At 60.1% G+C, this 57,671-nt stretch carries 52 protein-coding genes and 1 tRNA gene (2 of these 53 running past the window's edge); 26 read left to right on the plus strand and 27 right to left on the minus strand.

Annotation, left to right across the window (positions count from 1 at the left end; translation table 11 throughout):
* From ACVWWQ_RS15045 to ACVWWQ_RS15080, 8 genes are all read right to left on the minus strand, one after another.
* Nucleotides 1–1,612 carry the 5' portion of a GmrSD restriction endonuclease domain-containing protein gene (locus ACVWWQ_RS15045; RefSeq protein WP_133951891.1) on the minus strand. The gene continues 509 nt to the left of window position 1, outside the view, so only the first 1,612 of its 2,121 coding nucleotides appear in the window; the start codon lies at nt 1,610–1,612; its stop codon lies off the left edge, out of view.
* A gap of 35 nt (nt 1,613–1,647) precedes the next feature.
* Complete coding sequence (locus ACVWWQ_RS15050; protein WP_208321642.1) at nt 1,648–2,964, minus strand: DNA-processing protein DprA; 1,317 nt, start codon at nt 2,962–2,964, stop codon at nt 1,648–1,650.
* A 7-nt stretch (nt 2,965–2,971) separates the two neighbouring features.
* Nucleotides 2,972–5,077 (minus strand): RecQ family ATP-dependent DNA helicase, encoded by a 2,106-nt coding sequence (locus tag ACVWWQ_RS15055; protein WP_133951895.1) that lies wholly within the window; start codon nt 5,075–5,077, stop codon nt 2,972–2,974.
* Entirely contained in the window at nt 5,074–5,829 is a 756-nt protein-coding gene (locus tag ACVWWQ_RS15060) for a DUF4391 domain-containing protein (RefSeq protein ID WP_133951897.1), read from the minus strand. The genes ACVWWQ_RS15055 and ACVWWQ_RS15060 overlap by 4 nt, the downstream gene beginning before the upstream one ends.
* Nucleotides 5,826–9,020: a helicase-related protein gene (locus ACVWWQ_RS15065; protein ID WP_133951899.1), complete on the minus strand. Its 3,195-nt coding sequence runs from the start codon at nt 9,018–9,020 to the stop codon at nt 5,826–5,828. Before ACVWWQ_RS15065 ends, ACVWWQ_RS15060 begins: the two co-directional genes overlap by 4 nt.
* Before the next feature lie 342 nt (nt 9,021–9,362).
* Entirely contained in the window at nt 9,363–10,109 is a 747-nt protein-coding gene (gene istB / locus ACVWWQ_RS15070) for an IS21-like element helper ATPase IstB (RefSeq protein WP_133951901.1), read from the minus strand.
* Nucleotides 10,099–11,646, minus strand: coding sequence for an IS21 family transposase (gene istA, locus ACVWWQ_RS15075; protein ID WP_133951903.1), 1,548 nt, complete (start codon nt 11,644–11,646; stop codon nt 10,099–10,101). Before istA ends, istB begins: the two co-directional genes overlap by 11 nt.
* 227 nt (nt 11,647–11,873) lie before the next feature.
* Nucleotides 11,874–12,188 carry a helix-turn-helix domain-containing protein gene (locus tag ACVWWQ_RS15080; protein ID WP_457383453.1) on the minus strand — a complete coding sequence of 105 codons (315 nt, stop codon included), beginning with the start codon at nt 12,186–12,188 and terminating at the stop codon, nt 11,874–11,876.
* An 11-nt stretch (nt 12,189–12,199) separates the two neighbouring features.
* Here ACVWWQ_RS15080 and ACVWWQ_RS15085 point away from each other — a divergent pair, with 11 nt between their 5' ends.
* Nucleotides 12,200–12,643: a helix-turn-helix domain-containing protein gene (locus ACVWWQ_RS15085; RefSeq protein ID WP_133951905.1), complete on the plus strand. Its 444-nt coding sequence runs from the start codon at nt 12,200–12,202 to the stop codon at nt 12,641–12,643.
* A gap of 59 nt (nt 12,644–12,702) precedes the next feature.
* Complete coding sequence (locus ACVWWQ_RS15090; protein ID WP_133951907.1) at nt 12,703–13,203, plus strand: hypothetical protein; 501 nt, start codon at nt 12,703–12,705, stop codon at nt 13,201–13,203.
* Nucleotides 13,204–13,419: 216 nt separating this feature from the next.
* Here the strand turns inward: ACVWWQ_RS15090 and cydB are convergent, their stop codons facing one another.
* The 6 genes from cydB to ACVWWQ_RS15120 form a co-directional block, all read right to left on the minus strand.
* A complete protein-coding gene (gene cydB, locus ACVWWQ_RS15095; protein ID WP_133951909.1) occupies nt 13,420–14,430 on the minus strand; it encodes a cytochrome d ubiquinol oxidase subunit II in 1,011 nt (336 codons plus the stop codon).
* A gap of 2 nt (nt 14,431–14,432) precedes the next feature.
* Nucleotides 14,433–15,824 (minus strand): cytochrome ubiquinol oxidase subunit I, encoded by a 1,392-nt coding sequence (locus tag ACVWWQ_RS15100; protein ID WP_133951911.1) that lies wholly within the window; start codon nt 15,822–15,824, stop codon nt 14,433–14,435.
* 267 nt (nt 15,825–16,091) lie between these two features.
* Entirely contained in the window at nt 16,092–17,330 is a 1,239-nt protein-coding gene (locus ACVWWQ_RS15105) for an NAD(P)/FAD-dependent oxidoreductase (protein ID WP_133951913.1), read from the minus strand.
* Nucleotides 17,331–17,551: 221 nt separating this feature from the next.
* A complete protein-coding gene (locus tag ACVWWQ_RS15110) occupies nt 17,552–18,037 on the minus strand; it encodes a protein tyrosine phosphatase family protein (protein WP_133951915.1) in 486 nt (161 codons plus the stop codon).
* Between the two features lie 15 nt (nt 18,038–18,052).
* Nucleotides 18,053–18,838 (minus strand): sulfite exporter TauE/SafE family protein, encoded by a 786-nt coding sequence (locus ACVWWQ_RS15115; RefSeq protein WP_133951917.1) that lies wholly within the window; start codon nt 18,836–18,838, stop codon nt 18,053–18,055.
* Nucleotides 18,835–19,140 (minus strand): metalloregulator ArsR/SmtB family transcription factor, encoded by a 306-nt coding sequence (locus ACVWWQ_RS15120; protein ID WP_133951919.1) that lies wholly within the window; start codon nt 19,138–19,140, stop codon nt 18,835–18,837. Before ACVWWQ_RS15120 ends, ACVWWQ_RS15115 begins: the two co-directional genes overlap by 4 nt.
* Before the next feature lie 178 nt (nt 19,141–19,318).
* Between ACVWWQ_RS15120 and ACVWWQ_RS15125 the strand changes: the two genes are divergently transcribed.
* From ACVWWQ_RS15125 to ACVWWQ_RS15140, 4 genes are all read left to right on the plus strand, one after another.
* Nucleotides 19,319–20,218, plus strand: a complete 900-nt coding sequence (locus ACVWWQ_RS15125) for an MBL fold metallo-hydrolase (protein ID WP_457383460.1) — start codon at nt 19,319–19,321, stop codon at nt 20,216–20,218.
* Nucleotides 20,215–20,652 (plus strand): YeeE/YedE family protein, encoded by a 438-nt coding sequence (locus ACVWWQ_RS15130; RefSeq protein WP_133951923.1) that lies wholly within the window; start codon nt 20,215–20,217, stop codon nt 20,650–20,652. Before ACVWWQ_RS15125 ends, ACVWWQ_RS15130 begins: the two co-directional genes overlap by 4 nt.
* Nucleotides 20,649–21,080, plus strand: a complete 432-nt coding sequence (locus ACVWWQ_RS15135; RefSeq protein WP_133951926.1) for a YeeE/YedE family protein — start codon at nt 20,649–20,651, stop codon at nt 21,078–21,080. The genes ACVWWQ_RS15130 and ACVWWQ_RS15135 overlap by 4 nt, the downstream gene beginning before the upstream one ends.
* 185 nt (nt 21,081–21,265) lie before the next feature.
* A complete protein-coding gene (locus ACVWWQ_RS15140) occupies nt 21,266–21,895 on the plus strand; it encodes a peroxiredoxin (protein WP_133951928.1) in 630 nt (209 codons plus the stop codon).
* A 155-nt stretch (nt 21,896–22,050) separates the two neighbouring features.
* On the opposite strand, the gene ACVWWQ_RS15145 is transcribed toward ACVWWQ_RS15140, so the two are convergent.
* The 4 genes from ACVWWQ_RS15145 to dsbD form a co-directional block, all read right to left on the minus strand.
* Complete coding sequence (locus ACVWWQ_RS15145) at nt 22,051–22,200, minus strand: hypothetical protein (RefSeq protein ID WP_166669784.1); 150 nt, start codon at nt 22,198–22,200, stop codon at nt 22,051–22,053.
* 122 nt (nt 22,201–22,322) lie between these two features.
* Entirely contained in the window at nt 22,323–23,129 is an 807-nt protein-coding gene (gene dsbG, locus ACVWWQ_RS15150; RefSeq protein WP_208321644.1) for a thiol:disulfide interchange protein DsbG, read from the minus strand.
* Nucleotides 23,126–23,989 (minus strand): TlpA disulfide reductase family protein, encoded by an 864-nt coding sequence (locus ACVWWQ_RS15155; RefSeq protein WP_208321645.1) that lies wholly within the window; start codon nt 23,987–23,989, stop codon nt 23,126–23,128. The genes dsbG and ACVWWQ_RS15155 overlap by 4 nt, the downstream gene beginning before the upstream one ends.
* Before the next feature lie 386 nt (nt 23,990–24,375).
* Nucleotides 24,376–26,229 carry a protein-disulfide reductase DsbD gene (gene dsbD, locus ACVWWQ_RS15160; protein WP_133951930.1) on the minus strand — a complete coding sequence of 618 codons (1,854 nt, stop codon included), beginning with the start codon at nt 26,227–26,229 and terminating at the stop codon, nt 24,376–24,378.
* A 123-nt stretch (nt 26,230–26,352) separates the two neighbouring features.
* Between dsbD and ACVWWQ_RS15165 the strand changes: the two genes are divergently transcribed.
* The 5 genes from ACVWWQ_RS15165 (at nt 26,353) to ACVWWQ_RS15185 (ending at nt 31,657) form a co-directional block, all read left to right on the plus strand.
* The gene (locus ACVWWQ_RS15165; protein ID WP_133951932.1) at nt 26,353–27,039 is read left to right on the plus strand and encodes a response regulator; all 687 of its coding nucleotides are present in this window, start codon (nt 26,353–26,355) and stop codon (nt 27,037–27,039) included.
* Between the two features lie 2 nt (nt 27,040–27,041).
* Nucleotides 27,042–28,379 (plus strand): sensor histidine kinase, encoded by a 1,338-nt coding sequence (locus ACVWWQ_RS15170; protein WP_208321646.1) that lies wholly within the window; start codon nt 27,042–27,044, stop codon nt 28,377–28,379.
* An 813-nt stretch (nt 28,380–29,192) separates the two neighbouring features.
* Nucleotides 29,193–29,678 (plus strand): JAB domain-containing protein, encoded by a 486-nt coding sequence (locus ACVWWQ_RS15175; RefSeq protein WP_133951936.1) that lies wholly within the window; start codon nt 29,193–29,195, stop codon nt 29,676–29,678.
* A complete protein-coding gene (locus ACVWWQ_RS15180; protein ID WP_133951938.1) occupies nt 29,678–30,496 on the plus strand; it encodes a hypothetical protein in 819 nt (272 codons plus the stop codon). Before ACVWWQ_RS15175 ends, ACVWWQ_RS15180 begins: the two co-directional genes overlap by 1 nt.
* Before the next feature lie 204 nt (nt 30,497–30,700).
* The gene (locus tag ACVWWQ_RS15185) at nt 30,701–31,657 is read left to right on the plus strand and encodes a DUF932 domain-containing protein (protein WP_133951940.1); all 957 of its coding nucleotides are present in this window, start codon (nt 30,701–30,703) and stop codon (nt 31,655–31,657) included.
* A gap of 180 nt (nt 31,658–31,837) precedes the next feature.
* On the opposite strand, the gene ACVWWQ_RS15190 is transcribed toward ACVWWQ_RS15185, so the two are convergent.
* On the minus strand, nt 31,838–32,236 hold the full coding sequence (locus ACVWWQ_RS15190; RefSeq protein ID WP_133951941.1) for a helix-turn-helix domain-containing protein: 399 nt from the start codon (nt 32,234–32,236) through the stop codon (nt 31,838–31,840).
* A gap of 236 nt (nt 32,237–32,472) precedes the next feature.
* On the opposite strand from ACVWWQ_RS15190, the gene ACVWWQ_RS15195 reads away from it, so the two are divergent.
* From ACVWWQ_RS15195 to ACVWWQ_RS15215, 5 genes are all read left to right on the plus strand, one after another.
* Nucleotides 32,473–32,874 (plus strand): hypothetical protein, encoded by a 402-nt coding sequence (locus ACVWWQ_RS15195; RefSeq protein WP_133951943.1) that lies wholly within the window; start codon nt 32,473–32,475, stop codon nt 32,872–32,874.
* A 51-nt stretch (nt 32,875–32,925) separates the two neighbouring features.
* Entirely contained in the window at nt 32,926–33,279 is a 354-nt protein-coding gene (locus tag ACVWWQ_RS15200; protein WP_133951945.1) for a hypothetical protein, read from the plus strand.
* A gap of 149 nt (nt 33,280–33,428) precedes the next feature.
* Complete coding sequence (locus tag ACVWWQ_RS15205) at nt 33,429–34,403, plus strand: lambda-exonuclease family protein (RefSeq protein WP_133951947.1); 975 nt, start codon at nt 33,429–33,431, stop codon at nt 34,401–34,403.
* A 14-nt stretch (nt 34,404–34,417) separates the two neighbouring features.
* A complete protein-coding gene (locus ACVWWQ_RS15210; protein ID WP_133951949.1) occupies nt 34,418–35,329 on the plus strand; it encodes a recombination directionality factor in 912 nt (303 codons plus the stop codon).
* 385 nt (nt 35,330–35,714) lie between these two features.
* Complete coding sequence (locus tag ACVWWQ_RS15215; protein WP_133951951.1) at nt 35,715–37,028, plus strand: YagK/YfjJ domain-containing protein; 1,314 nt, start codon at nt 35,715–35,717, stop codon at nt 37,026–37,028.
* Between the two features lie 289 nt (nt 37,029–37,317).
* Here ACVWWQ_RS15215 and ACVWWQ_RS15220 read toward each other — a convergent pair whose 3' ends face one another.
* From ACVWWQ_RS15220 to ACVWWQ_RS15240, 5 genes are all read right to left on the minus strand, one after another.
* The gene (locus ACVWWQ_RS15220; RefSeq protein WP_133951953.1) at nt 37,318–38,838 is read right to left on the minus strand and encodes a DUF3987 domain-containing protein; all 1,521 of its coding nucleotides are present in this window, start codon (nt 38,836–38,838) and stop codon (nt 37,318–37,320) included.
* A gap of 95 nt (nt 38,839–38,933) precedes the next feature.
* Complete coding sequence (locus ACVWWQ_RS15225; RefSeq protein WP_133951955.1) at nt 38,934–39,320, minus strand: hypothetical protein; 387 nt, start codon at nt 39,318–39,320, stop codon at nt 38,934–38,936.
* Between the two features lie 534 nt (nt 39,321–39,854).
* Nucleotides 39,855–40,766 (minus strand): hypothetical protein, encoded by a 912-nt coding sequence (locus tag ACVWWQ_RS15230; RefSeq protein WP_133951957.1) that lies wholly within the window; start codon nt 40,764–40,766, stop codon nt 39,855–39,857.
* Nucleotides 40,767–40,984: 218 nt separating this feature from the next.
* Entirely contained in the window at nt 40,985–42,211 is a 1,227-nt protein-coding gene (locus ACVWWQ_RS15235) for an integrase arm-type DNA-binding domain-containing protein (RefSeq protein ID WP_133951959.1), read from the minus strand.
* 162 nt (nt 42,212–42,373) lie between these two features.
* Nucleotides 42,374–42,450 (minus strand) — tRNA-Met (locus ACVWWQ_RS15240).
* A gap of 179 nt (nt 42,451–42,629) precedes the next feature.
* Here ACVWWQ_RS15240 and ACVWWQ_RS15245 point away from each other — a divergent pair.
* The 9 genes from ACVWWQ_RS15245 to ACVWWQ_RS15285 all read left to right on the plus strand — a co-directional run bounded on the left by ACVWWQ_RS15245 (nt 42,630) and on the right by ACVWWQ_RS15285 (nt 48,481).
* The gene (locus ACVWWQ_RS15245; protein ID WP_099654508.1) at nt 42,630–43,187 is read left to right on the plus strand and encodes an RNA pyrophosphohydrolase; all 558 of its coding nucleotides are present in this window, start codon (nt 42,630–42,632) and stop codon (nt 43,185–43,187) included.
* Nucleotides 43,188–43,278: 91 nt separating this feature from the next.
* Nucleotides 43,279–43,485 carry a (2Fe-2S)-binding protein gene (locus tag ACVWWQ_RS15250; protein WP_133952067.1) on the plus strand — a complete coding sequence of 69 codons (207 nt, stop codon included), beginning with the start codon at nt 43,279–43,281 and terminating at the stop codon, nt 43,483–43,485.
* A gap of 133 nt (nt 43,486–43,618) precedes the next feature.
* Nucleotides 43,619–44,089, plus strand: a complete 471-nt coding sequence (gene bfr / locus ACVWWQ_RS15255) for a bacterioferritin (RefSeq protein ID WP_133951961.1) — start codon at nt 43,619–43,621, stop codon at nt 44,087–44,089.
* Between the two features lie 100 nt (nt 44,090–44,189).
* Complete coding sequence (locus ACVWWQ_RS15260; RefSeq protein WP_133951963.1) at nt 44,190–44,945, plus strand: DUF6776 family protein; 756 nt, start codon at nt 44,190–44,192, stop codon at nt 44,943–44,945.
* Entirely contained in the window at nt 44,932–45,360 is a 429-nt protein-coding gene (locus ACVWWQ_RS15265) for a polymer-forming cytoskeletal protein (protein ID WP_133951965.1), read from the plus strand. Before ACVWWQ_RS15260 ends, ACVWWQ_RS15265 begins: the two co-directional genes overlap by 14 nt.
* A gap of 46 nt (nt 45,361–45,406) precedes the next feature.
* A complete protein-coding gene (erpA, locus tag ACVWWQ_RS15270) occupies nt 45,407–45,775 on the plus strand; it encodes an iron-sulfur cluster insertion protein ErpA (RefSeq protein WP_099654512.1) in 369 nt (122 codons plus the stop codon).
* Between the two features lie 11 nt (nt 45,776–45,786).
* Nucleotides 45,787–46,758: an NAD(+) diphosphatase gene (nudC, locus tag ACVWWQ_RS15275; RefSeq protein WP_133951967.1), complete on the plus strand. Its 972-nt coding sequence runs from the start codon at nt 45,787–45,789 to the stop codon at nt 46,756–46,758.
* Between the two features lie 356 nt (nt 46,759–47,114).
* On the plus strand, nt 47,115–47,522 hold the full coding sequence (locus ACVWWQ_RS15280) for a hypothetical protein (protein ID WP_457383454.1): 408 nt from the start codon (nt 47,115–47,117) through the stop codon (nt 47,520–47,522).
* Nucleotides 47,523–47,611: 89 nt separating this feature from the next.
* Complete coding sequence (locus ACVWWQ_RS15285; RefSeq protein ID WP_133951969.1) at nt 47,612–48,481, plus strand: CobD/CbiB family protein; 870 nt, start codon at nt 47,612–47,614, stop codon at nt 48,479–48,481.
* Between the two features lie 42 nt (nt 48,482–48,523).
* Here the strand turns inward: ACVWWQ_RS15285 and ACVWWQ_RS15290 are convergent, their stop codons facing one another.
* The 3 genes from ACVWWQ_RS15290 to ACVWWQ_RS15300 form a co-directional block, all read right to left on the minus strand.
* Complete coding sequence (locus tag ACVWWQ_RS15290; RefSeq protein ID WP_133951971.1) at nt 48,524–50,398, minus strand: MFS transporter; 1,875 nt, start codon at nt 50,396–50,398, stop codon at nt 48,524–48,526.
* A gap of 171 nt (nt 50,399–50,569) precedes the next feature.
* A complete protein-coding gene (locus ACVWWQ_RS15295; RefSeq protein ID WP_133951973.1) occupies nt 50,570–53,596 on the minus strand; it encodes a TonB-dependent receptor in 3,027 nt (1,008 codons plus the stop codon).
* Between the two features lie 505 nt (nt 53,597–54,101).
* Nucleotides 54,102–57,029: a TonB-dependent receptor plug domain-containing protein gene (locus ACVWWQ_RS15300; protein WP_457383455.1), complete on the minus strand. Its 2,928-nt coding sequence runs from the start codon at nt 57,027–57,029 to the stop codon at nt 54,102–54,104.
* 408 nt (nt 57,030–57,437) lie between these two features.
* On the opposite strand from ACVWWQ_RS15300, the gene ACVWWQ_RS15305 reads away from it, so the two are divergent.
* A protein-coding gene (locus ACVWWQ_RS15305; RefSeq protein ID WP_457383456.1) for a transcriptional regulator crosses the window boundary here: on the plus strand, nt 57,438–57,671 show its 5' portion. The gene runs 207 nt beyond the window's last position; only the first 234 of its 441 coding nucleotides appear in the window; it begins with the start codon at nt 57,438–57,440; its stop codon lies beyond the right edge, outside the window.

A 57,671-nucleotide genomic window follows, 5' to 3' on the forward strand; every position in this document is an offset into this window, starting at 1 on the left:
TGCCCAGGCCCTGATTGAGCATAAGCGGACTGACCTTGAGGCCGACGGGATCGCCATCGTGATTGGTCACGTCATCGCGCTTGTATTTGAACGGACGGTCGCTGTATTCGCTGTTGTAGCCGGTAAGGGTCAGATTGCCCAAGGTGTGCAGCCAGGTCTGCTGGATGCGCTCGTATTCGGGCCCGAGCTCCTGCTTCCACGCCGTCGAAAGCTCCGGATTCTGCGGAAGGATGTGCTCAACGGTGTAGTTCTCCACCGTGATCGGCTCTTTCCGGTTGAAGTTCTCCAGCTTGCGCAGCCAGTACATGAGGTTGCGGAACTTGTACAGGTTGCGCACCTTGATTTCGCGCTGGAACTCGTCGTCGTCGGGGAACCGGCGATAGGAAGGCAACAGCAGGAACGTGGCCTTGAGGCTTTCGAGATAGCGGTCTTTCTTGAGCGAACGGGACAACCCGGCAAAAGTACGGTTGAGCGAGTTGGTGGGTATGGCACACACCGCGCGGCGAAACACGTAACTCTCGACCAGTCGCAGGGCTTGATAGAGTTCCTCGGCGCTCAGGTCGCCGATGCGGTAGTCGTGATAGGCGTCGAGCAGGAACGGGTAGACGACATCCCGCTTCTGTTCGCGCAGGTCCTGGAATGCCTGTCGCAACAGCGGGTGCTGCTCGGTGCCCAAGGCCATGGCGCAGTAGTAGCCCGCATAGGCGTGGATCTCGGCCACGAGCTCGCGGGTATCACCTGTGCGACCGCGTGCGTAGAGTTTGAATGCGGTATATACCTCACGCACATTGGGGATTTCACCGGTTTTGGTGGTGAGGTAGTGACGCATGAAGCCGTCGAAGTGCGTGGTGTACCCGGCTTGGCCGAAGCCTCTTTCCATGGGACGCCAGTACGTGGTGTATAGCTCGGTCTGCAGGGCGGGCTCCAGGCCCATCAGGATGTAGTTGCGAATCAGGTCCGCCTGGCTAAGCTCCAGACCGGTGGAATTCATGCTTTCAAAGATGAGCTGCGGGTTGTCCTGCGTGCGATCCAGGGCAACGTCAACGATGACCAGCTTGTCCAGGCCCGTGCAGATGGCTTCGAGTTCGGCTTTGTTGGTCTCGATGAGTTGCTGGAAGAGCTTGAAGTTCTGTTCAATGCGGGCGCTGGACGGATCCGGCGTCGGTGCCTTGCGCAATATCGCCAGCAGCGTGTCTTTGTCGGTCTCTGACAACAGCAGCTTGAAGCGGCGGTCACCATCCTCTTCAGGATTGAGCAGGTAGTAGTTACGAAGCTTGCGGGCAGAAAAAACATCCATCAGCTCGGCGATGTCGTTGGCTTCGAAATAGTCGGCCAGCGCGGCGATGAGCAAGGTGGCGGTGGTCAAACGTTGCTGGCCGTCGATGACGAGCAAAGACTCTTGCTGTACCACGGTAGACAAGCCACGTTCGATGTACACGATGGAACCAATGAAATGGCTGCTGATTTTTTTGTCGCGCCCGGCACGCAGCAGGTCCATCCAGAGCTGATTGCACTGTTCCTGTGTCCAGGAATAGTTGCGCTGGTAGATGGGGATGATGAACTGCGGCGCGTTCTTGAGGAATTTGAGCAGCGTGGCTTCGGTGGCTTTCATGGGGTCCCCTGTAAATCATCAACCGCGGTTGATCGTCACACGAGTCGATCGGTGCGCGGGACGTGATAGCTCACGGGCTTCGCGTTCTTTTTGACGCGCCCTTCCACGACGCCGCGCTTGAGCCACTCATTCAACTGAGGTTTGACGAGATCGAGCTCCTTCTGGAGCATTTCGACCGTGGCGGGACCTTCGCGTGTGGTGGCTTCCAGCTTGAGTAGGAAGCACTCGTAGAGATCGAGGTTTGGGCTCGGTTCCGGCATGTGATCAGCAGCGAGCTCTTGCTCGTTGCTTTGGCCAACGTGCGACTCAGCGGTGGCAACAATCGGCGTGGCTTGGGCGTCTGCTTCCGATACCAAGGGAGGCGCCGGCTCGCTGACACTTGATGGCGTTGCATTGAAAAGGGAGTCGGGCTCGGCTGCAGGTGTTGTCGTGGCCCTTTGCATGAGTGACCCGAAACTTACGTTGGGTTCGGGCAGCCAATGGGCGCCTTTATCGACTAGCGCTGCATTGCCTGAGGTGCGATCGGCGTTTGACTTGATCCATAGCGGCACCCAGTCATGCTTGAGATTCTCAATCGCGCCGCTCCAAGTGCCACCCTTGTCTTTGCTGGCATTGATGACGACTGCCGCGTCCGCCAAGCAGTAGATGTATTTGTTGCGAGCCATGGCGTTGCCGGGTTCAAACCCGGCTTCGGGATTGAAGGGCGAGATCAGGACCAGGTTGCCATTCATTAGCGAAGGTCGGTACTTGGCTGAGTTGCTCGCACGCAGCAGGCCGTCGGCCAAAATGCCGATAACCGTGCCATCGCTCGCCAAAGCGCCAAGCATGGCGGCTTCGTCGGCACCGCGCGCCCCACCGGATACGACAGATTTACCATCCGAGGCGATGCTCTCACCGAGCTGTTGGGTGAACGCCAGATGCTCAGGCGTGATGTCACGGGAGCCAACGACGGCAATGCCGCCGCGATCCAGCAGCTTGCGATTGCCAGAGCCGAACAAGACGGCCGGTGCAGCTGTCTTGAGCAGCCGCTTGAGCCGAGAAGGATAGTCAGGGTCGGATCGCGTGATAACCCACAGCCCAGCCCGCTCCCATTTCTCCAACGAGATCCCCATAACTGCGCCACGCTCAAGCAGCTGTTGAACGCGCGTCGCATCAATGGTGCGATCGTTCCAACCGTGCAACAGGGCGGGTACATCACGGGTATTGAGCAGCGATTCGGGCGATCGTCCCTGCTCTTTCAGCCACAGCGCAAAACGCCCCCATTCACCGGGCGTAAGTGGCTTGGCTTCGCCTTTGCTGGGCTTTCCGAGCCAAGCGGTCAGCAACAGCACTGCCTGGCTCTGTTCACTCATTTGCATCTCAATCTCCGGTACTGCTTTCAGCGAGCGCCAACGGCCATACAACACCGCAACCGGCCTGCCGTAGCAGCGCTGCCGCAATGGTCAAGGTCCACGCAGAATCAACCACGTCATCGACCAGCAGCACCGGCCCCGCTGGCGGGTTGGGTGTGACGGCAAAGACGCCATCCAAATTACGGCACTGATGGAAGCGATTCTCTTGTGCCTTCTGTGGCTGATTGTCCCGCACCTTGGTGATCGCTGCATGGAATGGCAGGCCCAGGCGCTGAGCCAGACGGGCGGCGAAGTCCGGTACCAGCTGCGGATGCTTACGTGAGGGGATGCAAGTGACCCAGGCAGGCGCCGGGTTGGGCTGCCAGCGCTGCTGAATCATCTCCACTACGGCATCGACCAGTTCATCGCGAAAGTGGCCAGCGTGCTTATCCTCTTCTACGAACTTCCCCCAACCGGCATCGCCCCATCGCGACAGAGTTCGTCCGGTTTCGGCGCGCCATGCTAGTGGCAGATTGCCGCGGAAGCCGTATGTCACAAAGGCGTCGGCTGAAACCTGCTTCTTGGTTTCCAGCGGAAATTCTGCGTGGCGAAGGAACAACCCGGCGTTGACTGCCAATTCGTGGCTGAAAGACTCCGCAACTATTGGATGGCCAACGCAGGATGTACAGCAGCCACAGGGGTGCGGCTTAGGATCGTCCAAGGAGCGGGCCAGGAAGACCATCTTGCACTCTTTGGTGTCAATGTAGTCTTGAACCTCCTGCCACTCCTGCTCGCGCTGTCGGGTGAGGTTGTCGATACGTGCCTGATCCATGCGATAGAGGACGGGCGTACGGAACCAGCGGGGGCCGTCCTTGATAACGGGAGATGGATTTTCCACGGAGAGCAGCTTGAGCACCTTCTCGATCTGTGTCTTGCGCAGGTTGATCGCGGCTTCGATGGAGGCAGTGGTCATGCCGTCGCTGTGAGCCAGTGCGCCGAGAATGGACTGAACGTGCTCCTGCTCTGGAAACGCCGAACCGCGGAAGTATTCGTGGATCTCGGTATCTTCGCGACCAGATAGCAAAACACCCACCGCACGAGGGATTGCACGGCCCGCTCGACCTACCTGTTGGTAATAGCCGACGATGGAACCCGAAGCCTGATAATGAACGACGAAACCGAGGTCGGGCTTGTCGTAGCCCATGGACAGAGCAGTCGTTGCGACCAATGCCTTGATGCGGTTGGTGTAGAGCAAATTTTCAAGGTGCTGGCGATAGGCATCCGAATCATCAAAGGCTGGGTCAGTAACGCCGCTGTAGTAAGCCTTCGCCTCGATGCCGTTGTCGCTTAGCCATTGTGCGACTCGATCTGCGTCTCGTTTGGTCAGGACATAGACAATGCCGGTACCTGGCAGATCGGCCAAGTGATCGGCCAGCCATGCCAGACGTGCGGCCTGGTCAGGCAAGCGCGTTGCCTGCAGATGCAAGCTTTCGCGTGTAAGAGGGCCGCGCAATACCTGCATGTCACCGAGCTGTGCGACAACGTCCGCAATCACTCGATCATTGGCTGTGGCGGTTGTCCCGAGCACCGGCATGTTTGCCGGCATGCGCTTGATGACGTTGATCAGTCGGCGGTAATCCGGGCGGAAATCGTGTCCCCAATCGGAAATGCAGTGTGCTTCGTCCACCACGAGCAGACCGATGCGGTTGGCAATGGGTAGCAGGACGTTCTGTACGAAATCGTCGTTGGCCAGACGCTCGGGAGAGATCAGTACGGCATCGGCGCCTCCATCCAAGATCTCACGGATGAGCGCCGGCCGGTCGTCCCCGTTTGTCGAATTGATGGTGACGGCACGAACGCCAAGCCGTTGAGCGCTCTCAACCTGATTGCGCATCAAGGCCAGGAGTGGCGAGACGATCAACGTCGGACCCGCACCGCGATCTCGAAGAATGCGCGTAGCGATGAAATAAACCGAGCTCTTGCCCCAGCCAGTGCGTTCCACTACAAGCAGTTTGCGATGCTGGTTGGCAACGACGTCGATCGCCTCCCATTGGCCATCGCGAAACTCCGCATCGGGAATGCCGAGTGCCTGCCGCAGCAAGGATTTTGCGTGATCGTGATCTGTCGTTGTCATAGGTCATCCCTTACGTGTGCGAGTTTCCGTTCGAGTTCTTTGATTTGGAGATTGAGCTCCACTTGTCTCGCCATTTGAGACGTTTTTTTTGCTGCGGCTCGTAATGAGACAAGCTGTTCCCGCAGTTCACTCGACTCAAGCAGCGCCGCTCTACGAGCGTCCCGAGCTGTGTCCGAGCCAAGCAAGCGGAATGAGCCAGTTTGCAGTGCTGCCTGGAGCGCGATCAGATCGTCCAGCCAGGATTGATACAAGGCGAACAGTGACGACCTTGGCTGTGCCGCTAGTGGCAAGGCTTCCAAAAAATCGCGATGGATGCCCTCTGGCGCATCGACCATTGACACCACAAGAGGTTCGTCATCAAGCACCACCTTGCCGACCTCATTTTGCGACCAACGCTTATGCGCCAGCGAGATACCTGTCTCTGTGCCTTGTGTGGACAGCAGCAGCGCCGGGTAAGGAATCGCACGGTGGATCAGCTCGATAGGTCGAGATACTTTGGCGTCTTCGCGAAACGTTACCTGCAGTACAGCAATTTCAAGGTATTCGCGCGCCGCATCCCGGTATGGGAGGACGCCGATGTTGGCCGGTTTCAGCACGGCCAGCCACTGGATCTCCTCGATACCATCGTTGATGACCCGCTTGTCTGCGGCGGTGGGAGCGCCGTTCTCCAACAACAGCTTCTTGGGTACTCGTTGCTGCACCCGTGTCGAAACAGGGAGATCCAGGGCGGCAAGGAGTTCGGGCGCGGTCACGCTTCGTCGTCGGCTAGCACCACCATGAACGCGGCGACCTCGAAGTCGTCGCTGCCGGCGAACTCGCCCTGCAGGGCATGCGTACCCCCGGGACTGAACAGGCTAGCGACGGCCCGTTCCTCACTCTTGCCCACGACGGAAGCCACTGCGGCGGCGAGCGAGCGCTGTGCCGCAGTCATATCTTCGCCATCGCGGGTCGCATGGTCATAGCGCGCGCAAGCATCTTTATCGGGCAAGTCACGGCCCAACGCCGCGCGCTTGATGCGATCCATCACGCGCTTGGCCTGGGTGTAGGGAAGCAGGACATTGCCTTCCTCGCTGACGTGCACCAGGTAGTGCGGCGCGAGCGGGTAACCAGCTTCGGCGGGCTTGCTGGCGTGCGGTCCTTCGGCGCGAAGGCAGAACACGATGCCAGGTGGCAGCTCTGCATCGTGGGTGCTGGTCACCGCAAAACTGCCCAGGGGCATATTCTCAAGAGCGTCGGGATGGGCCTTGGCGTACTGAGCCAGATCAATCCGAAAGTCTGTCAGGGTGAGATCAGTGATGGATACGCCGCTGGACAAGTCTTCCATGTCGATTACCGCGTCCTGCAACTTGACCAGCTGCTTGCGACGGTATTCGAGGTCATTCATGGGGTTGCCGGAATCGGCTTGGATCAGGTTTTCTTCACCCGTGGCTGAGATGTCCAGCAGCACCATACGACCGCTGACGCGTTGTTCAAGATTGATGTATTCATCCAGCTCCATGTTCGGCCAGAAGTTGACCAACTGGACGGCGGAATTAGGGGAGCCAATACGGTCGATGCGCCCAAAGCGCTGGATGATGCGCACAGGGTTCCAATGGATGTCGTAATTGATCAGCCAGTCGCAGTCCTGCAGGTTCTGGCCTTCGGAAATGCAATCGGTGGCAATCAGTAGATCTAGCTCGCCTTCGCCAGCCAATTCCTGGGGGCGTTCCTTAGAGCGTGGAGAGAAGCTGGTCAGGATGGATCCGAGATCCTTCCGTTGGCCCGCCAAGGTGGTCTGATTACCGCCGGCCCCGGTGACCAAGGCCGATTCCACACCGAGCGTCTTCTTTGCCCACGCTCCAAGCTGGTTGTAGAGGTAAATCGCGGTGTCGGCGAATGCGGTGAAGATGATGATTTTGCGGTTACCGGGGTTGATCGGATCCCGGCACTTTTGCGTAATCATCTCGCGCAAAGCAGCCAGCTTGGCGTCGCGGTCCGCGCTTACTTGGTGAGCGGCAGAAAGCAAGGTCGCCAGGCGATTGCGGTCCTCGATGAGATCCTGCTTCCAACGGATCAGATCCACATCGCCCAACAGCACCTTGATGCGCTTGCCGACGAGCAGGCTTTCAAATGCTGGATCGTCGATATCGACGTCCTCGATGTCGATCTCTTCGATTTCGCCGGCCTGCTGTTCGATGCGCGTGAGGGTAGCCTCCACATCACGGAACTGGCGCTGCACGGTAAGGGCAAACGACGATGCTGCGCTTTCCATGCGTTTGAGCACATTGACGCGCAGCAGGTGAATCAGGCTCTCTTCGCGATCGGCTTGGCGGAAGAAACCTTCCCCGCCGCGTACTTGGGTGCTGTATTTCTTGTCGTACGCTGCTTGCTTGTGCGGCAGCACGTAACGCAGCGGCGCGTAGGACGCCAGATTGAGTCGCCGAATCTCATTGTTGATATCGCGGATCGGAGGAAACTCGCCAGCCAGATCCACGTCCGCCTTGATGTTGATCGGCTTGAGCCGTGTGGGAAATCGGCCGGTCTCACTGGTGCCGTAGTACTTCTCGATGTGCTTGCGCGACCGAGCGATGGTCAGATGATCGAGCAAGGTGAAGTAGTCGAATCCAAGCATTTCGATCAGATGGGAAGGCGTGCGCTCGTCTTCAGGCAGATCCAGCCAGCGGTTGAACTGCAGCTGTGCCTTGCGTGTAGTGGCCTCGATGCTGGCAATGCCGTAATCGACCAAGGCAAGGTCGTCACCCTCGGTGACGAAGGCAATCTGGTTCTTGAGATCAGCAAGCCGGTTGTTGACCGGCGTAGCTGACAGCATCAACACACGTGTCTTCACTCCCTCGCGGATGATCTGTCGCATCAGTCGGTGGTAGCGCGACTCCTTGTCCTTGTGCGTGCTCTTGTTGCGGAAATTGTGCGATTCGTCGATGACGACGAGGTCGTAATTGCCCCAGTTGACGTGGGTGAGGTCAATATCACCAGAGAGCCCGGCATCGCGCGATAAGTCGGTATGGTTGAGCACGTCGTAGTTGAGACGATCGGCGGCCAGCACATTGCGTCGATCGTTGGACTTGTACAAGGTCCAGTTGTCGCGCAGGCGCTTGGGGCAAAGTACGAGAATGCGGTCATTGCGCAACTCATGGTATTTGATGATCGCCAGTGCTTCGAAGGTTTTGCCCAGACCCACGCTGTCCGCGATGATGCAACCGCCAAAGCGATTGAGCTTGTCGATCGCGCCTACCACGCCGTCACGCTGAAATTTGAACAGCTTTTTCCATACCAGCGTGTTACGGATACCGGTGGCGGACTTGACGATGCTGTCTTCGTCCAGCGCCTCGCCACTGGCACTGAAGACGTGATGCAGCATCAGTGCATAAATGCTCATGGGATCGCGGTGTTCTGCCAACGGCCGCAGCGCTTCCATCAGGGTTCTAGCGCCGCCCAACGCCGGGGCCAGAACCGCCCATTGCGCGTCGAACCAGGTGCTGAACTGCGCGGCTTCTTCGGCGCTCTCGGTAGCCTGAACCAGGTTCAGCGGGTTGCCTGGCGCTATACCGAGCCCTTCCGTGCTGAAGGCCATGGACCCAATCGCCATTTGCAGGGGCGAAAGCGTCGCGTCGCGAAGCAACGCTACTCCTTGCGGCACATAACCATGCGCCCGGCGTAGCTCCACTTTGCGCTGGAGCCAGCCAGCGCAACGCTTGGCCAGCCAACGCGTTTGCAGTCGATTGCGAGCACCACGATCGGAGGTGCTACCGAGAAACGCCAGATCAGCGGTATCTGAGGGCAGCAACAGGCGGGTCTTGGACAAAAGATCCAGCTCCGCACGTAACTCAGCGAACGCGAACAGCGAGAACGTCGGCGTAATGAAGTCGAGCTGGTGCCCGACAGCAAATCCAGGCCGAAGCAGGTCGATCAGGCGTTCAGAGCCTGTGTTGCGAATGATCTTCACGATGAGCCGTTCCCTTGAGCGCCCTGCTGTCGACGTATGACTGCGGGCACACGGCCCAGATTCCCTATCCGATTGTTCCACAGACCGCGGGGCGGTGCAGGCCTAAGGCCATCGGGCTCACCGGACGCTTCTGATTGCGTATTCCGGTGACGTTGATCACCAGTTCCGCTCGGCCATGATCATTGTTCCGGTGATGATCACCGTGTCACCGCTGTCGTAATGCGATCAGTATCAATAATCATGGGCCAATGAGTTCCAGCGGATGATCATGACGCGCATCAAAAAGCCGCCCGACCTTTCGATCGGAACGGCTTGGCGTCAACCGATTGAAGTATCCATGAACTACTTCTTAGACAGCGAAGACCTTGAACGTCTCATCGACTCCCCCTCCAGAGCGATCCGGTGCGCGTTGTGCAAAAGGCGATCAAGGATGGCGTCAGCGATCGTGGGCTCTCCCAAGTACTCGTGCCATGCTTCGACAGGCATCTGCGCCGTGATCAACACGGAGGCTCCGGGCACGCGATCATCGATCACTTCCAGCAAATCCTGCCGACCGCGACGGGTAATCGGCGCCACACCCCAATCGTCCAGGATTAGCAACCTCGCACGGGCCAGCCGGGTGCGCAACTTTGGGAGGCTACCGTCGGCATGGGCAATCTCCAGTTCCTCCAGGAACCGCGGCAGGCGTTTGTAAAGAACGCCATAGCCCTTGCGTGCGGCTTCGGTCCCTAGTGCGCATGCCAGCCAAGTTTTGCCTACGCCAGTGAGTCCGGTGATCAGCACATGCTGCCCACGTTCGATCCACTGACACGTAAACAGATCAAGGATCTGCCGCTTGTCGAGGTGACGTCGTGTGGAAAAATCGATGTCCTCGCCACACGCGGTGGTCATTTTAAGCTTGGCTTCCTTGAGTAGACGTCCCAAGCGGCGGTTCTCCCGCTGGGCATTCTCTGCATCGACCAGCAGACCAAAGCGTTCGTCGAAGGTGAGCGATTGTGCGGCGAGGTTACCCTGCTGGTCCTCATAGGCTTGGGCCATCCCCGCGAGGCGGAGTTCGCGCAGGATCTGTTGGGTTGGATTATTCAGCATGATCGGACTCCTTCTGGTCGTAGTAGTGGGGGCCGCGCACGTTTCGATGCGAAGGGAGCACCGGCGACTCATCGGCATCCGACCGTGAGCGACCGCGTCGCTCCAGATGGTTCTGCAGCAACGAACGAATGCTTTTCAGAGTGGGCGATTTGATCTGCAGTGCTTCGTCGCAAGCCGCTTCGAACCGTTCAGGACCGTAGGTCTTGGCCAACTTTTCCAATCCGCTGCAGGCTCTTAGTGCCAAAGTGACGTGCCGTGCCGTCGTGAACTGGTGTTCGATCAACTCCAGCGCATAGGGGCCGACCATGATCGCCCAAGCGCGATACCGCTGCGGCGTTTGATCTGACCATGCCCGGTGCGCGGGCGACAAATGCGCTTTGTCGAAGGTGGTCCCACCCAACACCTCGCTGCGTTGATGCATGGCGATACGTTGTCGTCGATGAAAAATTTCCACCATCGTGGTTGTTAGGCGTACATCTACCTGTTCGCGCACCAGGCGATATGGCACCGAGTAGTGGTGTCCCTTCACAACCGGGTGATAGTCGACCCCAACGCGGACGTTCGGTATCCATTCGCCATACTCAAAGCGCACGCCAGGCAACGGCAGAAGGTGTGGTCGGTCAAGTTCCTCAAACCGAGCTCGTCGCGAGGCATGCCAGGTACGTGTGACCTTGTCGTTGATCAGGTCGATGCATTCGCTTAGGGCCTCGTTGATCTCGGCCAGCGAGTGGAAAACACGATGGCGCAAGCGCGCCAAAGCCCATCGCTCAATGATGAGCACCCCGCCCTCGGCCTTCGCCTTGTCTTTCGGCTTGCGCGACCTGGCGGGCAAGATCACAGTGCCATAGTGACGCGCCATTTCCAGATAGGTGGGATTGATCTGAGGTTCGTTGCCAGCCCGCAGCACTGCCGCCTTCAGATTGTCGGGCACGGTGATGGCTGGTACACCGCCAAGAAACGCATACCAGCGGTTGTGTACCTCGATCCACCATTCGGTGGACTGCGACGGCACGGCCGACGCGAACAACAGATGCGACACCCCCAGCGCGGCGGCGAAAATCTGTGCGCGGTGCATCTCGCCCGTCGCCGGATCAACCCATCCCATCGTCGGCCCCAGAAAATCCACCCAGCCACGCTCACCAGGTGTGTGGGGCTGACGCATGCTAACGGCGTGACGGCGCGTCCACGCGCCGTAGAGGTGGGTGAACTGGCTGTACTCATAGGCGCTGTCGGAATCGTCGCGTCGATATTCTTCCCACAGAAGCTGCCGCGTGACATGCGGACGCTGCAGTTCGGCGTGGACATAACTCCAGTCCGGCAGTCGCTTGATATTCGAGCGTGTCGGCCGTGGATAGAAACGGGCGTGCAATGCGTCGTCGTCGAGCGCGAGCAGTGTATCAAGCACGTATCCGTGCCTTTCTATGATCTGGCGGTAACGCCGGATGGAATTGAAGGACATGCCGACCTCGCGCCCGATGGCACGATTGCTCATCGTCGTACCGAGCGCCAATTGAACCGCTTGGCGAAGTTTGGTCATGATGTTGTCTCCCGCTGGGATGCCGCCACGATCGGAGCGGCAAGGGCTCCGGCGACACCGGTAAAAAGGCTTGGCGTGCGTGAACGGACCCGGCAGGGTCGGACGCTTGACACGGCGGAGTCGCCGCGGGAGACTTGCAACAACAGTTTTGCGAAGTTCCTAACGCCTCGAAGTCATCACACTTCGGGGCGTTTTCATTGGTGCGCCAAGGATCAGGGGCTGGTCGATCAGTGAGATGTCATGCTGGATGCGCCACCTCCCGTGGATTTTAGAGAAACCAAATCATGGCGTGTGGCGGTGGCGTAGCGATCCGGCCACAACTTCGCGGCCGTCGTGGACAGCCGCTGCGCAATGGTGGCTTCGATCCGACGCGATCGCCGGGCTCCTTGGGAAACCGAAGTGACCGTCGTCGGTGCGACGCCCAAGTCGCGGGCAACCTGAGCCAGTGACGTTCCAGCCAGCCGCAGGCGCATCTTGATTTGTTCGTGCTGTTTTCGCGCACGTTGCAAGCGAGTAAACTCGTGGGAAGTAGTGTGACTCACTATAGGCAGTTATGAGTAAGGTCGCAACGCCCTCGCAAAACGTCTCCATCGGCAAGCGCTTAACCGCCGTGCGGGCGACCTCCGCTCTGAGCCAAGGCGCGTTTGCCGAGACGCTTGGACTGTCGCTACGTGCCTACGCCAACTACGAGCGGGGTGAGCGGGAGATGCCGGTCGCCCTGTTTCGTGCCTTGTATGAGACCTACGGCATCGATCCCGTCTGGCTACTGGACGGTCCAGGCGAGCAACCGGTGAAGGCGGCCACGCGCGCCACCGACGTGGCGCTGGTCGACCGCATCATTGACTGGGTCGATACGGAGCTGGCGTCGATGGGCAAGATACTGCGGCCAGAGCAGCGATTGCGCATCCTGAAAGCAGCCTATGCGCTAAGTGCCGAGAAGGGACGGCTCGAACCCGCCTCGATGAGAGAATTGCTGTCGGTGGTGGTAAGGCGATAGCGGGTTTAGCGGAGCTGCCACTTCGGTTATGTCATTACTTTTTCGTCCGGAGACGTATCATGAAAGATCCAGAAGACTTCGAAGCGGCGCTACGGCGCGATCTGCTGGACGCCGTCCGTGAGGGTGCTGCCTGCGCTCAGAACGACGACGAGAACGATCGTGATCGCCAAGCCATCGAAGACGAACGTACCTTCATCGCCCGCTTCGGGTTTGACCGCCCCCGGCGATACCGGGAGAGTCTGATCAAACTGAAGCACATGGCAGACCTCACCGATCGGGAAATTCGTCTGATGCATCGCACCTTCTCGCTTCGCTCGGACGCGCAGGGGGTCCAGCTGAATGCAAGTCGCGGTCTCGCGATTTTGGGGCGCGTGGTGCTGGGCATCTTGAGCCTGCAGCTGATCAACGTCTGGGTGCTCGCCGGGCACGCTTCGATGCCCGCGCCGATGCTTGCGTGTCGTTTCTCCGGCCTCATGATCATGTTGATGGCGATGGGTTGGTTCGTACACTGGGTCTATATCCGACCTTGGCAAATCCAGCAACGGACTCGAGCGCCATGACCCGGCTGTGAAACGATCACCGATTCACTCCTATCGCGCGATTCGAAGAACTAAATAGCGGCAATCCGCGGCCCATTAGCGACCCTCGCTTTCCACCGGCGTGATCGCCAAATCATGCAAACGTCGTGAGGCCAAGTGTTTGAAGCGCAGTGAAACGAAAACGCTCGTTAAGCAATCAGTATCCCGATAGGAAGCAAGCTCCTTCCTGTGGCGCTCTCAATGATAGCCTTCGCCCGCTCGTACCTTGCCGCGGAACACGCGGTAGGAGTACGCGGTGTAGAACAGCACCACCGGAATCATGATGATCGCACCGACCAGCACAAAGCCCTGACTGGACGGCGGCGAAGCGGCGTCCCAGATGCTCATGGTCGGCGGCACGATGTTCGGCCACACGCCGGCCACCAGGCCGAGGAAGCCGAGTGCGAAAAAGCACAGCGCCAGCACGAACGGCGCAACCTCGCGGTTCTTCAACACCGCGCGCCACAGCCATGCGGCCACCACGATGGTGAGTATCGGCAACGGTGAGAGATACAAAAAGTTGGGCCAGGTGAACCACCGGGCCATCAGACGTGAGTCGAGGAACGGCAGCCACGCGCTGACCATGATCATGAAGGCGACTACCGCCATCATCAGCGGTCGAGTCAGGTCGCGCGCGATGCGTTGCGGCCTACCCTCGGTTTTCAGGCCCAGCCAGGTGGCACCGAGCAGGCCGTAGCCGAACACCAGCGCCATGCCGGTGAGTACCGAGAACGGGCTGAACCAGGCGAACGTACCGTGCACGTACTTGCCGCCTTCCAGCGGCATACCCTCGACGATGGCCCCCAGCATCAGACCCTGCGAGAACGCCGCGACGACCGAACCCAGATGGAAGGCCGCCCCCCAGATACGCCGCGACGTGTGCGCACGGAAGCGGAATTCGAAGGCCACGCCACGGAAGATCAGTGCGATCAGCATGGCCAGCACCGGCAGGTACAGAGTGGACAGGATCGTGGCGTAAGCCTTCGGGAATGCCGCCATCAGACTTGCGCCGCCCATCACCAGCCAGGTCTCGTTGCCGTCCCAAATTGGCGCGGCGGTGTTCATCATCAGTTCCTGCTGTGCCTCGTCATCGGCAAACGGCGTGAGGATGCCAATGCCGAGCACGAAGCCGTCCAGTAGCACGTACATCATGATCGCGAAGCCGATGATGAAGAACCAGACCACCGGCAGGATGGTGGAAAGCTCCATGATCACTCCTCCTCGCCTTCATTGGACTTGCCTTCATCGACCGCCGCCAGCGGTCGCGAAGCAGTAGCGCCGAAGCCGATGCGTTCTGGCGCGGTGTCCGGGCCATGCCGCAGCACCTTGAACAGATACCAGCTGCCGAAGCCGAACAGGATCGTGTACGCCACGAAGTACACGATCAGCGAGGTCAGCACGCTGGATGCGGGCACCGGACTCGCCGCGTTCGCGGTGCGCAACACGCCGTACACCACCCACGGCTGGCGTCCGATCTCAGCCGTGTACCAGCCCGTCAGCAGGGCAATGAATCCGGCCGGCATCATCGCCATCCACCAGCGCAGGTACCAGCGGCTGCCGAACAAGCGTTTTCGCCACCAGAGCAGGAGGCCGACCGCGGCCAGCGCCAGCATTAAAAAGCCCAATCCCACCATGATTCGGAAACTGAAGAACGGCGGAGCGACCGGCGGCCGATCCTGCTTCGGGAAATCCTTCAGGCCCTTTATCTCACCGCTCCAGCTGTGGGTAAGAATGAGGCTGCCAAGGTGTGGCACATCGACGGCGTATTGATTCATTTCCGCCTTCTCGTCCGGCCATGCAAACAGGGTCAACGGCACATTGTGTTCCGTGGTCCAGCGCGCTTCGATCGCGGCCAGCTTCGCCGGCTGGTATTCGCGCACCACCTGGCCGGACATATCGCCCACGATGATCTGCAACGGGATCACGATAGCCACGAACACCAGCGCGCAACGAAGCATCAAGCGCGCCTTGTCTTGCCATTGACCACGCAGCAGATACCACGCCGAGACGCCACCGATCACCAGTCCCGTGCTCAGAAAGCAGGCCAGCACCATGTGCACCAGCCGCGTCGGGAACGAAGGATTGAAGATTGCCGCCCACCAATGGGTGGCATGGATCACTCCGTCGGCAATCGCGTAGCCCTGCGGTGTCTGCATCCAGCTGTTGGCTGACAGAATCCAGAAACTGGAGATCAGCGTGCCCAGGGCCACCATGCAGGTGGCGATGAAATGCGTGCGATGGCTTACACGGTTCCAGCCGAACAGCATCACCCCGAGGAAGGTCGCCTCAAGGAAAAATGCCGTCATTACCTCGTAATTGAGCAGCGGCCCCAGCACATTGCCGGCCACGGTCGACAGGCCGGCCCAGTTGGTGCCGAACTGGAAACTCATCACGATGCCCGAAACCACGCCCAGTCCGAACGAGCCGGCGAACACCTTCAGCCAGAAAAAATACAGGTCGCGCAGCATCTGGGTACGCTTGCGCAGCCATAGCGCCTCCAGAAACACCAGCCAGCTCGCCAGCCCGATGGTGAAGGCAGGAAACAGAATGTGGAACGACATCACGAATCCGAACTGGATTCGCGACAGGAACTCGGCGTCCATTGATGGCTCCCTTCCAAGCGTGCAATGCGCACCATGCTACGCCAGCCATCGGGTGCGCGATTAAGTACGTGACATTGCGTCGCGGCAGCGTTGCAATGGAAATTCCGCTGGTGCGGCTGCGGAAAGCATCTTCTTCGATTGCAATAGAACTACAGGCTTCGAAACGTTCAACGACGCCCAATTCAGTAGCGCGAGTGCACTACTTGGGAACGGGAACATTACGCTGACAAGCGGCTCAATGTGCCACTCATCGGGAGTGCCCCGCGGTTACGCAGTCAAAGCGGGCCGTGGCTTTGCCGCAGGCCAACCCCATTCCTTGCCCTTAAGCATCACGTTCCAATAAAGCCATGGGAAAAACCGTGTCTTGAGCGGCCAGTAGATCCGCCGCGCGCCACGCGGATCGAGCCCGAAACTCGATACGACCTCGCCGCCGTAGCGGAACTCCGCCACCAGCACCTTGCTGTGCGAAACCGTCAACGGGCACGCCGCGTAACCGTCATAAGTGCGGGTTTTGGCGGACTCGCCAAGCGCTTTGCGCAATTCGCCCACGAGCACGGGGTACTGGCGCCGGACCGCCGCCATGGTCTTGGAATTGGGTGTGTCGGTGCAATCGCCAAGCCCGAACACGTTCTTGTACTTCGTATGCGTGAGTCGATGCTTGTCGACGGTCACCCAGCCGGCGTCACCGGACAGCGGGCTGTTCTTGACGACAGGCAGCGGTGACTGTGGCGGCACCACGTGCAGCATGTCGAATGGACAGGTGATGCGGCCATCCTCGGTCTCGAATATCGCCTCTTTCCGTTCGCCATCGACCGCAACGAGATTATGCTTGAAGTACGGCGTGGCGCCATAGTCCGCCATGATCTTGTCGAGTTCGTGCGAATACGCCGGCACCCCGAACATCGCGCCGCCCTGGGGATAGAAACCGACGTTCGCCTTGACCCCACGTTGGCGCAGCGTATCGGCCGTCAGATAAAGCGCTTTCTGTGGCGCGCCGGCGCACTTGATCGGCATGACCGGTTGGGTGAACAGCGCGTTGTCTCCGGCTTTCAACGATTGCGCCAACTTATGGGTATAGGGAGCGAGATCGTAACGATAGTTCGATGTCACGCCGTTCTTGCCCAATGTTTCTGTTAGCCCTTCGATGGCATCCCAGTCGATCTGTAGTCCGAGGGCGACGACCAGAAAGTCATAGGTCACTCGGCCACCGGAGGCTAGTTCGACTGCGTTGTCGTCAGGTGCGAAGCCGCTAACGCTCTCCTTGATCCATTGTGCCCCGGGCGGCATCACATCCGCCTGGGGCCGGCGGGTGTCTTCCGCGCGCATATCGCCGCCCCCGACCAGTGTCCAGCCGGGCTGATAGTAGTGACTCTCGCTTGGCTCGATGACCGCAACATCGAGCTGCGGCGACTGGCGTAACAGTGTGGCCGCCACCGAAAGTCCGGCGGTACCGCCGCCGGCAATTACGACACGGTGATGCTGTTGAGAATTTGGCGCATTCGTCATCTCGCTCTCCTGTCAATCATGGATAACCACAGACATCCAGAACACCAGCTATATCAGCCAGTGGACTCATGATCAGAAAGCGAGGGATTCGGTCGATGCGTTGGAAAACACCGCCAAGACTTCGTCGCGGCACCAACGCGCTTTTCCCTCAATTTGGCAAGCGTTACTTCCTGTTCATGCAAGTTTGCGCTTTGCTTCCAGGGTCCTCTCTCTTGAGTCAATCAATCGGCGTTTCTCAGCTTTTCGCGCACCGCGTCACGCATCGTCGTCAATCCGGCGGCATCACCGTACGCAAGCGCGTCATCGACACCGAGCCCGCGTTTGCTGAAGGCATGCAAGGCGATCAACGCGCCCACCCGATTGCCGCTGCCGCAGTGGATCAGCGCGGGACGATGCTCGGCTCGTGAGAGCACGACATCCAGTGACGCCACCGCTTCAGCACTCAGTCCGTCTGCGTCAGCAACCGGTATATGCACGTAGTCCAACCCGAGTTCTCGTACCACGCGGCCTTCATCAAATTCATCGAACTCACTGACGGGCCGCAGATTGACCACGCTGCGATAGCCGGCAGCGGCCACGGCTTCAAAGCACTTGTGGTCGGGCTGCCCACCGGTAAGCAAATCCGGCTCGATCTGACACGCATTTTTCAACTCGATTGATGGGTCGGTCATCTCACGTTTCTCCACCATGACTTTGATTGTTTCCAAAAAATTTCGAATCGATCAGGCCGCATGAGCGGGCGCGTGCGACAGCAAGCCGGGGATCGTGCGCCACAGGATGAAACCGCACATCAGAATCAGAAATACGCCGAACGCCTTGCGTAGCCCCTGTTGCGGGATACGCCGCGCGACCACATTGCCGACCAGGCTACCGCCCGCGCCAATCAGGATGAACACACCGATGACGTGCCAGTTCAATGCTTCCCCCGCGGCGCTCAACAAGGCGGCGTGCTTGTAAAAGCCGCTGATCGAATTGATCACGATTACCGCAAGGCTGGTCGCTACCGCGCGATGCATGCTCAAGCCGCCCAACATCACCAATGCGGGCACCAATAGAAAACCACCGCCGACGCCGACGAACCCCGTGACCACACCGACGCCGATGCCCGCCGCTATTAGCCAGACCAGCGCGCGCTCGCCGCCGGCCTCGCGCATCAATTTGGACGGGCGCAACATCGCCCACGCAGCCACACCCATGATCGCTGCGAATACGGCCAGCTGGACTAGGCCTGGCACGAACTGCGAAATCCACGAACCACCGTAGGTTGCCACCACTCCTGGCAAACCGAACAACAGCACATGGCGCCAACTCATCAGCCCTTGCGAGGTGTAGCGCACAGCACCCACCAACGCGATCGCGCCGACGATGGCCAGCGAACCGGCGATCGCCTCCTTGGCCGGCTGATGCAGCAGATACACCAACACCGGCACTGTCAAAATCGAGCCGCCCGAACCCAGCAGGCCCAGACTGATGCCTACCGCCAATGCTCCCAGAAAAGCGTAAATCACGTGCGATCCTCCGCTGACCCGCAATACAAATCATGCAGAACCGCCATGATCTGGCTGGCTCCGGTGTCAGCCAGACGATAGAAAATGCTCTGTCCCTGCCGCCGCGTGACGACGACGCCTTCACGACGCAACACCCCCAAATGCTGAGAAAGTGAGGACTGACTCAGGGCAATCCGTTCGTTGATCTCGCTCACGGACAATTCGCCGCGAGCCAGATGACACATCACCAGCAGGCGGTTTTCATGCGCCAGAACCTTGAGCAAACTGGCGGCTTCGGCCGCGTGCGCCTGCATCTCGTCCATGGACGTCGAGGACTCCTCGCGCGTATCAACTGGATCGATTGGCGCTGGGCGGACAGATGATTTGCGCCGCGTGTGACGGCCTGAAGTAAGTGAATTCATGCAAATATCATATTTGATTAATTTACATATGTCTAATATATTCTTGCCATTAGATTGAGCGGATCGAGCCATGACCCAGATGCCACATGTCAAATCGTTTCTGCATCCCGACACGTCCACGTTTTCGTATGTCGTGTGGGATCCCGAGTCGCGCAAGGCCGCGGTGATCGACAGCGTGCTTCACTACGAAGCGACCTCGGGGCGTACCTCCACGCATTACATCGACCAGATCGTGACGTTCGTGCGTGAGAACGATCTACAAATCGAGTGGGTGCTGGAAACCCACGCCCACGCCGATCACGTGGCAGGAGGTGCGTACGTCAAGCGCGCGCTTGGTGGTCGCACCGGCATCGGCGCAGGCATTCGCACGGTGCAGGAGCATTTCAGCGATGTGTACGGGCTGGACCGTGGCTTCATGCATGACGGATCTCAATTCGATCATCTGTTCGAGGATGGCGAAACCTACAAGATTGGCGACATTGAAGCACGCGTCATCGCCACGCCGGGCCACACACCCGATCATCTAACCCATGTCATTGGTGATGCGGCGTTTGTAGGCGACAGCTTGTTCATGCCCGACGGCGGCACCGCCCGTTGCGATTTTCCCGGTGGCGATGCGGCGACACTCTATCGGTCGATTCAACGCCTGTTTGAACTACCCGACGAAACTCGCATCTTCGTGCTTCACGATTACGGCCCGAATGGCCGTGAGCGTATGTACGAAACCACGGTAGGTTCCGAGAGACGCGACAATATCCATGTCGGCGATGGCCGCTCGGAGGCAGAGTTTGTGAAGTTGCGCACCGAGCGTGACAAGACACTGAGCATGCCCGGCCTGATCATTCCGGCGATCCAGATCAATATCCGCGCTGGCGAATTGCCGCCGGAACAAGACAACGGCACGCGTTACCTCAAGATCCCGCTGAATCGGGCGCAGGGCTTTTCAACCATCGCTGACGACGAGCCTCCCACACCATGACCATCGTCAACTTCACTCCCTTGACCGGCTTTGCCGGCGGCTTGTTGATTGGCATCGCCGCCAGTGTGTTGTTGTGGTTCAACGGTCGCATTGCCGGCATCAGCGGCATTGTCGATGGCGCCATGGCCAAGCCGGGCAGCGAGACGATCTGGCGCTGGCTCTTCCTGCTGGGGATGCTCGGCGGTGCAAGTATCGAGTTCTGGCTGATTCCCGCACGCCGCGCCTTTGAAACGGGCTTGTCGTGGCCGATATTTCTACTGGCTGGCGTTCTGGTGGGCATCGGCACGCGCCTCGGTGGTGGCTGCACCAGTGGCCACGGCGTATGCGGGCTTGGCCGACTGTCGGGACGCTCGCTGGTCGCCACCGCCTCGTTCCTCACTACCGGCGTCCTGACGGTTTTCATCGTCCGCCACGTATTCGGAATCCACTCATGAAAAACGTGATCAGTGTGATTGCGGGGATCTTGTTCGGCTTCGGACTTGCGCTGGCGCAGATGACCGATCCGGCGAAAGTCATCGGCTTTCTCGATGTCACTGGAAATTGGGACCCCACCCTGGCCCTCGTGCTCGGTGGCGCCGTGCTGGTCACGCTGGTCAGCTTTCGTTTCATCCTGCGCCGTGCACGACCGGTGTTCGACGTCAAATTCAACCTGCCGACGCGTCGCGATATTGATTCGCGCCTGATTCTTGGCGCAGCCCTTTTTGGCGTGGGCTGGGGCTTGGCCGGCCTGTGTCCGGGGCCCGGCGTGGCTGCCATCGCACAAGGGGCGTGGCAGCCGCTGGTGTTCGTGGTCGGCTTGGCGGCAGGCATGCTCGCTTTCCGCTACACCCGGCAACAGCAACCGCAGGCAGACAGCAAATGATCCAGCAATCTTGAAGAAGCACCGCCTGCGTCTTCAGCGGCACCTCCACTTGGCAACAACGCTACGTTTTTCGTGATCAAGTCAGCGGAAGAAGTTGTTCAGCCGCAGCCCTGTCCATCGGCGCCTCAAATCGGCCGATCACACGAATATCCTCATCCACAACCGCACTTCAACCGGAGATCGACATGACACTTCAAATTGGCGACACCGCTCCTGACTTCGAGATCGATAGCACCGAAGGCAAGATCAAGTTCCATGAATGGATCGGCGACTCCTGGTGTTTCTTCTTCAGCCATCCCGCCGACTTCACTCCCGTGTGCACCACCGAAATTGGGCGCACCGCGCAGCTTGCGAAGGAATTTGAGGCCCGCCACACCAAGCCTTTGGGGCTCTCCACGGACAGTGTGGAAGAGCACAAAAAATGGCTTCTGGATGTCAACGACACTCAGAACACCACGGTGGAATTTCCGATCGTCGCCGATCTGGATCACAAGGTGGCACAGCTGTACGGGATGATTCACCCGAACGAAAGCAACACCGCCGCGGTCCGTTCGCTGTTCATCATCGATCCGAAAAAGAAGATTCGCTTGACAATGACCTATCCGATGAGTGTCGGCCGCAACTTTGACGAGATACTGCGCGTGATCGATGCATTGCAAGAATCCGACAAATACAGCGTTGCCACCCCGGCGGGCTGGAAAAAAGGCGACGATGTCATCATCCCGCCGAGCATCAGCGACGAGGACGCAAAAACCAAATTCCCGCAAGGCTGGAATGAAATTCGCCCTTATTTGCGTATGACCAAGGTGAAATAAGGCGTTCGTTCCCAACAAACAAGCGCCATCAGTCCCGCTGATCACGACCGGTTTTCGCTCTACTAAAATGTTCCGTTGGTGGGGAGCATCACCCTAGCTATTAACGGTCGGAACTGTCGTTCTCACAAGCTTAATTGTGTGGCCGGTGGCGCTCGTCATTCCCGTTTGGCGATTTCGCGCAGCGATATGCGCTTCACGCAGACCAATGCGTTGACAACCAGAGCATTGGGGATTGGATCATCGACGATGGACAACGAGTCAGCATTGCGCTCATCGCAGGTCAGCGCCGTCGGCGCAGCGCTCACTACGCAGGACGGTTCCGATTGTCGGTTCGTTCGGCGCCAGACCCAAAGACAATGAGCAGTGCAGGAGTCGGCCTGTGCGTCAGAAATACCAATCCAAACGGTGTGGGATCCGGAAAGACCCATCAATTGGTCGGCTTGCTGCCCAGAATGGCTTCGATGTCTTTACCTTGCGGCAGCCCCTGCTTGACGCTGACTTCGCCATTGGCCTTTTTGTACAGAATGGTCGGTGTCGCGAAATAGCCCAGTGATTGCATGAGTTCGTTGTTCGCAGTCACCTTTTTGCGCGCGGCATCGGGGATATTGTCGGCTACCTTGATGCCACCCTGGCTGTATTCGCGCTCAGCACGCGCGAACGCTGCAGCCGGATCTTTCGAGGCCAGAATGGTGGCGGCTTTCGGTGCACTGTCGGCCTTGAGAATACCAACCATCACGTGGCGGATCTGTACCTTGCCGGCATCCACCCACGGACGCGCGACCTCCCAGAATTTGTGGCAGTAGGGGCAGTTCGGATCGGTGAACTCGTAAACGATTGTCTTGGCGTCCTTGCTGCCATCGAGCACCCAGGCCGCCGATTCCATTTGTTTCCACGCCTTCTCACCCTGTGGGCCGGCGACGATTCGCTCGAGCGGCCCAGAGGTCATATCCTTGCCAGCAGCATCAACCAACGTACCGACAATCGCGTGTTTGCCGTCACTAGTCACGTAGATGGCAATGGGTCGACCCTGCACCGTTGCGGCATAACCGGTCAAGCCAGACGGGGCATCGAACTTCTCGACGACTTTCAGGCCTTGGGCGGAAAGCGCGGTCACTGGTGCGGGCTGCGTGGTGTCGGCAGCCTCGGAGATGCGCGGCCAGGTGAACAGGACATAGGTGCCGATCAACAGCGCGGCAAACGGCAGTGCCAACAGGTTGCGTGTCATTTTTTTCATGGGGAATCCTTCAGTTGTGCCGAATCATCGGTGGTCAGGTTGAAACGATTGAGCGCTCGGCCCAGTGTGGCCTTGGAAAGCTGACCAAGATGGCTATCCACCAGCCGGCCGTCGGCGGCGTAGAACAGTGTTGTGGGCAGCGCGGCTGAACCGGCCTGTTGGCCAACTTCAGCGCGGGGATCCCGCAGCACGTGATCGATGTCCAGTTTCATTTGATTCATGAACTTCTGAATGGTGGGCGTGGCCTCGGCCTGGTTGACGAAGACGAACAGAATGTCGGAGTGCTCGTTTTGCGCTTGTTCCAGCACGGGCATCTCCGCTCGGCACGGCGGACACCAGGTCGCCCAGAGATTGACGACCATCGGCCGGTTGCCTTCGCTTTGCTGCAGACTCGCCAATTTGGTCACCGCGCCATCGAGCGTGTACAGCTCGGTCTGCGGCGGCCGACTGGCCTGATTCTCGATCAGGCTCAACGCGCCGCTGGTCAACCCCCATGTCAGCACACCCGCGAACAGCGCGGCGCCCAGCGGGCCTCGCAGCGCCGGCTTGCGCGTGGTGAGGTAACTGGCATACAAGACCATGACGAGCAGGCCGGCGACAACCTCGAAGCCGCCGTCGCGAATATCGATCCACGCCAGTGGGTCAAAACCGTAGCTTGAAAAGTAGTGAGCGACAAAGGCTATGCGCGCTGCCACAACGGCCAGAAGCGCGAGATTGAACAATCTGTCACCGATGGCCAGGTCACGCCGTCGCGCGGCCAGCTTGCCCACGATCAACGCGACAACGAAGGCGAGGATCATGAGGGCCTGACCGACGGAAATAGCCAGTGGGCCGAGATTCACTGAGAGCAATCGCGCCATCTCTGCAAATGAGGGGATGTCAACGCATCCGGTTTATTCATGCCGTTCCGCGACACGAAAGGTCGCGCGGCTCCGGTCGACGATGGGATGGCGAAGCATCCAAAGCGATGCAAAGGCGGGCATTCGTCAAGCTTCACGGGCCAATATCTCCATGAAGTCTTTGCAAGACACAAACTCAGGTGCGCTCACGCACAGTGCCTCGATCAAGCGACGGTCAAAGTTGCACACGCTTTGAGCAAACTCTGCGCACCGCGTGCACTGGCCTGCATGTGTGCACGCCGCCTCACTCAATTCATTGGGTGTTGCCAGACATTCTGAATGGAAATCACGACACTTCATGGCAAAGCCTCCTCCGGCGAACTCGCCGGAAACGATAAGGGTCAACGTCAAAATTTGTCTTTGGCGCGGGAAAGATGTTGCAGGAATTCATCCGCGTCCAGTTCGCCGACCACACGGGCCGCGCGACGCTCCTTCCCATCGGGGCCAATCAGCAAAATGGTCGGCGGGCCGATGATATTGAAGTGCTGCATCAACGCGCGATCGGCGGCGCCATTGGTTGTGACGTCTGGACGCAATAACTGAAATTTGTCGAGCGCGGTTTGGACTTGCGGTTTGCCAAAAACCTTCTTCTCGATCACCTTGCAGGAGATGCACCAGTCGGCGTAGAAGTCCACCAGCGTCCACTGGCCATTGGCGGATGCCTTGTTGATTTTCGCGTTCAGGTCGTTCAGATCGGTCGCGCCTTTGAAACGATCCATGAAATCATCCGACTTCGCCGAGGATGCGGTCGGCGACGATGCAGCTGTCGAAGTAAAAGCCAGCGGCTGGCGAAAGCTGGCGGCACCACCGGCCGCGCCGACGACCAGCAATCCGCCCCAGAGGCCGAGCAGCAGTCCGCTGACACGTGAGATCATGGGTACTGGCCGGGTTGGTGTCGTCGAATGCCCCGCCAGTAGGTAGAGCGTGACGCCCATGGCTACCAGCAATGCTCCCCAGAGTCCCAGCGTAATGTTGTCCGGCACCACGCGCTGGACGAACCAGATAGCCGTACCCAGCAGCACAAAGCCGAATACAACCTTGACGCCGGACATCCAGGCGCCTGGCTTGGGCAACAGACGGGCACCGATCGTCCCAGCGACGATTAGTGGTGCGCCCATGCCCAGGCCCAGCGCGAACAAGGCGCTGCCGCCCAGCACGGCGTCACCGCTATCGGCGATATACAACAAGGCCCCAGCCAAGGGCGCGGTCATGCACGGACCGACGAGTAGCGCCGACAAAACGCCCATGATGGCGGCACCACCGAGGTGACCGCCGCGTTGACGATTGCTCGCGCTATTGAGTCGATCACGCAAGCCTGCCGGAAGCTGCAACTCGTAGACACCAAACATGGAAAGTGCAAGAACGACGAAGATCAGCGCGAAAGCACCCAGTACCCACGGTATCTGCATGGACGCCTGCAGGTTGGCCCCGGCGAGCGCCGCCGCTACGCCCAATAGTGCATAGGTGACGGCCATTGGCAAAACATAAGCTACGGAAAGGACAAACCCACGCCGTCCGCTCGCGCCGCTACCTACAATCAAGCTGGTCAGAATCGGCACCATCGGCAGCACGCAGGGGGTGAACACCAGCAGTAGCCCGAGGCCGAAGAACACGCCTAGAACCCAAGCGGCATTGCCGCGGGAGAGACTTGCGGCCAGGGATTGATCCTGACCGAGATCGGAGGCGCTGGCTGATCTATTTCCATTGGACACCGCGGTCGCGGTGGAGGAGTCGTTTCCACTACTGACACTGTCGGTTCTACTGCCACCGCCCATGCCGTAGTCGGCAACATCCAGCGTGGCGTGCTGCGGTGGATAGCACAGTCCGGCTTCGGCACAGCCCTGCCAGGCAATGTCCAGCGTGCGCGCCACGCCGGGATCGACGGTAACCGCCACCTGGTTGTGGTACACCTCGGATTTGCCGAAGAACTCGTCTTCGATCGTTTCGCCGTCAAGCATCTGGACGTCGGAAATAGGCCCTGCCTCGCTTTCGAATTTGAACTGATGCCGGTACAGATAGTATCCAGGGGCGATATCCCACGTGATCGTCAACGTATCGTCGGCATTGGCCACCACGTGATGGGAAAATGCTTGATCCACCGGCAGAAAATCGCTGCCGCCCAGTTGCGCCATCGCCGGCATAGACAGCATCAGGAGCAGACCAGCGAGCGCGACGGCAAAGAAGGCGCTTAGACGGGACATTTGAACTCAGTTGACCGAAGAATCCGGCATCTTGGCCGACGATCATTAAGTCAGGATTAACTGAGTCCAGGTTGTGCGAAATGGCAGCCGGTATACTGTGGCCCGGCCACTCGCTAGCACGCCATGCATGTACTGCTGATCGAAGACGATGAACTAGTGGGGTCAGGTATCGATACTGGGCTTCGGGTCGCTGGTTTCACAGTCGACTGGGTCGCGACTGCGGCTGGTGCGCGAATGTCTCTTGCGAGCCTGCAGAGTGATGTCGTCGTGCTCGATCTCGGTTTGCCCGATGCCGACGGCCTGACTTTGCTACGAGATTGGCGTGCCCAAGGCCAGACCGTACCGGTTCTGGTATTGACCGCGCGCGACGGCATCGCGGATCGAATCGCCGGTTTGCGAACCGGTGCTGATGATTATTTGCTGAAACCTTTTGATCTGGATGAGCTGACCGCGCGCCTGCATGCGCTATTGCGGCGGGCCGCCGGGCGAGCACGCCCGCTCATCGAGCATGGTCTCTTGCGCGTCGATACTCACAGCCGTCAAGTTTGGCGCGACGGGCATGAAGTGGAGCTCCCACGGCGCGAATTCGCGCTGCTGGAAAAATTACTTAACGCGCGCGGAGGGATTCTCGATATCGAACAGCTGAAGGACAGCCTCTACGGTTTGGACACACAGGTGGAGAGCAATGCCGTGAACGTGCATATCCATCACCTGCGCCGCAAACTTGGTAGCGGGCTCATCCGGACCGTGCGCGGGCTGGGCTACAGGCTCGGCGAGCCGGACGATCTCGATGGCGGCGGTGCAGAGTGAGCTTGCGCCGACGCCTGCTTGTCAGTCTCGGCTTGTCATTCTGCATACTGTGGGTACTTGCGGCAGCCTGGTTATATAGCGATCTGCGCGGTCAGATGCGCCAGACGCTCGATCAGCGGCTGGCCGCCTCCGCGCGCATGGTGGCGGGGCTGGTCGCGCAACTTCCGGAAGGCGCATGGGCGCAAGTCGGCGAGCCCATGATGTCCATGCCGCAGAGCACGGGCGTCGCCTGCCAGATCAGCTCGCCACGAGGCCAAGTACTTATGCGCACGCATGGCGATTTCGCTGGCCGACTCGATGCACCGGTAGCGGGCTTCACCGATCGTGTCATCGACGGTCAGCGCTGGCGATTGTTCACCTATGTCCAGAGCGGCCTGCATATAACGACGGCAGACCGACTGGCCGAACGTGTGACCCTGCAGCGCAACGTTGTCGTGGTCGCTGCCGTTCCTTTCGCGGTGGCGTTGTTGGGCAGCCTCGCCGTGCTTTGGCTGGGCATACGTCGGGGACTAAGACCGCTGGAAATTTTGCGTGGCGAGCTGTCACTCCGGGATCCAGAGACGCTGACGCCAATCAGGATCGACGATGTGCCCGTCGAGCTGACGCCGATGATCGATACCCTCAACCGGTTGCTGGTGCGTACCGGCGACATGCTGATGCGCGAACAACGATTTACCAGTAACGCTGCGCATGAGCTTCGCACCCCGTTGACAGCCATCAAGACGCATGTCCAGTTGGCCAGCCGGTTGCCAGCCGGGGAGGCGCGCGCTGCGTTGGCCAATGCAGAAACTGGAATCGCCCGATTACAGCGAACATTGGAACAGTTGCTCTTGCTGGCGCGTGTCGAATCCGACCGAAGTCAATACGAAAATGCACCAGCAGTTTCTGCGTTGATCGTGGACACCACATTGGCGGATCTTGTCGATGGTGCGCGCGTGGCGCTCGACAATGCCGCGCCCAATATTGCGGTCGGCATTTCTCTAGAGTTGGCCACAGCAGCGCTTCGTAATCTTCTCGAAAACGCACTGCGTCATACATCGAAAAACGAGCGGGTCGCACTGGATATCCAAGCCACACCGGCGCAACTTGTGTTTACGGTGCGCGATCAGGGTGACTGGCCATCGGGCCAGAGCACGCAAAATCTGACTCAGCGCTTCTGGCGTAAAGGCAATGACCAACATGGGCGTCAGCGCGGTGTGAAAGGCAGCGGGCTGGGATTGTCGATCACGGCCGCGATCGCTAAACGCTTCGATGGGGCGTTGGATTTCGAAGCACCGGACACCGGTGGCCTAATCGCTCGCCTATCGTTGCCCCGTGCTCATGCAGATGAACACCGATGATGGTATCGAGCCCGACGCGTCAATCGATCGCGTCCTGAGGCAGGTAGTGGTTCACTCACTTTCGGAGCTACTGGCCGAATCAGCCCCTCGGCGAATTCCATAACCTCTAGCATCGACACACCAACGCGCTCGGTTAGCTAAAATCCGCGCGCCGACGATGGCGGTGGCTCGTCGGCGAGCGGCCCTTGGGCACGGACAGTCACCGCCGGGAGGAACGGAGTCGAGAACCGTCTTTCGCGGCTGATCAGCATCGGTAAAACAACCCTTGTTTACCGAAACACGAGCCAGGCTTGGCGACCAGCATCTCAGCTTGAATTGTCTGCGAACTTGTGCGGACTGCACGCATTTGCCTACGATGCTTAGCACCCTAACCTGATCAGAAACGTAACGCTGATACGCGTCAAGCAGCAAGGTGATCGCTGGGTACCGGAACTCCGATCATAATTGTCCAGCACGCGCATCTGATGAAGAGAAAAAAGCTTAGAGACTGCTTTTAAGGGGTATCGGGACGGTCAAGTGGGCCATTTGGCGATTGAAACAAATTTCAAACCTATATCACCCCGATGGAAAGCAGCAGACCGGCGATCGGCGTAACGATTGACCAGGTGCTGCTCGCCAATTTCCGGTGCCAAACCTGCGGCCTCGTCTTTGATGTCGCCCGCACGGGCCCAGCACCGAACTGACGCGGCCCCACTGACTGCATCGTGCGGCCGCGGCCACCATCGTGTCGTCCCTTTCCACGTCCTCGCGACGCATAGAGCCCGGCCTCACCGCCGGGCTCTATGCGTTTATGCCGTTATCAAGGAGTTCGTCATGCAACTCGCGCAATCGTTGACCCACACCCGCTACAAGCTCACCGGCGAAACGACCGAGCAGGACGTACTCGCCGCAGCCGAAGCCATCCTGAAGTGCCGACTGGAACGTCAAGGAAGCATTGGCACTCCGATGGACGCCAGCGACTTTCTGCGTATGCGTTTGGGGCCGCTCCTGCACGAGGAGTTCCACGTCCTGTGGCTAGACAACCGCCACCGGATCCTCGATTGCCAGAAGCTTTTCACCGGCACTGTCGATGGAGCAAGCGTCCACCCCAGGGAAGTGGTGCGAGCGGCGCTGGCCATCAACGCCAGTGCGGCGATCCTGGCGCACAACCACCCCAGTGGCGTGGCCGAGCCCAGTGCGGCCGACCGTATGCTCACCCACGAGCTTCGCGAAGCGCTGCGGCTGATCGGGGTACGTGTCCTTGACCACATCGTGGTGGGTAGCGAGTGCGTCAGCATGGCGGACAGGGGACTGATCTGATGACGATGCTCACCGTGGCGCTGCCCTTCGCCGGGTTCTATGGCTCCCACCACGATGCCGATCTGAGCTATGCCCTGGAAGCAATGTTCACCAATGACCATGGTGACTTCTGTCCGGGCCTGACCGATCGCGTGAGCGGTGCCTGCGACTGGTCGGCGGTTCATCGCGCGTTCGCCAGGGCGTTTGCGGAGACCTATTGCGAAGAGGTGGGCATCGATGGTGCTCGGTTCGAATCGAGGGACTCGCCAACGTTCTACAACTTCGAAACGGATCGCGTGTTCATCGAACTTCCACCAGAAGAGGCGCGGCGGATGCTGCGCACGACCTCGCCCGCCGCCCTGGATCAGGTTGCCAGGGATCGCCATACGTCTCGCAGCGGGTTCATCTCGTTCTACTCGCCCGACTGGCGCACGTGGGGCGAGGTGGAGGGGTGGGATCACAACCAGCTGCAGACCCTGATCGAGGCGTACGTGCGGGAGACCCGGAGCGAGCTGGACGAGACCGGTCTCATGGAGAGTGCCCGGTGCAATGGACGGATCGAGGGATTGGTGGAAAGCAACACCCCGGGATTGAGCGGCTCTATCGCATTCACGACTACCTGCGCCGACGAGAGGAACGGGCGTGACCACTGCACCCCAATCCCTGGTGGCTATTCGGCCATGCACAAACTCCCTGTTCCAAGCTGGAATTTTGCGACATGTGGTTCTCAGCCTGAGACTCGGGAAGTCGATCCCAAAAAATCTCACCCACATATCACTCAAGTGAAGTCGGAAATTATCGGCTTCGCGTTTGGACGCTCCGCTTCGCAGCGTCCGTAAGGGATACCTGACTCATGACAGGCAAACTCGACACGATCTACTGCGTCCTGGTGGTTGCTACAGCCGTTTTGGTGGGCATCGTTCGATGCACTCGCTGTACCGACCTCAAAGTTCCCTGATCCACAACGTCACAAACACAACGCACGAGGCCCGGCATGTCCGGGCCTTGTGCGTTTTATGTCACCCCCTTACGAGGAAACAAACATGCATCTGGTTGAAACAATGGCTTACACCGGCGAGAAGTCCTGGCATGGCCTGGGCAATAAGCTTGCCCCGCAGCAGCCCATCGATGTCTGGAAGAAGAACGCAGGCATGGACTGGCAGATTGAGCAGTCGGAAGTCCGTTACATCTCTGGCAACAACAATGTCGGGGTTATCCATACCTTCCCGCAGCAAAAGGTGTTGTATCGCTCGGATACGAAGGCTCCGCTGGCCGTGGTGTCCAAGCGCTTTCACGTGGTGCAGCCAGGCGAGATCCTGGAGTTCTACCGAGATCTGACCGCCTGCAACGGCTTCGAGTTGGAAACCGCAGGCGTGCTGCGCGAGGGGCGCAAGTTCTGGGCACTGGCCAAGACCGGCCAGAGCAGCATGCTCAAAGGTCGCGACAGGGTGGATGGCTATCTCTTGCTGGCCACGGCCTGCGACGGCACGCTGGCTACGACGGCGCAGTTCACTTCGGTGAGAGTGGTCTGCAACAACACCCTGCAGATCGCACTGGGGAACACCAGCGGCGCCATCAAGGTGCCACACCGCAGCCAGTTCGATGCAGAGGCGGTCAAACGCCAGTTGGGGATCACCGTGTCGTCCTGGGATGGCTTCGTGGTCCGTATGAAGGCGTTGGTCGATCGTCCAGTAGATCCTGACTCGGTGGAGGGTCTGCTGCGTCGGGTGCTTACCTACGCGGCACCGGACGGCAAGCCACCAGTGGTCAACGAACAGGCTCTGGCCACAGTCCGTTCGCTGTATGAGGGCGGTGGCCGCGGTGCGCTGATGGCTTCCAGTCGTGGCACGGCGTGGGGCTTGGTCAACAGCGTGACCGAGTTCGTCGATCACCACCGACGGGCGCGCAGCGATGATCACCGTCGCGATGCTGCATGGTTTGGGCCGGGAGCTCAGATCAAGCAGCGGGCTTGGGATGAAGTGATGAAGCTGGTGTCCTGAAGAGAAACCTTCGATGGATTGGACACGACCCCGATGGCGCGACGGAAACACAACCATGCGCCTGTCTCACAAACGACGTAAATCCCGGCCACAGGCCGGGATTTACTTTCCATGGCTTTGCGCCGGGTACAAACAAGGATGCCCCAATGGCGGAAATCGGGCAAATAAATCAGAGCACTTTTAACGCGCTTGGGCTCGCTCACGGCTTTCTGCATTCAGCAGCTTCTCAGCGAACGCCTTGCGTTGACCAACAGGTAACTTGACCAGCGCCGCTAAAGCTTCGGCCAGCTTCACTTGCTGTGTTTCGCTCTGGCTGCCCAGGAACAAGATGGCGTCGGCCATCGCCTGCGTAGTAGCCAGCAAGTAAGCGGGCGGGACGTCCAACGCGCGAGCCAACTCGAAAAGGGAATCCAGACTGACAGCCATGGCCTCGCTCTCGTACCGGCTTATGCGGGCTGATGCAGTGTCTTTGTCCAATCCCATACGCACCCCAACTTCACGTTGGCTGAAGCCTCGCAGTTGGCGGGCTTGGCGCAAACGCGCAGCCACCACGCCACGGGGCGCGGATGGGGCACTCATAGGCTGGACGGAAGCGCTGAACGCATGCCGACAGGATGACCTACAGCCTACGCCCCGGGTAGACTCTACGTGTCACGTAAGCCATATGCAAGGTTACTGACAGGGGGAACTGCAGTGATCAGCGGGACAAGGTTCAAGCGCGTTTCCAGCATCGAGCATGTGGACTCGCGTGCCTCAAGCCGAGTCGATGACTGCCATCTGCAACCTAATATCAATTATGCGAACAGGGGAAACATTTGAAGAGATTCCTTCTTGCCTACGTCATGGTGGCATCCACCTTTCTGACTGGTTGTGCAGGAGGCACACCCGACTGCGGTGCCTCAGACACCCTCGACGTGCTCCACGAAGCCATTGTGGCAGAGGTCGAGAAGTACGCGTCTCAGACCACTCGGGGAACCGCCGAAGAGTTTCAAGACATCGCCGAAACCTACGAGATATCCAACATCCGTACGTTGGGTTACGACGAGGACATCGACAGCTACCAATGCGATGCGCGAATCACCTACGCCTACCTCGATCGCGAACGACACATGGACTTCAAGTATCGGGTGGATACCGACCAAGCCGACGGGAACGTATTGATCGAGTACCAAAGCAAGATGCTCGATCCAATCCTTGGCTACGCCATGGGCTTCTGAGTGCACTGACAGAAGCCATCATTAAATTCACACGTCATAGGAACGACCAACATGGGCTTTCTCCTTTACACCCTACTTCTGATTTTCTTCATCATCCCGGTCACGCTGAGAGCCTACTTGAGCCTGAAGAAGGGCCGCCTCCCCCTTCCGTATTTCCAGAACAATGTGGTGGTCAACCGGATCAAGTTGGGGAAGGCAGTCGGCATCTTGTCCCCAATCATCTTCTGGGCATTTCATAGCCTGTTTGTAATCAGCACGATTGTGATGGAAGCGTGGCTGTCAGTGCTGGCATGCTTGACCTATATGGTCATCAGCCCGCTCCTGTCGGGACAGATAAAGCTGAAACAGATCGGCGTCATTCGGGAGACCTCAGCGCCAGTATCCACAAGCGGGGATCAGTCCTGAGCTGCTTCTGCAAGTTCGGCCGGCTCCTTGATGCTGGCCGGCGATGGACGGAACGCAACTGAGGGTACGGAAACAACCTAGCAGCCCGCTTGTCACAAGCGGCATAACGCCCGGCCACTGGCCGGGCTTTTTCTTTCTGGAGGCCTCAAATGAAGAAGCAAGCTGCATTGCGGCTGGTCGACACGCGCACGCTCGACCGGCACCAGTGGCTAGATGTACGCAAGGGTGGCATTGGCAGCTCGGACGCTGCGGCCGCCGTAGGCCTGAATCCTTACAAGAGCCAGTTGGACCTTTGGGTCGAGAAGACCGGGCGAGCAGCGGCAAACGAAGAAGGCCAAGGTGCAGATGACTCTCGCTTTTGGGGTACGTTGCTGGAGCCCTACGTCGCCACCGTCTACCAGAGGAAGTCAGGACGCCGGGTACGAAAGCTCAACGCCGTGCTCCAGCATCCGACATTCCCGTTCATGCTGGCGAACATTGACCGTGAGGTGGTGGGTAGTCCGGAAGTGCAGATTCTGGAGTGCAAGACAGCGGGCGAGTTTGGCTCCCGCCTGTGGCGAGAGGGTGTACCCGAGTATGTGCAACTGCAGGTGCAGCATCAGCTCGCTGTGACGGGCAAGCAGGCTGCAGACGTTGCCGTGCTGCTGTGCGGGCAACAGCTGGAAATTCATCGCATCGAAAGGGACGACAACCTGATCGCCCGCTTGATCTTGCTCGAAACGAAGTTCTGGGAGTGTGTGGAGCAAGACATCGAGCCGCCGGCCGATGGCAGCGAATCTTCAGCACGGGCCTTGCGACAGCTCTATAGCGGCAACGACACGAGCCTTGACTTCACCGGCGATGAAAACCTGGGGCAGGCCTTTGATTCTTTGGCAGCGCTCAAGACAGAGCTTGAGGCGAAGGAGCGCGAGGCGGAACGACTCAAACAGACAATCCAACAGGCCATGGGCGACGCCAGCAAGGCGCTCTTTCCCCACGGCATCGTGACATTCAGGCGGTCCAAGGACGGAACAACACTCGACACCAAGCAGCTTGCCGCCAATCACCCGGATATTGCAGCGAGATACACCGTGGCGCGACCCGGTTCACGCCGGTTCGTGCTGTCGCGGGCTTCCGACAACTGAAAGAGGATAGCGACATGCTAAAAGGTTTTGCGATTACACCGCCCGCGATCGGGCGTATTTCGATCGGCCGAGTGGTCGAACGCAACGGCAAGCGACTGCCGGAAAAAGATGACCAATTCACCCTGACCAGCCAGATCCAGGGCCGTGACGGATGGCTATTGCATCCCCTTGACGAAAAGCTCCGCAAGGAATCCGAAGGCAGCAAGCTGCGCGCGATTCCGGTGCGACTGCTATTCAATGATCCTAGCTTGAACCTGCGCGCAGACTACTCGTTGTTTGATCGCACTACGGGCCGGCCGGTATGCGTAGGCAACGGCGAGACCTGCCACCGCACTGGGAAGGAAGGTATTGCCAGCCTGGCCTGCCCCGGGCCGGATACTTGCACATTCGGGCACGGCGACTGCAAGCCCTACGCACGTCTCAATGTAGTGATTGGAGATGGCCAGGAAGATGCATTGGGTAGCTTCGTGTTGCGCACCACGTCATACAACACCATCCGCACGCTTGCGGCGCGACTGGAGTACTTCAGGGCGGTTTCCGGCGACCTGCTGGCGTGCATGCCGTTAGAACTGAAACTCCGCGGCAAGTCCACCACCATGAGCTTCCACACCCCGATCTATTACGTTGACCTGGTCGTGCGCACTGGCGTGACGCTTGAGCAGGCCGTTGAGGAGGCGCGGGAGTTGGACCTGCGGCGGCAGGCTAGCGGGTTCGACCAAGCTGCGCTGGACGAGGCCGCGCGGCAAGGGTTCGCCAATGGCGCGTTCGAGGAACAGGAAGAAGATGTTCCGGCGATCGTTGAGGAGTTCTACCCAGATGGTCCGGCGGCAGACGCCAGCGATCCGTCGCCCAACAAAGTGCCGACCAGCCTCGGAAGCAAGCTGGACGCAAGGGTGGCTCGCATAGCGAGTGGCGGGTGGCGGTAGCCACGACACGGTGGGGTAAAGAATCGGGGAGGGCGCTTTGGCGCCCTCCTCGTCATGGACTGGCTTCATTTTTTTCGCGTGCAGCGCGTGGCGACCTTTCAGGACGTATTGAGCGCACGCTAACTCGACACTCCTGACCAACTGAACACATGCAGAGAAGCGGGCCTGTTCGACTGCTGGCAATGGATACTTTCCCGAATTCATCCCGTAGGCGAATTACGGATTTATAGACTTTCTATTGGAGCTTCTATAGGAGTTATTAAATGGCGATCATCCAATAGACACCCTGGCATGGATCAAGAGTCACGGCTTCACTCCGCCCCTGTAATTCCTTACGTCACCACAAATACATGTGAACGAATAAGTCGCCATCAACGGATAACCCATGCTCTGCAAGAACCTATCAAAATCATCCCACGCGAGCGAAGCAAAAGATGCGTTCCCAACGGCTTCGAAGATCCATCAAATCATTCGATCTGAGGAGAACCGGGACATGTTGGCCGAAACATGTGTCCGGATGAAAACGCGGAACGGCTTGGTTCAGATGGCAGGCACCGATCAGTACTACGCAACCGATCAGGAGTCGGTGTGGTTTACGACCGAGGACCTTCTCTTCAAGGGCTTCACCGAAAATGCGCTGCCAATGCTCCACAAGGCTTTGCTGCACGACAAAGGTGGAGTGTGCGCGCGTGCGTCAGGGATATGCAGCGGTGGACACCCGCAGGCCTACAAACTCAGCGTCCTGGGGCGCAAGATCGTCCAATGTTGTAACCAGTACCGAGTCGATTGGGGTGTGGCGTATGCCAACCACGTCTTCAATCCGGTAACGGCGGTGATGCTAAGGGCGATGAAGCGCTACGCCCCTTCTATCGTTCAGTGGGAAAACCAAGGTGCCGCCCAGGCACCGGAGTTGGCACGGCTGCTGGAGAAGTTGGCAAGATTCGTTCGCAGGGCCTGCAGGACCCGACATTTCATCAACGAATTGAAGGCGCAAGAGAGGAAGGCGCAGGACAACTTCAACAGTGCTCGTGAGTTCATCTGCCACTTGGCAGACAAGCACTCTCGCCTGCTGATCCTTCGCCTCGATTTGTATTGTGCCCCCTATTTCGATGTGATTAAGGCGGAGAAAGATGTCAACGGATGGTTGCGATGGCTGCGGGGCAAGGCGTGCAAGCGCAATTTGTTACCTGGGTATCTGGGCTACGTCATCAAGTGCGAAACCGGTGCGGTCCGGGGCATGCATTGGCATCTGATGGTGATTTGCGATGGGAATCTCCAGCGTAATGGTGGCTACCTATCTCAGAAATTGGGCGAGGCCTGGGCCCGCCATACCGGGCAGGGACCAGGCAGCTACTACAACTGCTGGGCTGATCGTGCGAAGTACGACTACGATGGTCTGGGAATGCTGGAGTTGGACGATTGGGAAAAGATGGTCGGCCTGCGCAAGGCCTTGCACTACCTCACCAAGCAGGACTGCGTGCTCAAGGTGATCGGCGACAAAGGCCAGTGCTTCCGGCGCTCTGAACGCAAGAAGGTTGGATGCAGCCGCGGCGGCAGGCCTCGCCGACGCGATGACAGCCTTGGGCTTCTCAAACGCATGTTGGGCGGCAAGCGCAGCAAATATCCGCCCGGGTTCGAGCCACAGCTTCGGTTGGGTCGCCTGCCGTCTGCACGGGCGGCCTTGCGCGTACCGGCGTGAACCGAGGCACGCCGGATACGTACATGCGGAAGCGAACGTGTGTAACGCGGAAAGAAAATGCGGCGAAGCATCGACGAAGACCGCAGCAGACTATGCGGATCAGTCCTTTCTTCGTATGGCAGGTCGGATCGGCCAGCGACGTCCCCTATCCGTTCGCCGGCCTCATGAGGGGGCGTGGCGCCCGGGGCGGACAGGGGAACGGTGAGGGGCTGACGGGACGGGGAGGATGGCGGACATCCTCCCCCGTGACCGTGCTAATTGTGCAATCGGTCCGCACAATTAGCACGGTTCAGGCTGCCTCCGTCTTTTCCTGGGGCCATTGGCTTGGGAGATCGAGGAGTCGAATCTTCTCGGCGGTCTGTCCTCTGCCAACCGGCACAAACCGAATTTCAACCAGCTTCTTCTGCACGAGGATAGCAATCAGTCCGTGGACGCTCTTGCCGCGCATACGCCTTCCGGGTGCCAGGCGGGAAATGCTGCTGACGTAGCTTAAGTCGTGTTCCCGTCGGACCCGCCCCCCATTGCGGGCTGGCTCGGTCCGGAGCTTCTCGACCAGCCATCCATACAGGCGCATGGCATCCGCCTCTTCCGGATTCTCCCGAACGAAAGTGCCCATGTAGTCTTTCGACGATTCGTCGCAGATTGCAATGGCACACAACAGGCATTCCACACCGATTTCATCACCTTTGAATCGTTCGGCCACGTGGAAGCCAGCAGACATGCGTGCAACGTTTTCCGCCAGCCTAGCAGCGCATTCAATGGCCCTTTCGTAGCGTCCGCCGGGCTGTCGCTGCTCTTCAACGAAATTGAAATAGCGAATCCAGAGCTCGGCCGCATCCTTGTTGAAGCGCAACTCCCTGCGACGGTATCCCGGTGTAGCCATGGCTTGGGCACCTTCAAGCAGGAGTTCCTTCAAGTTGAGGTTGAACTCGTCGCGGCAGCGAGTTTCGACGGGCGTATCGATGATGCCGATGTCCAAGAAGCGGCCGCCACCGGTGCGTTCGGCGTTGCAATAGACAATGCGAGCAAAAAGGCCAGAGTCCAGTCCTTCTTGGCCCAGTGCGGATTTCAGGATGGTGGCAAGCTTGCTCGGTTGGATCATCAGCAGCATGGCTAGCCGGGGGTCCTCCCGGTAATAGCTTGCCACGCTGACACGCGGATCATCGATCACCTCGTAACTCCACGTGTCGCAGAACAAGGTATCGAAGGGAAGGATGGTCGTGCGGAGGTACTTCGCGCAGTCGCCCGAAACGATCGTCGTGCAAGGGAAGTTGGTCAGGGCGAGCAACAGCGACGCGTACTTCGGTTCCTTCATGGACAAGTCCAACTCACAGGGCTCAACGGGCTTGCGGTGGTAGTGCTCGTCGATGCGGAGCTGAATCGCTTCGGCGCTCAAACCCGTTTGGGGCGCGGTCGCGAGCTCGGCCGAGAGCACCTGTCCCTCGCGCTTCCAGCGGTACTCTTGCTCCCGGTAGTGGGCCTCGGCCTGTTTAAACTGACGCTTGAGTTTGGAGTTGACCTCATCGAAGGCACGGAAGAAGTCGAGTCGAACTCCGGTCTTGCCTTCGCCCGAGATGGCGCTAACCAGGGCGTAGATATTCGTTCCGAGCTTGTCGCCGGTCGGCGTGATCATGTTGGCCAGCTGCTGGGCCGCGGCGCAATAAGCCGCAGCTGCGGTGAAGTAGGGCATCTTTAGGGGAACCTTGCGTTCGTTGAGGCATTCTTGAACGGCGGCTTGAAACATGGGAAGTGGAAATTGGCCAGCCTTGGGAAGTAATTCGAACGGAAAGGTATGCTCGAGGTTGCTCATGTTGGATTCTCGTGGATGTGGGCAAATAACCCTCGGTCCGTAGACCGAGGGTTGGAGGTGGCGTTCGGCGATCAGGGGAGCGGTGCCTGGGCTTCTTAAGCAGGCCCGCTCGGCGGTTCCGACGGATGTTGTTCGCCATCGATTGGGCTAGGGTTGCCGGCGTTCGTATTGGCGACCTCGGTCTGCAAGGTTTGACCGCAGTGCTGGCAGGCGGCCGTGCCCTCGGCCTGCTTCGTGGCCTCCATCAGCTTCTCCAGTAGGCCGGGATAAAGCTTCAGGCCGCCTTCGGTCAGGAGCTTGAGGATCTGCTTGGTCTTCATTCCCTTGTGTCGGGCGGTGGCCACGGCTGGATAAAAGGTCCTGAACTCCCGCAGCTTCAGCTGGAAGGGATCAGTGGACGTCGTTTGCAACAGTCGGATGGCTCTTTCGGCACGCGTTTCCCGTGCGTCTGCGTTCTTGGCAGCAGTGTTTTCGGCCTTCATAGTTGGCATCCTCAGTACGACGCCTGCGCGTTTGCGCAAGCATTGAGGTACGCCACTACGGCCGAGCGCCACCAGACGGAGGGCGAGTTCGGAGAGTGGCCGAGCTTGAAGGGTCGCGGGACACGCGGATCATGCGTGGGAGAGCGTGGGTTCAGACGCGCATACCAGCTGCTCTTTGAGATGCCCACGATTCCCAGAACCTCTGGCAGGCGAATGGCCTGGTCAAGGTCAGGGGCGGACTGGAGGGCTTGAATCATGGCGCCTAGGCGCTCAAGCAAGGCTTGGTCGAAGGCGGGTTCTGACGGTTCGGAGCCATGCATCGCGGTGGATAGGGCGTGCGAAATCTGGCGGGGTGACGGGGTACGACTGGCAGCGGGTGCACTGCGGACTGCGTTTTGATGAGACATCAGACTTTCCTTTGTTCCACGAAGCCCTAGTGCCTCGTGGTGCTGGAAAGTCTGAAGGAGTTCGAAGCAACAACAGCCACAGCAGCTACCTGTTGGCTTTAATGTTCTTACTGTTTGTGCTAGCCAGCTATTTTGAAAGCTGCTGGCTTAGACGATTGAATAGTTTTGTGATCTCGGGATAAGGCTGATCATTGTTAACGATCCACTTTCGCAAAGTTTCAAAGAACCTATCACGGGTCGAATTTATCACCTGCTTACCCGCGACTGCCTTCTTGTCGTGGGCAGCCAGCACCTCAACATGAGCAGCATTACTCACGATCGCATCGACAATTCTCCACCGAAGTTCGTCTTGGTTGCGGATCGTTCTGTCGACGTTGATTCCGCGCATAACCTCCACAACGACCTGTGCGATGGCGTCCCGCTCCTTCTTTCTGGCGTTTTTCCCGATAGTGCTCTTCGATTCGGACTCTGTCCTTGGTGAATTCGCGACTCCAAAGTAGAAGTGACACTCAACAAGTGCGTGAAAAGCGCGCGGTTCATCGCCTTGGTTGTAGGCGTTCCTCGCCTCTATCCAATAGGCGATTGCGACCTCCAAGGGGGCATCGGCCCACAGAGTGGTGTGCTTGTCCTTCTCCGCTTGAAGTTCTTCATGTCCAGTAGAAACGTGGTACTCAACACTACTCAACTGATCGACAAGCTCCAGCTTTGCCCAAGCTTCCGCGCGCCTTTTAGTTAGCGTGACGAGCACCCTCTCGTGCTTCCACCGAGCATATGCGGAGGCGTTTCCACGTTTCGACAAGTCCTTACACACTTGGCTCCATCGTTCTTCGAAATCCTTAGATCCGTGTTGCCGAGTATCGTGAACGTGGCGAATCTGGTTGACCGTACGGTCGAAAAGATGCTCGAGGTCCGGCAGGCGCTCGCTGCTGTCATATCTGCCGGTGTGGCGCGGTAGGGTTGGTGCGTACGCAGTCGGCACAAGCGGGCGCGATGATGAGCGCAAAGAAGCGTTGATGGCACTCTGACGTGGCTTGGTCATGCGATCCGGTCTCACGGGTCTGGTCTTGAACTAGCGTAAGTGTGGTCTAGGCTGGAATGAAGCACTGAGGCCATCGCTTGGGCGACGTCGCAAAATGGCGGCTCAGGTTGGCGTGGGCAAGCAAGATAGTTGCCGGACTCATCCGGCGTAGTTCGTCTGCATCGGGTTCTAGCCCGTTTGTAATGCAGATTCAGCTGGAGTCTGGCTCACCCCCAGCACTACGGTAGCGCCGCTCCACCTGCCTTCAACGTATCCAGGTAGTCAGCCCACTCCTGCATGATCTTCCTGCGTTCCGGCAGGTGTTGCGCCTTGTTGTACACACCCGATACACCTGGCTCCTTGTGCGACAGCTGGCGCTCCAGCGCTTCCGGATTCCACCCGAGTTCGCCCAACAGCGTGCGCGCCATGTGGCGAAAGCCGTGGCCGGTAATGACGCCTTTGTAGCCAATGCGGGCCAGCGCCGCGTTCACGGCACCGTCCGACATGTTTCGACTGGCGCTGCGAGCTCCGGGAAATAAAAAGCGGCCACGCCCCGTGACGGGGTGCAACTCGCGCAGGATGGCTATCGCTTGGGTGGACAGCGGAACAATGTGCGGCAAGGTTTTGGGATTCTCCTTCTCGGCCTTGCGCAGCTTCCGGATTGCCGGAGGTACGGTATAGCAAGGGTGCTCGCCATCCAGATCGAATTGTGCCCATTCCGCTTGGCGGATCTCGCCTGGCCTGCAGAACCACAGCGGCGCCAACTTGAGTGCGCAGGCCACCACGAAGGTGCCGTTGAAGCTGTCGATCGCCCGCATCAGTTCGCCGACCTGCACCGGGTCGATGATCGTTGGGTAATTCTGCGGCTGGCGCGCTGGCAACGTATCGCGAAGATCTGCCGCGGGGTCCCGGAGTCCGCGCTCGGTCGCAACCGCGTAGCGGAACACCCGGCTTAGTTGATGCCTTAGACGATGCGCCTGCTCGATATGGCCACGCTTGACCAGGCGGTTGAGTAGCGGCCGGATTTCGGCAACGCCGACGTCAGAGACAGGCAAGGAACCGATCCACGGGAAAGCATGGTTTTCCAGCCGATCATGTTCTTTGCCGTATTGGGTTGCGGTCCATTCGCGCTCTTTGAGCGCCAGCCATTCGCGCGCAACCACTTCGAAGCTGTTGGCTGCCCTATCCATTCCAGCGGCTTTTTCGGCTTTGCGGTTTTGGGCTGGGTCAACGCCATTAGCCAAGAGCTTGCGGGCTGCGTCTCGCCGCTCGCGAGCGTCCTTCAGCCCGATGTCGGGATAGACGCCCATGCTCAGGGTCTTGCGCTTGCCTTCAAACCGATAGTCCAGGCGCCACCAGCGCGAGCCAGTTGGGTTTAGAAGCAGGTACAAACCACCCCCATCGGTCAGCTTCAATGGCTTGCTGGTGGGCTTTGCCTTGCGTATGGCAATGTCGGAAAGCGGCATGACGGTAGCACCTCAGCTGGTGGGATCAGCTACCGTCAAAGCTACCGTCGAATGCCGCGGATTTCAATGGATTGGACTGGACGTGTTTGGACACAGAAATGGCCAAAACCATTGGTACGACTGGGTTTGCTGGACTTATCTGGACGTCTTCGAACGGGGAGATGGTGGCTATGGGTGGACTCGAACCACCGACCCCAGCATTATGAGTGCTGTGCTCTAACCAGCTGAGCTACATAGCCATTGGGATGCCCGCCGGGATGGATCGGAACGATCAGGGGCGGGCGCGGAAGTGTAGTGGGCCGGGAGCGTTGGTTCAAGTGTGTTGCTTGCTGCGGCTTCGCGGGCTGTGGTTGAATCGGGGGCGGGACTTCGCGGCGGCATTGCGGCAAGCTTGCGGCGTACGGCCCCAGGAGGCGACATGATTGATGTAGATGGCTACCGTCCAAACGTCGGCATCGTGCTGCTGAATGCAGACGGGCAGCTGTTTTGGGCGCGCCGGGTCAATCGTGATGGCTGGCAATTTCCGCAGGGCGGCATGCGTACGGATGAGACACCGCTGGAGGCGATGTATCGCGAGCTGGAGGAGGAAACCGGCCTGGCGGCGCACCATGTGGAGGTGATCACGGCCACCCACGGCTGGCTGCGCTATCGCCTGCCGGACCGCTATGTGCGGCGGCATCAGCGGCCCACGTGCATTGGCCAGAAGCAGGTGTGGTTTCTGCTGAAGCTGGTCGGTGGCGAGGATGCGCTGAAGCTGGACGCGTGCGACAAGCCGGAGTTCGACATCTGGCGCTGGGTGGATTTCTGGTACCCGGCGGCGCACGTGGTGAACTTCAAGCGGCAGGTGTACGAGCGTGCGTTGCGCCATTTCGCGCCGCTGGTCGAGGACTTGTTCAGCGTGGAGCTCGGCAACTTGCCGCCGCGCGACAGCACGGATGAGCCGGCGAAACCGCAGGGTGGGCGCGCGGTCGCCTGATCGGCTCTGGACGGGACGACCGGACGACCTGGCTGAATGCCGGACATCGCGTTGGGACTTTCTGTTGACAATCATTCGCATTCGCGTTCTCATACGCGTCATGTATATCTGCATGTGCAACGCCGTCACCGACCACGACATCCGCCGCGAAGCTGCTGCGGGCGTGCAGTCGTTTGCTGAATTGCAGGCGCGCACTGGCTGCTCGGACTGCTGCGGCAGTTGTGACAGCGAAGCGCGCGCCACGTTCGAGCAGGCGCGGTCGCAGGTGATCTGCCAGTTGCCCCTCGTCACGGCCTGAGTTTCCCCTTTGCTGATGTTGCTGCCCGGCCGGAGCCTGCTCCGCTTGCCGGGCGAAAGCTTTCCGTTCTCATTCCGTCGGCGGCGGCGCGGAGTTTGTATAGTCGTGGTTGACTACGAGCGGAGTGGAAGCCATGAAGGGTGATGCCAAGGTCATCGAGTTTCTGAACAAGGTGCTCTACAACGAGCTGACCGCGATCAACCAGTATTTCCTGCACTACCGCATGCTCAAGGACTGGGGTTACACCGAACTGGCCGAGCATGAGTACAAGGAGTCGATCGAGGAGATGAAGCACGCCGACCACCTGATCGAGCGCATCCTTTTCCTCGACGGTCTGCCCAATCTGCAGCACCTGGGCAAGCTGCGCATCGGCGAGAACGCGATCGAGTCGATGCAGGGCGATCTGGATCTGGAGCTGGCCGCGGTGAAGGATCTGCGCGAAGCAATCGCCCACAGCGAAGGCATCGCGGACTACATCAGCCGCGACCTGTTCAAGGACATCCTGCACGATGAGGAAGAACACATCGACTGGCTGGAGACGCAGTTCAGCCTGATCAAGGACATCGGTGCGGAACGGTATCTGCAGAGCAAGATGCAGAGCTGACGTCGGCCGCAATGAACGGGAGCACGCGATTCGTGCTGCCGTTCCTTGACGCTTTCGTCACGCCGGGGCTATACCTTGGGTTTTCCCCGGGAACAGCCGCATGGGTTCACGACCCCCACCGCGTTTCGTGGTTCGCCGCCACGACGATACCGGCCATCGCCGACGCTGGTGGTGGCTGGGTCTGGCGTGGCTGGTCAGCCTGTTGCTGGTCGGCTTCGCCGTCACCGCGTTCAACCGGCAGGCCAATACGCCGGCTGCGGTGGACAACCGGCAACAGCGCGCCTCGCTCATCCAGATGGATGATCTCAAGCAGCAGATCGCCAACCTGCAACGTTCGGCCCAGGTCAATGAAGTGGCCACGCGCTCACTGCGCGGCACGCTGGCACAGCGCGAGGAGGAACTCAGCGGATTGCGCGCGGACCTGGGGTTTTATTCGCGACTGGTCGGCGGCGATGCCCAGCGACAAGGACTGAAGCTGCAGGAAGTGAAGCTGCAGCCGATCGTCGGTTCGCGCGGCTGGAACCTCAGCCTCAGCCTGACCCAGAACGCCAAGCGCGGCGACGAGATTTCCGGCAACGCGCAGGTCAGTGTGGAAGGCCTGCGTGGCGACAAGGTCACGCGGCTGGACTGGGCAGCACTGGGCGATGCCGCGCAGAAGGACGGCATGCCGTTCCGATTCACCTATTTCCAGCAGTTGCACGGCACCATCGTGCTGCCGGCGGATTTCCGCCCCACGCGACTGCGCATCACCGTAAAGCCTGCCAGCGGGGAAGCGGTGAGCCGCGCCGTTGCGTGGGGCGACGCGCTGAGTGGCAACATCACCACCGCCCAAGGGGACCACGATGCTCAACCGTAAACGCAACGACCGCTCGAACAACAACAACGAAACCAGCCTGATTGCCCGCGGCACATCCATTCGCGGCGACGTGCGCTTCAGCGGCGCGCTGCACCTGGACGGTCGCATTGAAGGCAGCGTCATCGGCGAGGGTGAAAACGCCATGTTCACCCTGAGCGAGCACGGCCAGGTCCACGGCGAGATCCACGTGCCGCAGGCGGTGATCAACGGCCATGTGACCGGCGACGTGCACGTCAGCGTGCGGCTGGAACTGGCGCCGCTGGCGCGGATTGACGGCGACCTGCGTTACCACACGCTGGAAATGGCCGCCGGCGCCCAGGTCAACGGGCGCATTTCGCGCCAGGCCGAGGAGGCACAGCGCAACCTGCCCTCCCCCGAGCAGGATGCCGACGTGGACGAGGCGGTGCCGGCCTGACGCGCTATGCTTGGCTACAGACCGCCACGCCCCCATCTAGAACGCCATGGAAACCATCCTCTCGATTCCCGACTACCAAAGCGCCGGCACGCCGCTGATCTTCACCGCCGCGGCCGCGCACAAGGTGCATGAGCTGATTGCCGAAGAAGGCAACCCGGCACTGAAGCTGCGCGTGTACATTTCCGGTGGCGGCTGCTCGGGCTTCCAGTACGGCTTCACCTTCGACGAAGCCCAGGCCGAGGATGACCTGGCGGTCGAGCGTGACGGTGTCACCCTGCTGTGCGATCCGCTGTCGCTGCAGTACCTGGGCGGCGCGCAGATCGATTACGCCGAAAACCTCAGCGGCGCGCAGTTCGTGATCAGCAACCCGAACGCGAAGACCACCTGCGGCTGCGGCTCCTCGTTCTCCGCCTGAAGGAGCCGCCGATGGACCGGGCCTGGCTTCCCCCCACCAACACGTTCGCCGGGCTCAGCCTGGTGCTGGATCGCGTGGCGGAATCGCGCGATGAATCGGTGTGGATTGTCGAACAGGCACGCTCCAGCGCGGCGCGCTACCTGCTATTGGACGGCGCGGGCGAAGCGTTCCTGCACCGCGACAGCAAGCGGCTGCGCTGGCTTGATGTCGATGAACGCGAGCGCTGGCTCGGCGACACCCGCGCCAGTCTGCTCGGCATGGCCCATGAACGTCCGCACTTCCTGCTGGTCGCCGAAGGCACCGAACACCTTGCCGAACTGGAACGCGCACTTGATGCGCGCCGGGTCAGCTTGCGCAGCGCCGGCCTGTTGCTGGATGCGGAGGAAGCCGGCCTGTTCGCCTATGCCAAGGGCTTGTCGCACTGGCAGCGCGAGACCCGCTTCTGCTCGCATTGCGGCGCGGCGCTGCTGCTGGTGGCCGCCGGCCATCGCGCGCAATGCACCAACCCGGACTGCGCGCGCATGCATTTCCCACGCACCGATGCGGCGGTGATCATGCTGGTGGAACACGATGGCGCCTGCCTGCTCGGTCGCCAGGCAGGCTGGCCGCCCGGCCGTTATTCCACCCTCGCGGGCTTCATTGAACCGGGCGAGGCGCTGGAGGACGCGGTCCGGCGGGAAGTGGCCGAGGAAGCCGGCGTCATCGTCGACGAGGTGCGCTACCACTCCTCGCAGCCGTGGCCGATGCCCGCCTCGCTGATGGTCGGCTTCATCGCCACCGCACGCTCGCGCCACATCGAGAAACGCGATCATGAGCTGGAGGACGCCCGCTGGTTCACGCCGCAGCAGATCGTCGACGGCATCGCCGACGGCAGCTTGGTGCCGTCCACCCGGCTGTCGGTGTCCTATCAGTTGCTGGCGTACTGGCTGCAGGATCGGGCCGGGCTCGACCTGGGCGCACTGGTCGACGCGGCCGCGCGCTGAATTTCCTGCGAGAACTTGGCGCTGGCGCCGCGGTCTGATCCGGCACACCCACTCAGGAATCGGCGATGGCGCATGGAAGCACGCCTCGGCAGGCACGGACAACGCAGGACCTGCGTCTGGCATGGCGCACGGCATGGCGTCGCGGAGCCGTTTCAGGCCTCGTCCTCTCGCTGCATCTTGCTGTGCTGGCGCTTTTGTTCGGACCAGTCACTCCACTCCGGCGATCGCCCCACGACAGGGCCGCTCATGGCGCAGCGCTGCGAGTCCGTCTGCTGACGGAAGTGACCGGGCCACGAGCGAAAAACCCGACACCGCTGCGTGCAACCCAGGCCAGGCTGCTCCCGCGACGGGTTGCCGTGAGCGCGAGCGTTCCGAACAGCCCGGCGGAGCCGGCATCGACCGTGACAGCCGTGATTGTCGAGCCAGCCACCGCAGCGGCTGACTATCGCTCTCCGCTGCTGTCCGTTCGTGCCCGCACCGGCGCAGCGCTGACGCTGTCGCGCCTACCCGGCTCGGAGGAGGCGGGAGTTCGCGGCATTGCCCTGGACACCAAGCCCAGCCTGCAGCAACTCGTACGCACCCTGACCAAGGCAAGCCGCTGCCGTTACGTGAGCATGAAGATGGCGAAGAGCCACACCCAATTCATCACCGCCCAGCTGATCGACCGAGCGCTGGAAGCAGACGGTTGCGGCCCGCAAGTTCCGCACTCGGCCAACGACGACATGGTCGACGCGATCTCTCATCAGGCCATTTTCGGCGACTGAGCGCCGTGCCTCGGGTCTGCGTTGAATAGCGCACGTTGCACGCAGGTGGTCGCATACAATGGTCACCAACCCCTGCGAAGCTGTTCCCCATGGCCATCCGTCTGCTCATCGTCCTGATTGCTCTTGGCTTGCTGCACCTGATGCCGCAACTGGCTCGCTGGCGTGGCGATGGCTGGTTCCGGCGCTGGGTGGCGCAACTCGGCGACACCAGCGGCGGTGCTCGCGTGGCGTTGATTCTGGCGCTGCCGGTGGCGCTTTGCGCATTGGCGGTCTGGCTACTGAGCCGGTCGCCACTGGGCGACCTGCTGCTTCTGCTGTTCGGACTGGCAGTGCTGCTGTACTGCCTGGGGCCGCGCGAATTCGAGGCCGATATCGAGGCGATCCTGCACGCACCGGACGGCGCCAGCCGCGAAGCGGCGGCGCAGCACCTCGGCGACGCGGGCCAGCCTGTGGCGTGGAACGCACCCGCACTGGGCGAAGCCACCGCCTATGCCGCATTGCGCCGGCGCTTCGCGGTGCTGCTGTGGTTCTTTTTGCTGGGCCCGGCTGGCGCGTTGCTCTATCGACTGACGCAAAGGTTGACCCACGACGACGCGATGCACCTGGACGCCACCGCGCAGCGCGCTGCCGGTTACGTCGCCAATGCACTGGACTGGCTGCCGGCGCAGCTGCTGACCTTCACGCTGGCGGTGGTCGGCCACTGGGATGCGGTGATCGACGCATGGCGACGCTGGCACCAGCAAGCGGCACCGACCAGTTGGTACAGCGCCGGCCCGGGTTTCCTGGGCGCTGCGGCGAAAGCCGATGTGCTCACGGATATCGAGGCTGGTGACGGCTATGCCGAGGAACACAGCGACCCGCTGGCCGAACTGCGGCGACTGCGCAGCGCGCTGCTGCGCGCGTTGCTGGCGTGGCTCAGTGTCGTCGCGCTGATCGTGATCGGCGGCTGGATCAGCTGAGCAACTGGCTTCTCGCGCCACCGGTGCGCCGGAAGACGCAACTCAAGGGCGATCGCCGCGCAGTTCCCGCACACGAGCTTCCAGCGTCGCTGCACTGACCTGCTGCGGCGACACCGGCGCGTCCACCACCAGCTCCACCCACGCCCGGATGCGCCGCGGCAGGCGCGCGCGATGCAGCATGGAATCGCGTCGACTCCACACGCTGCCCCACAGCCCGCGCAAGGCCATCGGCACGACCGGCACCGGCCGCCGGGCGAGGATCTTCTCAACCCCGCCACGGAACGGCGCGATGGTTCCGTCAGCGGTAAGCGCACCCTCGGGGAAGATGCACACCACCTCGCCATCGGCCAACGCAGCGTCGATCGCATCGTAAGCCTGCTGCAACACCGCGGGGTCCTCCTTGTGGCCGGCAATCGGGATGGCCTTGGCGGTGCGGAAGACGAAGCTCAGCAGCGGCATGTTGAAAATCTTGTAATACATCACGAAGCGCACGGGGCGACGCAGGTTGGCCATCAGCAGCATGGGATCCATGAAGCTCACGTGGTTGCACACCAGCAGCACCGGCCCCTCCTCGGGGATCTGCTGCGTGCCCTCCACGCGCACCCGGTACAGCGTGTTCACCAGCACCCAGGTGATGAAACGCATCACGAACTCGGGTACCAAGGTGAAGATGTACCAGGCGACCAGCACGTTGAGTAGCGCCGCGGCGAGGAAGATCTGGGGCGCGTTCAGTCCCAGCATGCCAAGACCGAGTCCGAAGCCGGAAGCGAGCACGATCAACAGTGCATTGAGGATGTTGGTGCCGGCGATGATTCGCGACAGCTTCTCGCGCGGCGCGCGCGCCTGCACGAAGGCAAACAGCGGCACCACGTAAAAGCCCGCGAACACGCCGATCAAGGTGAGATCCAGCGCCACCCGCCAGCTGCCCGCGGAACGCAGGAAAGCCAGCCAGTCCAGCCCGCGTGCCACGGCGATGCCATGACGCGCAAAGTACAGGTCGACACCGAAGGCCGTCAGTCCGAACGCCCCCAGCGGCACCAGGCCGATTTCCACCCGCCGGCCGGACATCCGCTCGCACAGCAGCGCGCCGACGCCGGTGCCGATCGAGAACAGGGTCAGCACCAGCGTGTTGACCGAACCGTCGCCGCCCAGCGTCTCGCGCGTATAGATCGGCAGCTGCGCGATCAACACGGTGCCGAAGAACCAGAACCACGAAATGCCGAGTATGGCGTTGAACACTGCGCGATCTTCGCGGGTGATCGCCAGCACCCGCGCCGTTTCGCTGAACGGGTTCCAGTTGAACTTCAGCGCCGGCGCCGTCGCCGGCGCAAGCGGAATCTTCCGGCTCACCAGATAGCCGGCGATCGCCACCGCGATCGTGGCACCCGACGCCAGCAACGGGCCCACGCCGGCCACCAGCATCAACGAGTTGCCGGCAATCATGCCGACCAGCATCGCCATCTGCGTACCCATCTCGACCAGGCCGTTGCCGCCGACCAGCTCATCGCGCTTCAGCGCCTGCGGCAGGATCGCGTACTTGATCGGCCCGAACATGGTCGAGTGCATGCCCATCATGAACAGCACGATGAGCAGCAGCGAGGTGTGATGCGTGTAAAAACCGTAAGCCGCCAACACCATCGCGCCAATCTCGAACAGCTTCACGTAACGAATGATCCGGCTCTTCTCGAATTTCTCCGCCAACTGACCCGCCGTGGCCGAGAACAGAAAGAACGGGATGATGAACAGCGCCGGCGCCAGATTGGTGTAGAGCGATACCGTGTGATCGTCCAGACCCATCTGGAACGCCACCAGCATCACCAGCGCATTGCGAAACGCATTGTCGTTGAAGGCACCCAGCGCCTGGGTCCAGAAAAACGGTGCGAAGCGGCGCTTGCGCAGCAGTGCGAACTGACTCATGCGATGTCCTGATCCGAGATTTCCAACAGGCCTGCATTGATTCATGCAAAGCCGGGCAAGTATTGCCGCGTGCACGTTGGCGGCACAACTCAAAAAAAAACGCCACCCCATCGGGGTGGCGTTTTGATCACTCAGGTCGGAGCAGGTAGCTCTTTCCGTTGTACGCGTTGCTTAGTAGTCGTACGACACCGACATGCGAACGTAGCGCGGCGACGAGTAATACGTACCCATGCCATACGTGTTCGACAAGGTCGAGACGTCGGTCGACGAACGCGGGTCAGTCGCAATCGCGCGGCGCTGGTTGAGCACGTTGAACACGTTGAGCGCGATGCCCAGCTTGTTTTCGGCGAACGCCGGACGATAGATCACGCCCAGATCAACCTTCTCGGTCCACGGGGTGTTACCCGCCGAGCCGTTGCCACTGACCTTGCCGAAGCAGTAGTGGTAGTCACCCTTGTAGCCGATCGGATCGGTCTGGTTCGGACCGAAGTAGCCGAGGCAGTTCTTCGGCGAACCGGACTGAACGCGCAGGGCGGCCGAGACCAGCCATTCCGGCGTGATCTGGTAGCTGCCACGCATCTTCAGCTGGTGACGGCGGTTGTTGGCCAGCAAGCCACCGCTGCCAATCATGATCTCGGCTGCATCCCAGTCTTCCGTCTTGGAGACGTCGTCCTGGCCCAGGTCGGAACGCACCTGGCCTTCGGTATTGCCCCAGCTGCGCGAGAACGTGTAGTCGACACGTGCCTGCCAGCCGTTGTTGAACGGATGCTCCAGATACATGTCAAGCGCGTAGTACTTGCGCTTGGCACCCTGGTTGAAGCCCCAATCCGCCTGCGACATCTGGACGCTCTTGTAGCCGCCATTCGCCAAGTCATTGAGCAGGAAGGTGTTGGTACGGCCCGGGTTGAAGATGTAGCAACCGTGGACGTCCAATGCGGAGCTATCAATGCCCTGCTTGTCGAGCTTGTCGTAGATCTTGTCGCTGTCGCAGACGTCATCAATCGCGGACTGCAGTTTGCGGTAGGTCGCCTTGGCACCGTAGGCCCAATCAGAACCCAGGGTCTTGTCGAAGCCGAGGATCGCCTCGTCCTGATACTGCGACTTCAGGTCGGTCGGACCGAAGGTCTTGTTGTCCGGCGCCACGCCGTATTCGCCGTTGGCCGAGACCGGGCCCGGACCCATAGCGCCCAGACCGGTCGGGTTGCCTTCGGCATCGATGCCGGTGTAGGTAAAGTATTCGCGGGTGTACGTGGACGCGGATGCGCCACGGATCGCCACGCTGTTCGGCAAGGCCAGGAAGTAGCGACCCAGGTTGCCGTAGACCTTGAACGACTGGTCACCGAACACGTCCCAGCTGGCGCCCAGACGCGGTGCCCACTGGTTCTTCTGGTCAACGTACGGCTTGGCGGCGCTGTTGTAGTTGGTGAAGTGGTCGTTACGCACGCCCAGGCTCAGCAACACGTTGTCGCTGACCTGCCACTTGTCTTCCAGGTAGAACGCCTTCTGCTTCACCGACATGCTGGTGGTGGTCTTGAAGATGTACTTCTGGACGTAGTAACCATTGCCGCCCGGAGCACCAACACCGAGGGCCGGGTTGACCGCTTTGGTCGGCACGCCAGCCTTGCTGTAGATCCAGATGTAACCCGGACCACCCATGTCCTGCCCCTGGTTGTGGGCAAAGTAGGACTGGTTGTCGATACCGAGCGCGAGGTGGTGATCACCCAGCTGGTATTCCAAGTCGGCGCGCAGACCGCGGGTCTTGCTGCCGGCATCCGGGGTGGTGGTCGCGTAAGCGGCGACGCCATTGCGAATCGGGGTGCCGCCAGTGATGGCCGGATCCTGGTTCGTCACGCCGGACAGGAACGGCAGCGTGGCGCTGAGGCCCGGAATCTCCGTGAAGTTGACGGTCTTGCTCTTGCCGTAGGTAACCGACAGCGTCAGGTCATCGGTCAGGTAACCGGTGTACTTGCCGATGTCGAACTTGCTGGCGTCCTTGGTCGAGGTCGGGTGGCCCGAGATTTCCTGGCTATGCGTGCCAGTGGCGTAGTCGTAGTCGTAAAGATCGCCGGCGTACGACTCGTTGCTCTGGATGTGGGTGTATTCCAGGATGTTGCTGTCGTTGATATTCCAGTCCAACTTCGTGTACAGCTTGGGCCTGCTGTACTTGTACTGGTTCACGTTCGGGGCGCCAGCGGCGGAGGTGGAGGTGGACGAACCCTCCTGCTTCTCGGCCTCGGCGGCCACGAACATATACAAGCGGTCACTGATCAGCGGGCCGCCAACGTACGCGGAATAGGTCGTATCCCAGCTGGTGTTGTTCTTGCGGTTGCGATAGATCGTGCCCGGCAGCGTCGGATTGTTGTAGACAAAGCCCGCTGGCGGCTGCCCGTCCGGGTAATAGATGTTTTCCGGATCATTGGCCAGTGCACGGGGAGCCCAGGTCACCTGTGCGCCGAAGTGCCATTCGTTCGTGCCACGCTTGCCGACCTGGCTGATCACGCCGCCGTCCGAACGACCGTACATGGCGCTGTAGCCACCGGTGTAGGTTTCCTGCTGGTCGATCGAACCGTACGGCAGACCCACGCCACCGAGCGCCTTCAGCGGATCGGTGGTGTTGTAACCATTGATGTAATACGCGTTTTCGGTGACGCCGGCGCCACCGAAGGACACGGTGCGACCAAACGCGCCGTTGCCGCTGACTGCACCCGGCGAGAGCAGGGCGATCGCCTCGGCGTTGCGGCCGATCGGCAGCTTGGCCAGTTCTTCAGCGGTGATCACGGTGCGCGCATCAACCGAGGAGACGTCAATCACGGGCAGCGCATTAGCCTGGACCGTCACGGCCTCGAGGTTCTGTGCATTCTGCGCACCGGCGAAAGACACCGTGGTGCCCGCGCCGACGACGATGGCGATGTTGTCGCGCGACTCGACTGCCACGCCGTCCTTCTTGAGGGTGACGGTGTAGGTGCCCAGAGGCAGGTTGGAGACCCGATAGCGGCCTGCGCTGTCGACGGCAACTTCGCGGGTGATGCCGGTGGAGCCGCTTACGGTGACGGTTTCGCCGGATGTCGCTGGCGCCTGACCGAAGATGCTACCCGTGGTTGCCTGGCCAAAGGCCAGTCCGGTGAAGCCGAGGCCCAATGCCAAGGCAAGCGCGGTGCGCTGCAGCGGCATGGTGTTGAAATTTTTACGCGAATTCATCAGTAGTAACTCCCCAAGTTCAGCCCAGCCCAGTGGGCATATGAAACTTTTTTGTGTTTTCAGACATCGAAGGGCGGCAACACCGCATACAAGCTCGGCAACCACCCATCCACATGAACTGACAGCCACCCCATCCACATGAACTGACAGCAATTTCTTGCGCAATGGATTGCGCAAGTTGCTACGACGCTAATTCAAGAGCTTGCCTAGGTCAACACTTTCGTAACTTTTTCCGCATGTTTTTTTACGCTAAGCCTTGGCGCGCATTTTGCTGCAAGGGCCACACGGCGCCCGGCGCTGGGCAGCAACTGGCTTTGCTTCCTGGCGCGCCAATGGGTCCAGCGAGGCTTCCAATCGAGCGATTGCACTGCGCGATGCCGCCATTTGCACCTCGAACAAGAGAACTCTGGAGCCTGATATCCACTGGTTACCCGTCAGCCACGCACAAAAAGGCCGGGATCCCTGAGGATCCCGGCCCATGTCTCATCAGAAGGTCAACTGACGCTTAGAACTTCTGGGTGTAACGCACGAAGAAGTAACGATCGATGTCCAGCGCGGGGTCGTAGTAGGACGCGTTGCTGTTGGTCACCGAATACGTGATCGGACGTTCCTTGCCGAACACGTTGTTCACGCCAGCCTGGATACTGCCGTTCCACGGCGTGTTGTAACGGACCTGGATGTCGTGGAACACGATGGCACCCTTGCGGTTGGCACCGGTACCCCAGTTCTTGCCCTCGTAATTCGGCTGGTTGCACTCAACCGGATTGGTCGGATCGGAATCGTCCCAGCACTCGTCACGGAACGCACCGTAGTAACGCAGGCTCCACGAGGCACCGAAATCACCCATCGACCAGTCCAGGCCGGCATTGATGCGCCAGCGCGGCAGGCTCCAGGTTCCGGCGTAACCGACGACGTCGGCGTCCGAAGTGCTCTGGGTGTTGTAGGCGGTCAGGTAGTTCGCGTCGAGGTTGACGGCGAACTTGCCGTAGCCGAATTCCGGCAGACGGTAATGCGCGCCAAAATCCCAACCTTCGGTGGAGAGCATGCCCTGGTTGATGTTGCCGCGATTCAGGCCGACCACCTGGCCGGTACCCGGGTCACGACCGAACTGACCGCAATACGTCGCGGAGTTCGCCAGGTAGCACTGGTTGAGCACGTAGTTGGCACTGATCGACGTGATCACGTTGGTGATCTTGATGTTGTACCAGTCGGCGCTCACGTCCAGACCCGAGATCCACTGCGGGCTGTAGACGAGGCCGGCGGTCTTGCTGACGCTCTTCTCAGGAGTCAGGCTGGCATTGCCCACTCCGGCGTTGTACGCAGAGGTGCTCTGCGTATTCGGCGAGGAGATGGGCAGGCCGGTGGTGGCGAGCTGACGGAAGGTGGACGACAGGCCCTCGGCCTGGCACTTCGCGGCCACACCGGCGTTGCTTGCGGCTGCACCAAACTGGGTATCACACGGATCGGTGTAGTAGTCGAAGCTCTGCGAGCCGCCGCCGGACACATCGTCCAGGGTCGGAGCGCGGAAGCCTTCGGCGTACGTGCCACGCATCATCAAGTCGTCGATCGGCTTCCACTGGAAGCTGTACTTGTTGTTGGTGGCGCTGCCGAAGTTGCTGTAGTGCGAATAGCGGCTGGCGACATCGACCGACAGCAGCTTCGCGCCCGGCAGGTCACGCAACAGCGGGGCACTCAACTCGACGTAGACTTCGTTGGTGTTGTAGTTGCCATGTGTTGCACCACCAGCCAGGTCGGTGGTCTTGCCCGAACCGGACAGCTGATCCGGCAGGTCATAGCCGCTGATCTTGCGATGTTCGAAGCCGGCCGCAAAGGCCACCTCGCCCGCCGGCAGGTCAAACAGACCACCGGTGATGTTGGCGGTGTATTCCTTGGAGACGCTCTGCAACGTGCTCTGGCTCAGGCTGTTGATGTACGACAGTGCCTGCGGGTTCGAAGCCGACGGGCCGCCCAGAACATCGAACGGCACGCACTGCGTGAACGCGATCGGATTCGCCGCGGTACCGCACTGGACCTTGCCGTCGCCATTGAGGAAGGAAGGACCCAGCGCCTGCTTCAGGTTGGACAGGTTGAGGTTGCCCGAACCGTACTCGACCACATCGTATTTGTTGTAGTTGGTGCCGACGTCCCAGTTCCACACGCGGCTGCCCACGTCGAAGGAACCCTCGAAACCGGCGTCAAAGTGATACGACTTGACGTTGTTGGTGGTGACGCGCGGAAGCTCGACGGTACGGCGGTAGAAGAACAGCTGGTTGCCCGGCGCCGGGTTGTAGTAGCTGTCGCCACTGATGTAGACCGGGTTGGTGGCCTGGGTCAGGCTGTTCAACGGGTAACCGGCAACCTGGCGCGTGTTCTGGCGTTCGGCATACATGCCGGTGGCGCGGAACGACACGTTTTCGTTGAAATCATAGCGACCGTTGGTGAAGATCGACTTCAGCTCGTTCGAACCCGCCAGATTCATCTGCTGGGTCGGATTGTAGTAATCGTTGACCCCGTTGCTGCCAGCTGCATGGTAATTCGCCGGGTTGCGCGAATCCGCGCCCACGCCCACGCCGTCGAACGAACCGGTATGGTTGATGACCTGGTTGGGGCCGGTCGCGCCGCCGGTGGCATTGACGTAGCGATAACGACCCCACGGGCCGGTTCCGCTAAGGCCGTCGTCGATATGGTTCGGACCATAGGTATAGCTGGTGGCCTCGCGCTTGTTGGCCCAGATCGCACCTTCCTTGGTGTAGTTGGCGCCGAACACCAGCGAGCTCTTGTCATCGTTGGTGCCCATCGTGAACGAATAGGCGTCCTTGGTACCGTCGCCCGCTTCATTCTGGCCGTAGTAGCCCGAGACTTCAGCACCGGTGTAATGGTCTTTCAGGATGATATTGATGACGCCCGCGATGGCATCGGAACCGTAGATCGCCGACGCGCCATCCTTCAGGATGTCGATGCGCTCGATCAGCGCAGACGGAATCGTCGACATGTCGGTGTAGCCAGCGAGACTGGAGGCCCAGCGCTTGCCATTGACCAGCACCAGCGTGCGGTTTTCACCAAGATTGCGGATGTTGACGTACTGGCCGCCCTGCTCCGGATTGGAGGTAAGCACGCCCGCCTTGCTGAAGGTCTGTGCACCGGCAACCGTGAGGTTGGCCAGGATGTCGCCCACGCTGATCAAGCCGGTCTTCTGGATGTCCGCCTGGGTGACGGTGAACACCGGCTGGGCAGTTTCCACGTCCACGCTGTGAATGCGCGAGCCGGTCACGGTGATCGTCTGCAGATCCTTGACCGGACCCTGATTGGCTGCCGGCGCGTTCTGCGCATCCTGTGCCAGCGCCCCCGCGCTGACCAAACTCAGACCAAGGCCAATGGCCAGAGCCGTGCGGCGCAACTGATGCGTCGCCACTTTATTGCGAGAATGGTTCACTATCTTGACTCCCCAAGATTTGGCCCGAGAATTCGAGCGGAATTTCTACATGTACGAGCTGTCCAACCGACATCGGTTACCGGCTCGCCGAGCTGCATCCACACCATTGATTTGCCGCAAGTTTTTACGTCACTTGTGGTGCAGAGCATTACGAAGTTAGTGCAAGCTATTGCGCCGGTCAACGCTTTTGTAACCAAAATCTCACGCCGCAATACCTTGACCTATATGAGCTTTGGTGATAATCCCCGCTTTACTCCTCCCACCCTCCGGCCGACCTCTCCCATGAATACGCAAATTGCTACCAGTCAGCCTGCTGTCAACTCGTTCTCGGACCGCATAAAGCTGCTTATCCAGCGGGTCGGCAGCGCAACCGAAATCGCAAGGTTATGCGGCTTCTCCGAAGGAGTCGTGCGTAGTTGGCGAGACGGCAACACGGATCCCTCGCGGGCACGCTGCGTGACGCTGGCACGGACCTTGGGCATTTCGCTGGTCTGGCTGGTGGCCGGCGAGGGAGCGCTGCAGGTGGACCCGACTTCGGTCGACAACAGCGAGCAGTACAGCTCGGATAGCGTGGGGCAGCATCGCCTGCACAAGCGTGCGGGGTTCAGTGGCGTGGCGATCCATGACACGGTCGATACGCAG

It is taken from the genome of Rhodanobacter sp. TND4EL1 (genome assembly GCF_054061035.1).

What these genes read in the sequence shown, in the direction of transcription:
- ACVWWQ_RS15050 (WP_208321642.1), bottom strand. Translation starts at nt 2,964, where the DNA reads ATGAGTGAACAGAGCCAGGCAGTGCTGTTGCTGACCGCTTGGCTCGGA.
- ACVWWQ_RS15140 (WP_133951928.1), top strand. Translation starts at nt 21,266, where the DNA reads ATGACACTTCAAATTGGCGACACCGCTCCTGACTTCGAGATCGATAGC.
- bfr (WP_133951961.1), top strand. Translation starts at nt 43,619, where the DNA reads ATGAAGGGTGATGCCAAGGTCATCGAGTTTCTGAACAAGGTGCTCTAC.
- ACVWWQ_RS15225 (WP_133951955.1), bottom strand. Translation starts at nt 39,320, where the DNA reads ATGAAGGCCGAAAACACTGCTGCCAAGAACGCAGACGCACGGGAAACG.
- ACVWWQ_RS15135 (WP_133951926.1), top strand. Translation starts at nt 20,649, where the DNA reads ATGAAAAACGTGATCAGTGTGATTGCGGGGATCTTGTTCGGCTTCGGA.
- ACVWWQ_RS15055 (WP_133951895.1), bottom strand. Translation starts at nt 5,077, where the DNA reads ATGACAACGACAGATCACGATCACGCAAAATCCTTGCTGCGGCAGGCA.
- ACVWWQ_RS15295 (WP_133951973.1), bottom strand. Translation starts at nt 53,596, where the DNA reads ATGAATTCGCGTAAAAATTTCAACACCATGCCGCTGCAGCGCACCGCG.
- ACVWWQ_RS15200 (WP_133951945.1), top strand. Translation starts at nt 32,926, where the DNA reads ATGGGCTTTCTCCTTTACACCCTACTTCTGATTTTCTTCATCATCCCG.
- ACVWWQ_RS15125 (WP_457383460.1), top strand. Translation starts at nt 19,319, where the DNA reads ATGCCACATGTCAAATCGTTTCTGCATCCCGACACGTCCACGTTTTCG.
- ACVWWQ_RS15230 (WP_133951957.1), bottom strand. Translation starts at nt 40,766, where the DNA reads ATGACCAAGCCACGTCAGAGTGCCATCAACGCTTCTTTGCGCTCATCA.
- ACVWWQ_RS15285 (WP_133951969.1), top strand. Translation starts at nt 47,612, where the DNA reads ATGGCCATCCGTCTGCTCATCGTCCTGATTGCTCTTGGCTTGCTGCAC.
- ACVWWQ_RS15290 (WP_133951971.1), bottom strand. Translation starts at nt 50,398, where the DNA reads ATGAGTCAGTTCGCACTGCTGCGCAAGCGCCGCTTCGCACCGTTTTTC.
- ACVWWQ_RS15245 (WP_099654508.1), top strand. Translation starts at nt 42,630, where the DNA reads ATGATTGATGTAGATGGCTACCGTCCAAACGTCGGCATCGTGCTGCTG.
- nudC (WP_133951967.1), top strand. Translation starts at nt 45,787, where the DNA reads ATGGACCGGGCCTGGCTTCCCCCCACCAACACGTTCGCCGGGCTCAGC.
- ACVWWQ_RS15105 (WP_133951913.1), bottom strand. Translation starts at nt 17,330, where the DNA reads ATGACGAATGCGCCAAATTCTCAACAGCATCACCGTGTCGTAATTGCC.
- ACVWWQ_RS15180 (WP_133951938.1), top strand. Translation starts at nt 29,678, where the DNA reads ATGACGATGCTCACCGTGGCGCTGCCCTTCGCCGGGTTCTATGGCTCC.
- ACVWWQ_RS15185 (WP_133951940.1), top strand. Translation starts at nt 30,701, where the DNA reads ATGCATCTGGTTGAAACAATGGCTTACACCGGCGAGAAGTCCTGGCAT.
- ACVWWQ_RS15120 (WP_133951919.1), bottom strand. Translation starts at nt 19,140, where the DNA reads ATGGACGAGATGCAGGCGCACGCGGCCGAAGCCGCCAGTTTGCTCAAG.
- ACVWWQ_RS15175 (WP_133951936.1), top strand. Translation starts at nt 29,193, where the DNA reads ATGCAACTCGCGCAATCGTTGACCCACACCCGCTACAAGCTCACCGGC.
- ACVWWQ_RS15265 (WP_133951965.1), top strand. Translation starts at nt 44,932, where the DNA reads ATGCTCAACCGTAAACGCAACGACCGCTCGAACAACAACAACGAAACC.
- erpA (WP_099654512.1), top strand. Translation starts at nt 45,407, where the DNA reads ATGGAAACCATCCTCTCGATTCCCGACTACCAAAGCGCCGGCACGCCG.
- istA (WP_133951903.1), bottom strand. Translation starts at nt 11,646, where the DNA reads ATGACCAAACTTCGCCAAGCGGTTCAATTGGCGCTCGGTACGACGATG.
- ACVWWQ_RS15220 (WP_133951953.1), bottom strand. Translation starts at nt 38,838, where the DNA reads ATGAGCAACCTCGAGCATACCTTTCCGTTCGAATTACTTCCCAAGGCT.
- ACVWWQ_RS15130 (WP_133951923.1), top strand. Translation starts at nt 20,215, where the DNA reads ATGACCATCGTCAACTTCACTCCCTTGACCGGCTTTGCCGGCGGCTTG.
- ACVWWQ_RS15215 (WP_133951951.1), top strand. Translation starts at nt 35,715, where the DNA reads ATGCTCTGCAAGAACCTATCAAAATCATCCCACGCGAGCGAAGCAAAA.
- ACVWWQ_RS15165 (WP_133951932.1), top strand. Translation starts at nt 26,353, where the DNA reads ATGCATGTACTGCTGATCGAAGACGATGAACTAGTGGGGTCAGGTATC.
- ACVWWQ_RS15155 (WP_208321645.1), bottom strand. Translation starts at nt 23,989, where the DNA reads ATGGCGCGATTGCTCTCAGTGAATCTCGGCCCACTGGCTATTTCCGTC.
- ACVWWQ_RS15210 (WP_133951949.1), top strand. Translation starts at nt 34,418, where the DNA reads ATGCTAAAAGGTTTTGCGATTACACCGCCCGCGATCGGGCGTATTTCG.
- ACVWWQ_RS15190 (WP_133951941.1), bottom strand. Translation starts at nt 32,236, where the DNA reads ATGAGTGCCCCATCCGCGCCCCGTGGCGTGGTGGCTGCGCGTTTGCGC.
- dsbG (WP_208321644.1), bottom strand. Translation starts at nt 23,129, where the DNA reads ATGAAAAAAATGACACGCAACCTGTTGGCACTGCCGTTTGCCGCGCTG.
- ACVWWQ_RS15090 (WP_133951907.1), top strand. Translation starts at nt 12,703, where the DNA reads ATGAAAGATCCAGAAGACTTCGAAGCGGCGCTACGGCGCGATCTGCTG.
- ACVWWQ_RS15205 (WP_133951947.1), top strand. Translation starts at nt 33,429, where the DNA reads ATGAAGAAGCAAGCTGCATTGCGGCTGGTCGACACGCGCACGCTCGAC.
- ACVWWQ_RS15085 (WP_133951905.1), top strand. Translation starts at nt 12,200, where the DNA reads ATGAGTAAGGTCGCAACGCCCTCGCAAAACGTCTCCATCGGCAAGCGC.
- istB (WP_133951901.1), bottom strand. Translation starts at nt 10,109, where the DNA reads ATGCTGAATAATCCAACCCAACAGATCCTGCGCGAACTCCGCCTCGCG.
- ACVWWQ_RS15235 (WP_133951959.1), bottom strand. Translation starts at nt 42,211, where the DNA reads ATGCCGCTTTCCGACATTGCCATACGCAAGGCAAAGCCCACCAGCAAG.
- ACVWWQ_RS15100 (WP_133951911.1), bottom strand. Translation starts at nt 15,824, where the DNA reads ATGGACGCCGAGTTCCTGTCGCGAATCCAGTTCGGATTCGTGATGTCG.
- dsbD (WP_133951930.1), bottom strand. Translation starts at nt 26,229, where the DNA reads ATGTCCCGTCTAAGCGCCTTCTTTGCCGTCGCGCTCGCTGGTCTGCTC.
- cydB (WP_133951909.1), bottom strand. Translation starts at nt 14,430, where the DNA reads ATGGAGCTTTCCACCATCCTGCCGGTGGTCTGGTTCTTCATCATCGGC.
- ACVWWQ_RS15260 (WP_133951963.1), top strand. Translation starts at nt 44,190, where the DNA reads ATGGGTTCACGACCCCCACCGCGTTTCGTGGTTCGCCGCCACGACGAT.